We start from the raw sequence: 57,671 nt of genomic DNA, 5'->3' as shown, positions 1-57,671 counted from the left end.
ATAACATCTATCACACCCAGCCTTCGTGCAGTGATCCACAACGCATCAAGCTGGGATTGTGAAGCCAGTTGTGACGACTATGCCAGCCTCTTTGACCGCATGATACACATTCATGCCAAAGTGCCTTACTTATTGAATGTGGCACTGGGCCCGCTGTTAAAAAACTCTGACGACATTACCGATATCATTCACTTAACCGATTATGTGGTTGAGACAGGCAGCCCGAAACATATTGCTTATGCTGCAAGCAAAGCAGCTTTAGATAACTTAACTAAGTCTTTCTCTGCGAAGTTTGCACCGCATATTAAAGTGAACTCTATCGCGCCAAGTTTGATCATTTTCAACGAGCATGACGACGACGCGTATAAAGCAAAAACATTGAAAAAATCCTTGATGGGCATCGAGCCTGGCTGCCGTGAGATCATCAATAGCGTTGAGCTATTATTAAGCAGTAACTACATCACAGGTCGCACCCTAGCAGTTGATGGCGGACGCCACTTAAAATAAAGAGATAGATTATGCATGACGATTTAAAGAAAAGTTATCACGAAATCTTAACTGCGGTAGGTGAAAACCCAGAGCGTGAAGGTTTGTTAGATACCCCAAAACGCGCTGCCAAAGCGATGGAGTTTTTAACCAAAGGTTATCGTGAGACTTTAGATGAGATAACCAATAATGCCGTGTTTAGCTCAGATGCCGATGACATGGTGCTCATTCAAGATATCGAGCTGTATTCAATGTGTGAGCACCACTTACTACCCTTTGTAGGTAAGTGCCATATTGCTTATATTCCAAATGGTAAAGTACTCGGTCTATCTAAGTTTGCGCGCATTGTTGATATGTTCGCACGACGCTTTCAAATTCAAGAGCAGCTTACTCACCAAATCGCCAAAGCAGTTGAAGAAGTGACGGGCGCAAAAGGCGTCGGTGTCATTGTTGAAGCAAAACATATGTGCATGATGATGCGCGGCGTTGAAAAACAAAACTCAAAAATGCGTACTTCGGTCATGCTGGGTAACTTTAGACACGACCCTAAAACCCGCAATGAGTTTTTACAGCTAGTAAAAAACTAAGGAGCAGTGAATGCAAAACGCGATTATTAACATCACTAATTTAAGGCTGCGCACTTATATTGGTTTTAACCAAGAAGAGCGTGAGAAAAAGCAAGATGTGGTATTGAACATTGAAATTCATTACCCTGCTGATAGCGCCTGTATCAACGGTGACATTGTTGAGCATGCGCTGAACTATAAAACCATCACCAAGGCAGTAATAAGCCAAGTCGAAACTGGTCACTTTTTATTACTTGAGAAACTGGTTGCTGATATTTTAGAGGTCTGTCATGAACATGAATCGGTCACTTATGCAAAAGTGCGTGTCGATAAACCGCATGCGCTACGCTTTGCAGATTCAGTCTCTTTGACTTTAGATTGGCGTAAAAGCTAACAGTTATTCAATTCAAGTGCGGCTATATCAGCCGCTCTAAACCTAAGGCGACCGCAATAATAAAGCCATAGCGCAACGCTTTACCTATACTCACCAGTAACACAAATAGTGAAAGCCTAACTTTAAAAACGCCACCAAGTAACGTGAGTGGATCGCCGACTACTGGCAGCCAAGCAAACAATAAGCTATACACGCCATATTTATCAAACACCCGTTGGCCTTTCGCAATTTGCCCCGCATTAATCGGGAACCAGCGCCTGTCTTGAAACGCCATCATTTTTAGACCTAACCAATAATTAACGCAACTACCCAATACATTACCCACAGTCGCTGATAACCAAAGTAACCAGAGTAGTCCTTGCTGTTTGACCACCAGCCCTGAAAGCACCACTTCAGACGAACCAGGTAATAGCGTGGCTGATAAAAATGCCGAGGCAAACAGACTAAGATAAATCCACATTCAATAAAGCGTTCATGTCATCACATATAGCGTTGCATTATCCTATCAAATAGCGGTTAATGTAAGCGTGAAAACCGAGTAACCATGCTGAGAATAAAATAACAACAAGGATTTAGCCTCATGTTCGAATACTTTAAAAAGAGCGTACTAATTGCATCAATTGCGCTGACCTTAAACGGCTGCGCCGCAACACAAAGCATTGAGCCTCACCCTAAGGGTTATGAAACCTACGTGGTACAAGGTGATGATTTTAAACACACTAGTTTTACCGATATTAACGGTAAACCAGTCACCTTAAATGATAAAAAGAAATTGGTTATCTTATTTGCAACCTGGTGCTCTGACTCAAAACGCACGCTGCGTGAGCTAAAAGCCTCACCACTTATTGCCAATCAGGATATACAAATTATTGGTATTGGCCGCGAAGAAAACCCTGAATCAATGGCTAAGTTCAATCAAGAATTTGAGTTACCTTTTGCCCTAGTTGCCGACCCAGAACGTGCCATTTATCAGCACTACGCAAACAAAGGCATTCCACGCCTAATCTTACTAGACGAACAGAATAAAGTAGTGAAAACACTGATTGGTGAACAAGCCAATGTGATTGAGAAAGTCATTTGGTAATGAGTTAAAAGCGTCAAATAGCCAATAGCTGATTTACACTAAACGCTCTCAATAAAGAGGTTATATGTCACAAGATCCAGTTCACATTCTAACAATTGCTAAAGTTATTCAAACTGCGGTTGCGCCGGTTTTCTTAATTACAGGTATTGCCGCAACGCTTGGGGTTTTATCTAACCGTTTAGCGCGTATTACCGACAGAGCAAGACTGTTAGATAGAAAACTTAATAACAACCAAGACGACTCCCTAGCATCTTCTCTAACGCAAGAAATGCGCGCGTTATTAAAACGCTCTCGCTGCATTCACATCGCTTTTAGTATGAGTGTACTCAGTGCCCTACTCGTCTGTGCCGTGGTTATGATGATGTTTATCTCGCATTTATACACTATGCCGCTAAGTGTCACCATTTCGAGTTGTTTTATCGGTGCGATGGTTTTATTGATTGGCGCATTTTTAGCGCTGCTTGCCGAAGTATTTTTAGCGACACGCAGTATGCGCAGAGGCATGATTTTTAAAGATATTCAATAACGAGTTTAAAAATACAATAAAAAACCCAGTCAAATTAAGGACTGGGTTTTTTATTTTTAGCTAAAAAATTTAGCCAGCTAATTTATTTGCATTACTTCTGCTTACGACGGCGAAGTGCTGCAAATGGTGCTGCTAGAAGCGCTAACCAAGCTAGTGAACCTGCACCGCTATCATCGTTGTCATCGCCACCTTTCACGTTATTAACGCGGATTTCAACTTCTACAGGCTTAGAGTAGTTACCTTTAGCATCTTTTGCTGTTGCTGTGAAACGGAAGTCACGGTCATATTCGTAGTCGATTTCACCTGTAACTACGATTTCACCGTTTGCGTGAACATCTACTAGGTTAGTTCCGCTGATCATGATATCTACAATGTCGCCATCTTCATCATGGTGGGCAAGTTTGCCTATAACTGTACCTAGCTCAACGTTTTCGTCAGTGTAGAAAGTTTGGCGTTCTTCAATCACAGGCGCATTGTTATTACGGCTTTCGATTACTTCATCGATAACGTCTTGACCAGCTGTTGCAACAATTTGGTTGATGCCATTACCAATCGCGAATTGACTATTTGCCAATACATATGCCGACTGACCTGGTGCTAGTTCATTTACACGTTCACCAGACGCATTAATTAGTGCTGCTTTGCCTTTACCAAAATCAACAGTACCTACCAAACGGTCTGTTTCAGAATAAACACCGTATCTAGAGCTTGGGTAACCTGTAACAGCAGCAACAGTAAACGGTTGAGCTAACGTCTCATCTGTAAGGCCTAGTTTATCTGTACATACAGAAAGTGTTACTGAGTCACCACCTGTTGTATGGAATGCAGGACCAGAAATGATTGAAATATTAGTATCACCGTTAACTACTTCACCATAAGCCGTTCTTGAGCGGCCAGGAACTTCCGCACTACGGCCTGTGTCATTATAATTACCAATACCAAAGTCATACACGCCGTTGTTATCAGTATCAAACATAAATTCAACACCGACTTGACGTAAGTGGCTATAATTGTCTGAAAGCTGAAGCGTCGTTGTCATTAGAAGACCAGACTTACATGACTCAACATTGTAAAGGTTTGCCGATGCAGCTTTTACGTTAAACGCTTTATCAGTGCTATTGTCTGCGCCAATAAGCACTTCAGGATTGATTGAAAGTGGCTCGAAACCCGTATTTGTGAAAGTAACGTACTTTTCAGTACCCATTTCTATCATGTCAAGCTCACCACCAACAAATGCTTTTGGCAGAACATGATAAACGAGTTGCAGGTTGTTTGTGCCTGGCGCCATAAGGTCGTTAAATACTAGCGCACCGTCAAACTCCGCTAATGTCAGCGCATTTGCACGAGGCTCAAGGTCACTTGCTGATTGCGGGTTTTCAAGCATCCACTCTGGTAAACGTGCCGGGTCAATCGTCACTGTCACATCAAACTCGACAGAACTATTTGCAGGCACTTTTAGTTCACTTGGGAATTCCCAAGATAATGCGCCTGTCTCTGCATCATTTGCATAACGTGCATTAATAGACAACTCGTAAATGCGTTCTTCGCTTGAATGGTTATTAACTTCTACCGTTTTAGTGAATGAAGTCACTTCTTCTAGCTCTTCAAAACCGAACGATAATGCGCCTTGTTTAGTGTCATACTCTGGCAGATAAACCATTGCAACAGCTGGTGACTTGATCGCTTTTTCAACATCGACTAAACCTGCACCTATTAAGCTAATTGGTGCTAATGTAGTGTCAGGATTAAGTGCTGTAGATTCTTTAAATACATTTAAGTCCGCAGTATTCATTAGAATCGCTTTGACTTCTTCAGCGCTTAGTTCTGGGCGAGCATCACGAACTAGTGCAACAGCACCTGCAGTAATTGGGCCAGAGAATGAAGTACCACTTGCTGGTGCAAGACCTGTTTGCGTGCCCGTGTCAGCAACCATAATTGCAGAACCAGGCGCGGTGATTTCAGGCTTAAGCAAGCCATCCATTGAAGGACCACGTGAAGAGAAGTCAGCCACTGCATTACCCGCAATGTTTATCTCCGTAGCCTCTATATTTAGCGTGAACTCTTCACCTGCCGCGATGCTGTCTTTGATTATTTGACCATCGGCTTTGGTTAACATGATTGTACGAATAGTAACGGCTTCAGCGCCTGGTGAAGCAGCCATATTGATAACGCCTGTTTCAGCACTGTTTACAATAATAACAAAAGCCGCGCCCTTCTCTTGTGCATTTAGAGCTTTCACAGAAAAGCCACAACCACCACGATCAATTAGCACTACTTTATCAGTAAAATCAACATCATCGCCAAAAGACTCACAGCCAGTTTGGTTTGTTTCTGGATAAACAAACTCTTTACCTTCACTCGAGAAAGCAAATGGTCCTTGAGCACCGAATCGTGCTTCTCCAAAAATAAATTCTTGCCCATTTAAATCTGTTTCGGTCTGATTGATTACCTGAGTAACAGGGTGTGTCATAGCACCCACTGATAGTGCATTTGGTGTCGTAGAAGGACCACCAACACGGAACGGATGATCACCGTCATTACCAGCAGAAATAACAACATTCGTACCTAAACGGACAGCGCGTTGGATAAGATAACCGGTTCCGCCAGCTGTGTAAGTGCCACCAAATTCACCGCCAAGAGACATGTTAATAACATCAGCTCGGTCCGAAAGATCGCCATCACCATTTGGATCCATCGCAGCTTCTAACGCATTAATTTGAGCCGCGTAAGGACAACCACCACCACATACAGAGTAGACTAATAATTCAACATCTGGTGCGATCCCAGTTACAGAGTGTGATACAGCTGTACCGTGGCTGGTTGCTTCACCCGGAGCATCTTCCCACTCTGAATCAGGGAATTTAGGGTCATTTTCGATTGGATCTGCGTCATTACGAATAAAGTCATATCCGCCTTTGACTTGGCCTTGTGGCCAAGCAACAGATCTTGGATCTTGTTGCGCCGCTTCATAAGCTTCAACAGTACCAGCCTCTGGGTTAAAAACCTTGTGCGTGTAGTCAATACCAGTATCTAAAACGGCAACAGTTTGACTAGAACCAGTAAAGCCTAATTCATTATTAACTACATTGGCTTTAAGTAAATTATTTACTTCTACAACATGAAGGTCAAAGTCACGTAATGGTAAAACACGCTCAACATTTGAGTTTAATTTTAGTGCACTAAGTGTTGTGTCACTTGCAGAAACAATTAGTGCTGGAGCTAATAATTTTGTTGCACCATATACTTTTGCTTCAGCATCTAATTGCTTTAACTCATTCGCTAGACTAACTTGAGCCTGCTCAATTGCAGCATACGTTACACGCGCTGCATCTACAGAATAATTACCTTGTTCAATTAAGTCTGCAGCAGTTGTTTGTTTTAAAACAACTAAATAAGCATCTGAACGAACTTCTTTGATTTCTTCTAGTTTTGATTTTTGGCTAGATTCAAATGCTTGGTTTAGTGATGAATTTGTAGCAAATTGCGCAGAAGCAGATGCTGCCATTAAGGCACCAGTTACTGCTGTAGCAACCGCAGTTGCTTTCAATGAATACTTAGACATAGTTTCCCCTAAGTCAGATTAGTAAAGAGTTTTTTATTTTTTTGTATAAATATAGAAACAAACAGCAATATAAGCTCTGATAGGTACAAAAAACAATAATTTAGGTACATCTGAGTTACAAAAAGAAGAAACGAAAAGAGAAAATAACTCTTAGAGCTCTGATTTAAATAAGAAAAGTAACGAGTAAAAAAATGTAAACAATTTTAAGATTAGAGGTGCATTTGTAGCTAAAAGATTTACCACATTGGAAGCACCTAATTTTTTACTACAAATAAGAAGTTAAAAATAAGGGGGTGACTATTCCTGACATTTACTTTTTTCAAATAAAAAGGGCTGGCATCAAGCCAACCCTTTCTTTAAACAGCGTTCTGTTTATTATTTTTGTTTACGACGACGTAGTGCCGCAAATGGTGCTGCTAGAAGTGCTAACCAAGCTAGAGAGCCTGAGAATGCATCATCATTATCATCACCACCTCTTACGTTATTAACGCGAATTTCTACTTCTACTGGCTTAGAATAGTTGCCTTTCGCATCTTTTGCTGTCGCTGTGAAGCGGAAGTCACGGTCATATTCGTAGTCGATCTCACCAGTAACAACAATTTCACCCTTCTCATTAACATCTACTAGGTTCGTGCCGCTCACCATGAAATCAACGATGTCACCATCTTTATCAGAATGCGCAAGCATACCGATAACAGTGCCAAGCTCTACGTTTTCGTCTGTGTAGAACGTTTGACGTTCTTCAATCATAGGTGCGTTGTTGTCACGACTTGCCATCACTTCATCAATTGCATCTTGACCAACTGTTTCAACGATTTGATTTAGACCGTTACCAATTGCAAATGGGAAGTCAGACATCACGTATGCAGACTCACCCGGAGCAAGACTGTTAACTCGCTCACCAGCTGCATTTACCATTGCTGCTGCACTTTGATCGAAAGCAACTGTACCAACTAGAGCATCTGTAGGTGTATACACGCCTAGTGAGTAGCTAGCCCAACCTGTAACGGCTGCAACTGTGATTGGGTCACCAAATTTAGCATCAGCTAAACCTAAGTCTTCTGTACAAGCTGTTAGCGTTACAGAATCACCACCCGTAGTATGGAACGCAGGACCTGAAACGATCGCCCATTGAGTATTTCCATCAACAATCGCACCTAGTGCTGTACGTGAACGACCCGGAACAGCTGCACTACGACCTACATCGTTATAGTTACCGATTGTGTAGTCAAATACACCATTGTTATCTACATCAAACATGAACTCAAAACCTGCTTGACGCATGTGAGTTAGCTCGCTAGATAGCTGCATTGTTGCAGTCATCATGATGCCTGATTTACATGATTCAACAGCGTAAAGGTTTGTTGAAGCAGCTTTAACATTGAACGCTTTGTCAGTGCTATCATCTGCACCAATTAGCATTTCAGGGTTAAGTGAGATTGTTTCGAAACCAGTATTTGTGAACTTGATGTACTTTTCAGTACCCATTTCAACCATGTCTAATTCACCACCAACAAACGCTTTTGGAAGTACATGGTAAACAAGTTGTAGGTTGTTTGTACCTGGCGCCATTAAGTCGTTGAATACTAATGCACCGTCGAATTCAGCCATAGTTAGTGCATCAGCACGTGGTACTAGGTCATCAGCTGTTTGAGGGTTCTCAAGCATCCACTCAGGTAGGCGAGCAGGGTCAATAGTTACTGTTACTTCAAACTCTACTGACTCACCAGCTGGTACTTTTAATTCACTTGGGTAATCCCAAGATAGCGCACCAGTTTCAGCATCATTTGCGTAACGAGCATCCATAGAAAGCTCATACATGCGGTCTTCGTCAGAGTGGTTATTTACTTCAACTGTTTTAGTGTAAGACGTTACTTCTTCTAACACATCAAAACCGAATGAAAGTGCTGCTTGCTTAGTATCATATTCAGGGTGGTGAACCATCGCTACAGCAGGTGAAGCGATTGCTTTCTCAACATCAACAAGACCAGCACCAATTAAACTGATAGGAGCAAGGTCTGCATCTGGGTTAAGAGAAAGTGGGTCAACAGTCACATTCAGGTTAGCTGTATTCATAAGAATTGCTTTAACTTCATGTGCACTTAATTCAGGACGAGCTTCACGAACCAGCGCAACAGCACCCGCAGTGATTGGACCTGAGAAAGACGTACCTGTAGCTGGAGCTAGTTGATCTTGAGTACCTGTTGCTGCAACCATGATGCTAGTACCAGGTGCAGTGATCTCTGGCTTAAGTAGGCCATCCATTGAAGGACCACGTGAAGAGAAGCCAGCTACTGCACCAGCAACTTGAACCATCTCAACTTTAATCTCAAGTGTATCTTCACTTGCAGCTTTAATTGCATCTTTGATTGTAGCGCCAGTTGCGAAGTTCACGCCAAATGAGCGAATTGTTACATCAGCATCAAAACCACCCATAGGAGCTGGAGTACCGTCATCTGTCGCATTAGCGATTAGAACAAATTCAGCGCCCATTTCTTGTGCATTAAGAACTTTTTCAGTGAAAGCACAAGAACCACGGTCGATTAGAACAGTCTTACCAGTGAAGTCCATACCCGCAAATGGGTTAGTTGCATTACCTTCACCGTCATCACCATCACAACCTTCAGCTTCATTAACATCAGCTGTATCTGCATTGTCACCAGGATAAACGATTTGACCTAATACCATTGAGCCTTCGAATGCACCTTGAGGACCGAAGCTTGCAGGTTGTACAACAACAGCTTCACCTGCTAGCGTTGCTGAAGGGTTAGCTTCTTCTAATGTAGGGTGAGTCATTGCACCTACAGAAAGCGCATTAGGTGTTGTTGAAGGACCGCCGATACGGAATGGGTGATCACCGTCATTACCAGCAGAAATAACTACGTTAGTACCTAGACGTACAGCACGTTGAATTAAGTACTGAGTACCATCTTCAGTGTAAGTGTCACCAAATTCGCCACCTAGTGACATGTTGATCACATCAACGCGGTCTGATAGGTCACCGTCACCGTTTGGATCCATTGCTGCTTCAAGGGCATTTACCTGAGCTGCGAATGGACAACCGCCACCACATACTGAATAAACGAATAGTTCTACGTCTGGTGCAATACCTGTCACTGAGTGAGATACTGAAGTACCGTGACTTGTAGCATCACCTTCACTGAAGTTTGGATCATTTTCGATAGGGTCAGCATCGTCGCGAATGAAGTCATAACCGCCCTGAACCTGACCTTGTGGCCAAGCTACAGAAGCAGGATCTGACTGAGCCGCTTCATATGCTTCTACAGTACCTTCACCACCAAATACTTTGTGTGTGTAATCGATACCAGTGTCTAGTACTGCAACCTTTTGACCTGCAGCTGTATTACCGCCCGCGTTTACTGGAGCAGCATTTAAGTATTCATTAACGTCTGCAACATGTAACTCAAAATCACGTAGAGGTAGTACACGAGCAACATTTGAGTTTAGTTTAATTGCACTAAGCGTCACATCACTTGCTGCAACAATTAAAGCTGGTGCTAGTAGTTTTGTTGAACCGTAGATCTTAGCGCTTGCATCTAGTTGCATAAGCTCGTTGCTTAAATCGGCTTGTGCTTGCTCGATCGCAGCGTAAGTTGCACGTGCAGCATCAGCAGAGTAGTTACCCTGTTCGATTAAATCTGCAGCAGTAGTTTGCTTTAAAACAACTAAGTAAGCATCAGAACGAACTTCTTGAATTTGTTCTAGTTTTGATTTCTGACTTGATTCAAACGCTTGGTTTAGTGAAGAATTTGTCGCTAATTCTGCAGAAGCAGAAGCAGCCATTAATGCGCCTGTTACAGCTGTCGCAACCGCAGTTGCTTTAAATGAGTACTTAGACATAGTTTCCCCTAGGTCTTGTTTATATTGATGGTTACAACTTGTTATTTTTGTTTTCAATAGAACAACAATATAGTACTTAAGCAAATTTATTTACAACATAAAAGAAACAATTAAAAACAAAATAATCACAAAAGCAAAGATAACCTTAAATATCATACAATTAACACAGCACCTATTAAGTAAACAAACGTAAACAAATTAACAAACAGTTTACCTTATAGGTACAAACCAAATTAAGAGCTTCATTTCATATAAAAGATGTAAATATTGCCACTCATCATGAACGGCTTGCCTTTTGACACTGTTTTACGTACAAAGAATTAACTCAACTCTTAGGGGCATATAATGAAAAAAACAATTATTCTGGGTGCATTACTGAGCACACTAACTTTGAGCGCAAACGCTCAGTCTATGTTTGAAACGTCTGAAGATGCTATTGAGTATCGAAAAGCGACATTCCAACTTATTCGTTATCAAATTGGCGACATGGGAGACATGTTAAAAGGAAAAGTGAAATTCGACGCTCAGCGCTTTCAACAACGCGCAAATAGCGCTGCTGCACTTTCTAGTATGCCTTGGGAAGCATTTACTTCAGACTCTCAAAAAGGCGATACAAGCGCGCTTCCTGCAGTTTGGACAGATAGAGCTACTTTCGATAAGAAAGCAACACAGTTTGCTGAGTATGCGCAAGCGTTAGCAACGGCGGCAAAGTCTGGTGACAAAAAAGAAATTGCCCCAGCATTTAGAAATTGGGCAAAAGGCTGTAAAGATTGCCACAAATCATTTAAAGACTAATCTTTCATCCATTTTCACAAATAAAAAACGGCGCTGTTGCGCCGTTTTTTATAACACTCTATAAGAAGTCACAATAATCTTCTTAGCTCAATGATCTATTTTGAGGAGCTGCAATCATCCTACAAGCTGACTTAACGGCTCTAGGCCCCATAAACCTATCAAGACACCAGCTAACACTAAAAATATAATATAAGCTTTCCATCCTGGCTGCATCTTTGGCTGCTCAGAACTTAACTCTGCTGAGCCAGTGATAAGGGTTTTGGCTAAATTCTTACCCTTTATACGGTAAATGATGATTGCAGTAATGTGTAAAGCGATAGCAGCAATTAAGAAATCTATATTACTATGATGAATGGTTCCGGCTAATTCGACTAAATCGTAACTAACAAACTTTACCAGCGGCCCATAGACTAGTATGTCATCTGTAGTAAATAATCCCGTTATCAATTGCATTAAAATGAGCACAAAAAATAATAAGACCATTAAACTACCAGCAGCATTATGCCCAACACTACTATCTTCGCCTTTTATTGCAGACATTACTTTAGCAGGGGGATTTATAAGTCGGCTTAGTCTTGCCGTGTCACTGCCTATCACCCCCCAAATTAAACGCGTTAGCATGAGTGCAAGCAATAGGTAACCAGTTACAAAATGCAGCTCTAACCAACCTTCTTCACCACTGATATATAAAACAGCTAAAGCACCCACCAATAACCAATGAAACCCACGTATAAAGCCATCCCATACTTTAATCTTGCCCATCTTACTCTCACAAATACTGATAACCGATGAGCACTATTATGCAGGACAGCAAATAAGAGTCCATACCAATTCATCGTCAAAAAATGAGGAAAGAACTTATCTATTACACTGTATTACTCTAAAACAAAATACAGCTCTTTGTATCATACTGCTTGAGCTAGTTTGGATACTATCGCTTTAACGACGGTAGACTCTTATACCAATCCTCTTAATTAAGCGATCTATTTTGAGGCAAGGAAAACTTGTCGATAACGAGGCGGAAATTTTGCTATTTAGTTGTTCTAAATAAGAAATTTTCAACGAAGCTAGCGTCAGTTTTAGTCCCTCAAACTGATTGAGTATTATTGAGGATTGGTATTAGTCTATATCTCCAAATTCATCATCCCCCAAACACTCTCGTAAACGCTTTTGTTCAAAATAATCTTCAAGCCTCTTTCGAGTTCGACGTTTTTGCATACTTGATGGCTCGGTGTTTAATTCACCTAACTCAGCACTAAATTCATCGTCCATCGGAACATCTTCAGAAAAGGAATTACGCATGGTGACAACCTCATGACATTAAGCACATTACCGTTTTAATAATTAGCGTGATTTTTCAGCTTTGCAAACATTATAAGCAAGCTAACACCAACGCCTGCGTGTTAAAAAAAACACAAATTAGTGCAATTGACTAAAATCTTTTGCATTTTTAACCACCCCTCACTTCCTCACCACAAACAAAGAAGCACAAACTCATGATTATATTAACATTTTAAATTTGGCATCCATCTTGATAAAGAATTACTAATCCCATCAATAGGAATGATAATTATGAAAAAGTTTATGTTAGCAACCACATTAGTTTTAAGTACGTCAGCAATCGCACACGAAGATCACGGCATTCAAATTAGTAGTGACCAATGCCAAGTAGACTTTCAAAATGATGTTCGTATCACACCTAACCAGTTACAAATAACGGCTGAAAACAGTAAGCAGCTAACAATCGACAGCTTTGGTGAGCTGTATGTTGATGGGCAAGCAATTACATTAACTGATGACCAAAAAGTCGCTCTTTCAAATTATGCGGATTCATTACGAGTACAATTACCACAAGTCGCAAACATTGCTTTAGATGGTGTAAAGCTTGCTGGCGTAGCACTCGATGAAGTTGCGCAGGCTTTTAATCTACAAGGGTTAGATTCTTTAAATGGTCTGATGGATGAGCTGCACGTTGAAATCAGTGACACCTTTTATCAACAAGGTGCATTCGTAATGGGCGAGAGAACATTTAATGAATTCGGAGAAAACTTTGAAGATAAATTCGAAACCCATATGGAAGAAGCTGTTGAATCAGCGATGATGCAATCAATCGGTAGCATACTGATGATGGTTGGTTCAGAAATGGTGAGTTCGGGTGGCGATATGGAGAGCTTTGAAACTCGAATGGAGAATATGGGCAAACAAATAGAAGAGAGAATTGAACTTCAAGCAAAGCAGCTTGAAGAAAAAGCCAATGGCCTTTGTGGAAAATTTGAAGTTATTGCTAATGCCGAAACCAAACTAGTTTCGCAAATACCAGCTATGAATGGTTATCAACTTTTTAATTTCAAATCAAAATAATTAGGTAGCGCCTAAAATATTAATTATCTCCCTTTACGAGCTGACTCTGTCAGCTCTTTTTTCATAACTTTACCTTCAAAGCTGCCGGACATACTTTTATCAATGCAGGCGATTGCCCGACAATTTCTCCATCAGCCTCGATTAATAAATCAGGTTCATTGATAAAAAATTCAGAAATACTCTCTGTGCTGACATATTGTGATCTCTCGTGACTATAAAATAACATCAAAAGAAAGGTCCAAACCCTGTTTAATAGCGAGTTGGCTTTAAAATGAACCATTAGTAACTCACCGTTATTAACTTGTGCATTTGGAGCAGCTTTCAAGCCCGCAGCGAAGAATTTTCCATTTGCAAAAATACGCATAAGAGAACTGTCATTGGCTGAGATCTGCTTAAAGCTGATAAGGTGTTTTATGCCTGCGAAAATATAACTGAATTTATGACGACTCTGAAAAGTGTCCATATCTTTTACCACTGCAGCATTAAAACCAACACCTGCGATATTAATAAAAAATCTGTTATTTATTTTCCCCAGGTCTATTGAGTAAGGTCTACCAGAGAAAACCAAAGCTCGCCACTGCTTAAGTGTAAAATTAAACTGCCTCGCAAAATCGTTGCCGGTGCCAGCAGGGAGAATAGCAACCGCAATGTCGGTATTTGCCAATGCATTTGCAAGCAAATGTAATGTTCCATCTCCGCCTATAGCAACAATCATAGATACTTCACCCAAAAAGTTTTGAATTGCGGCAACATCATTTTCAAATTGACCGGTTGTATATAACCAATGGCAGTGCAATTGCCTACTAGATACTTCTTTTTCTAACCATTTAACATGTTCAGTAATCTCACGCGAACAACTAGGCTTGACCACAACTAGCATAAAAATTAATTAACCCTATTAATTAGATAATTATTCAAAACAAAACACAAAAACCACTTAAAAGCCCAAAAACCATGAGAATAAATATTCAAAACCATTAAGTTAAGAAACAAAACCGAGGCAAATCCATTAGAAAAACTTATCTGATAATCACAATTTTTATTGTTTTATTTTTATTCAATTCGAATGCAGAATATACACATATAAACGTTATTTATTCCAAAAATCTAGGAGCTCATCATGATCCAAACAGCTGCAGCGTGCAGCAACACGCAACCTCGCTTAAAACAAACTATTGCGAAAAAGCCTAGTTTCAGTTGGCAGTCACTTTTTGCAGTATGTGGTAAAAAGCTTTCAATGGATCATATGGCTCGTTGCAAATAACATTCAGCAAAGTGTTTATGTTTTTGATTTTACTATACAGAATTTAACCATTGAGGCTATCTCATCTACAAAAAAGAACTTTTTCTTTTAATTTAGGTTAAATTTTAGGCAAACAAATCAAAAACTATTTACAGCAGCAAAATCGCTAAGTATTATCTTTTCCCATGGAGAGATGGCTGAGTGGTTGAAAGCACCGGTCTTGAAAACCGGCATACGTTAATAGCGTATCTAGGGTTCAAATCCCTATCTCTCCGCCACATTTTAAGTTTGCGCCGGAGAGGTGGCCGAGTGGCTGAAGGCGCTCCCCTGCTAAGGGAGTATAGGGTTTGTAGCCCTATCGAGGGTTCGAATCCCTCCTTCTCCGCCATTAACTTGTATTAAAACCGCTTAATTGCGGTTTTTTTATGTCTTAAATTTACCTCTTTTATTTCAATAATCCTTCCACTCATGATTAAGCGTTTTATATTTAAGTAAGAAAAGCTTGTCGATAACATCGCTCACGCGTCTTATACCAATCCTCTTAATTAAGCGGTCTATTTTGAGGCAAGAAAAACTAGTCGATAACGAGGCGGAAATTTTGCTATTTAGTTGTTCTAAATAAGAAATTTTCAACGAAGTTAGCGTCAGTTTTAGTCCCTCAAAATGATTGAGTATTATTGAGGGTTGGTATTACTACCCCTGAGGCACCTACATCAATGCAAGCAGGGTGATAGTGTTGATATTTGGTACTCTACAGAAGAGGCTTTTAACCTATTAAGCGGCAAGTTTAGCTCCTAAAAGTGATTAAAGAATCATTAAAAATAGATATAACCAAAGACAAATTCAGTTTCAGTGCATCATCATTTTGTATGCTGCCTGCTATATATATGAATACGATAGGGCAAAATATGGCGAAAACTAGCAGTTTAACCTTATCCAATTTTTAACGGCCTTCTAGCAGCATTTACAATGCTTGAATAAATAGAAAATAGAATGCACACTGAATAAAAAAAGAGCGGGATTACCTAATGAAGACATTGCTTTTAATCGCTTCTGCTTTAGTTGTTTTTACCGGTTGTGGTCAAACAGCTAAACAAAATGAAACAACAGAAGTTCAAAAACCACAAAGTGCACCTCAAGTTAAAACACAGACTGAGAAAAAACCTGTATTTGCAGAGAAGGTACTACTTTTAGATAAGCCAACCGACGAGCAAATAAATAATCATAAAGTAACTGCTTCTACCTTGTCTAAACTAAGGGCTGAAATCAACAATATCGAAACTGCTAATGAATGTGATAGCAGTATGCAGTGTGAAGTGGTTGCTGCTGGTAGTAGAGCCTGCGGCGGCCCTAGCCATTACATGATCTACTCGACTAAACATACATCAAAAGAGAAAGCGCTCAGCATCGCCTCTGAGCTTACAAAATATGAGAGCCTGTATAACGCTCAAAATGACATGCAAAGCATTTGTGCAATGCTCACAAAGCCAAGCACACAATGTATTGATAACAAGTGTGTTAAACTAACCAACAGTAGTCAATTAGCGTATTAAAAGGAAAATACATGAAAACAGTAATAGGCTCAGCAGTCATAGCCTTCCTTATGTTATCGGGTTGCCAATCATCACAACAAAATTTAGATACCAGCAGTGATTCAATACAAAGCTATGTTGCTGACTTAAGTTGTGATGCAAGTTTTCAATGTAAGGTTATTGGTGTAGGAGAACGTCGCGCTTGTGGTGGTCCTAGTCGCTATGTTGTATTTTCCACAAAAACGGTTGATGAAAGCGAGGTAGAACGTTTAGTGGCAGCCGAAACAGCAAAAGAACAACTACTAAACGAAGCGCTTTCAGCTGAAGAAACTTGTAAACAAGTTCTGCCTATTCAGTCATTATGCATAAGAAACACATGTGAAAGCTTTCCTATCAGCAACTAAAATAATAAAGCCCCTATTGCAGACAAAGTCATGATCAATAGGGCACACCCTCCCGCTTTAAAAATTAACATCTGATCCATCTCTTTATACACCCAGTAACGGTAAAGAAAGCGTGCAAAATAGCTAGCTGAAGTACCGAACAAAGCAAACATAATCAATAAATAAACAAGATAAATAGTCACACCAACAGCCTTTAATAAACCCTTTTTAAGCATAGCCAGTTCTTGATCTTGGCGCAAATGTAGTGCAATAGTGCAAAGTTAATGACAGCGAGCGAAGCGAGTGCATTTGCTTTGCGTAAGTACAGCGCGAAAGGTTTATGACAAGCGCGCAGCGCTTACATTATTTTCGCGCAAGGGTGACCAATGACCGAAACGAAGTTTCGCAGCATGAGGAAGTGAGCGCATGGATGCGCGATGGAACCCAGCTTCATGGATGAATGTAGTGCAAAGTGTTAACGACAATGAGCGAAGCGAATACGTTTGCTTTGCGCAAGTTGAAGTGAGCTAGTATAACTGAAGGTAAGAGTTTAGTTATTTTCGCTTGTGATACCATTCCGCATAAAGATTAAGTCAGCTTTATCCATTCTCGGCTGCACATCTTCTTCACTCGATCCGGTAGTGAAATAAATTGATTCCATGCTTTTGAAACTTCATCAACTATGTCGTCATAGCCAGAAAACACTCTATTGGATAAACAATGTTGTCGTATCCAGCTCCATACTTGTTCTATTGGATTTAGCTCTGGTGAATAAGGAGGAAGTTTTATGAGCGTTAAGTTGCTGAATTCTGCCGCAGTATCATCTGTATGCCAGCCTGCGCCGTCTATAATCACAACTGCATGCCTGCCAACTGGTGTAGCTTGTGATATTTGACGCATATGCTGCCTCATCGCTTCTTTATTTACAAATGGACTTACTAACGCTTCAGTTTGGCCTGTGGCAGGACATACTGCACCAAATAAGTACCCGTATTCAAACTGTTGTTGTTTCACAATCCTTGGCCGTGTTCCTGTTTCAGCCCAAATGCGTGTAGTCGGGTTCTGCTGACCAAATCGAGCTTCATCCTGAAACCAGACATCGATACGGTCAAGAGGAAGGTGGCCTGGAGTGTGAAGGATCGTTTCCAGTAGAAAGTTTTTTAAAAGCTTCTTGCCTCTGCTGTGATTGCTTAGGATGCTTCGAGCGACTTGTGATCCAGCTAAAGCCAAGCTGTTTTAGTATTTTATAGACATGATTTAAGTGGTAATGAACGCCAAACTCGGTGCTAATGTATTGCACAATGTCGTCACCGGTTAAACGGCCACCTTGAAGGTCTGAGTTTGCGCGCTTTATAAACTCAGACAGTTGCTCAAGCTGTGGTTGTTGGAGTCTAGATGGACGCCCTTGAATAGGCTTATTGTCTAAGCCATCGAGGCCATGCTCTAGGTAACTAGAGACCCATTTATTAACACTACTTCGTGCAGTATTAAGGCGTTTTGCAATGTCGGCTCTACTATTGCCCTCATAAAATAATGACACGGCAAGCAATCGAATGCGCTTTCGTGCGTTGGGTTCTTTTCGGGAAAGCGATAAAAGCTGTTCAGATATGTTTGTGTTCAACGTTATTGAGTTGGTGATTTTATATGACTTCTATTAGATCAGATATTTAAGCGGAATGGTATGAAAAGTGGTTCAGAACGAAGAGAGTAGCTACAGTGAAGGTTGCTCATTTCACCTTGCGCAGAAGTTTCCGCTTTATCACTTCGTGATGCGAAAATTCTGCACCATAACGCAAAAAACCCGCTGCATTTCTGCAACGGGTTTCTTTAATTAGGCCCTGGCGATGTTCTACTTTCACATGGGAGACCCACACTATCATCGACGCTGTTTCGTTTCACTTCTGAGTTCGGCATGGGGTCAGGTGGTTCCAAAACGCTATAGTCACCAGGAAATACTGGGTGCAAATGTTTAATGACATCGTGCTTCGCACGAGCATTCCATTTGCGCAAGGTGAACTGATTTCGCATTACTGCTGAGGTCAGTTACCTTGTTTAATTCTTAAATCTGGAAAAAATCTGATAATTCTTAAAACTTTCTACTTTAGTTCATATTAGCTTCTGAGCTAAAACCACTTTGGCGTTGTATGGTTAAGCCTCACGGGTAATTAGTACTGGTTAGCTTAATGTATCACTACACTTCCACACCCAGCCTATCAACGTTGTAGTCTCCAACGGCCCTTCAGTTAACTTAAAGTTAAAGTGAGAACTCATCTCGAGGCTCGCTTCCCGCTTAGATGCTTTCAGCGGTTATCGATTCCGAACGTAGCTACCGGGCAATGCAATTGGCATCACAACCCGAACACCAGCGGTTCGTCCACTCCGGTCCTCTCGTACTAGGAGCAGCCCCTCTCAATTCTCAAACGCCCACGGCAGATAGGGACCGAACTGTCTCACGACGTTCTAAACCCAGCTCGCGTACCACTTTAAATGGCGAACAGCCATACCCTTGGGACCGACTTCAGCCCCAGGATGTGATGAGCCGACATCGAGGTGCCAAACACCGCCGTCGATATGAACTCTTGGGCGGTATCAGCCTGTTATCCCCGGAGTACCTTTTATCCGTTGAGCGATGGCCCTTCCATTCAGAACCACCGGATCACTATGACCTACTTTCGTACCTGCTCGACGTGTCTGTCTCGCAGTTAAGCTGGCTTCTACCATTACACTAACCGTACGATGTCCGACCGTACTTAGCCAACCTTCGTGCTCCTCCGTTACTCTTTGGGAGGAGACCGCCCCAGTCAAACTACCCACCAGGCACTGTCCACAACCCCGATTAGGGGCCTATGTTAGAACATCAAACATACAAGGGTGGTATTTCAAGGATGGCTCCATGACAACTGGCGTCGCCACTTCAAAGCCTCCCACCTATCCTACACATGTAGGCTCAATGTTCAGTGCCAAGCTGTAGTAAAGGTTCACGGGGTCTTTCCGTCTAGCCGCGGGTACACAGCATCTTCACTGCGATTTCAATTTCACTGAGTCTCGGGTGGAGACAGCGTGGCCATGGTTACACCATTCGTGCAGGTCGGAACTTACCCGACAAGGAATTTCGCTACCTTAGGACCGTTATAGTTACGGCCGCCGTTTACCGGGGCTTCGATCAAGAGCTTCGTCCGAAGACTAACCCCATCAATTAACCTTCCGGCACCGGGCAGGTGTCACACCGTATACGTCATCTTACGATTTTGCACAGTGCTGTGTTTTTAATAAACAGTCCCAGCCACCTGGTCACTGCGGCTGTCGTCAGCTTAAAGAGCAAGTCTCATCACCAACAACAGCGTACCTTCTCCCGAAGTTACGGTACAATTTTGCCTAGTTCCTTCACCCGAGTTCTCTCAAGCGCCTTAGTATTCTCTACCTGACCACCTGTGTCGGTTTGGGGTACGATTCGAAATAATCTGAAGCTTAGAGGCTTTTCCTGGAAGTAGGGCATCATCAACTTCACCACCGTAGTGGCTCGTCTCGACTCTCAGCCTTAGCGACCCGGATTTTCCTAAGTCACCAGCCTACAGCCTTTCACATGGACAACCAACGCCATGCTTGATTAGCCTGCTCCGTCCCCCCATCGCAATTATTCCAAGTACGGGAATATTAACCCGTTTCCCATCGACTACGCTCTTCAGCCTCGCCTTAGGGGTCGACTTACCCTACCCTGATTAACATGGGATAGGAACCCTTGGTCTTCCGGCGTGCGGGTTTTTCACCCGCATTATCGTTACTCATGTCAGCATTCGCACTTCTGATACGTCCACCCAACTTTACAATTGAGCTTCAGCCGCTTACAGAACGCTCCCCTACCCCGCATACTAATGTATGCAGCCGTAGCTTCGGTGGTATGTTTAGCCCCGTTACATCTTCCGCGCAGGCCGACTCGACTAGTGAGCTATTACGCTTTCTTTAAAGGATGGCTGCTTCTAAGCCAACCTCCTAGCTGTTTTAGCCTTCCCACATCGTTTCCCACTTAACATACACTTTGGGACCTTAGCTGACGGTCTGGGTTGTTTCCCTCTCCACGATGGACGTTAGCACCCACCGTGTGTCTCCCGGATATTACTTTACGGTATTCGGAGTTTGCAAAGGGTTGGTAAGTCGGGATGACCCCCTAGCCTTAACAGTGCTCTACCCCCGTAAGTATTCGTCCGAGGCTCTACCTAAATAGATTTCGGGGAGAACCAGCTATCTCCCGGTTTGATTAGCCTTTCACTCCAAGCCACAGGTCATCCCCTAACTTTTCAACGTTAGTGGGTTCGGTCCTCCAGTTGATGTTACTCAACCTTCAACCTGCCCATGGCTAGATCACCGGGTTTCGGGTCTATACCTTGCAACTCAACGCCCAGTTAAGACTCGCTTTCGCTACGGCTACCCTAAACGGTTAACCTCGCTACAAAATATAAGTCGCTGACCCATTATACAAAAGGTACGCAGTCACCCTCGAAGGGCTCCTACTGCTTGTACGTACACGGTTTCAGGTTCTATTTCACTCCCCTCACAGGGGTTCTTTTCGCCTTTCCCTCACGGTACTGGTTCACTATCGGTCAGTTGGGAGTATTTAGCCTTAGATGATGGTCCACCTATATTCAGTCAAAGTTTCACGTGCTCCGACCTACTCGATTTCACTTTAGATAAGTTTTTGTGTACGGGACTGTCACCCTGTGTCGTCAAACTTTCCAGAATGTTCCACTAACTACACTAAAGCTTAAGGGCTAGTCCGATTTCGCTCGCCGCTACTTTCGGAATCTCGGTTGATTTCTTTTCCTACGGGTACTTAGATGTTTCAGTTCTCCGCGTTCGCCTCGTTAACCTATGTATTCAGTTAACGATACCTGTAAACAGGTGGGTTTCCCCATTCGGAAATCCTAGTCTCAAGCGCCTCTTACTGGCTTGACTAGGCTTATCGCAAGTTAGTACGTCCTTCATCGCCTCCAACTGCCAAGGCATCCACCGTGTACGCTTAGTCACTTAACCATACAACCCGAAGTGGTTTATTACTTTGAGGTGTATGTGTCAAAGACAGTTTTAACTTCGCCAGAAGTTAATATTGAATACTAAAGTAGACGCTAATAAACAATTAAATGTTTATCGGCATTGTTTTACTTTTGAAAACTCTTTTTAGAATTTCTTCTAAAAGAATTAATTATCAGCTTTTCCAAATTTTTAAAGAGCAATATTAATTAGCTATAAAGCTAACTAACAATCATCTGTGTGGACACTACGAACAAATCTGTTCTAAATCGTTAAGGAGGTGATCCAGCCCCAGGTTCCCCTAGGGCTACCTTGTTACGACTTCACCCCAGTCATGAATCACTCCGTGGTAAGCGCCCTCCCTAAGGTTAAGCTACCTACTTCTGGAGCAACCCACTCCCATGGTGTGACGGGCGGTGTGTACAAGGCCCGGGAACGTATTCACCGCGGCATTCTGATCCGCGATTACTAGCGATTCCGACTTCATGGAGTCGAGTTGCAGACTCCAATCCGGACTACGACGCACTTTAAGTGATTCGCTAACTCTCGCGAGCTTGCAGCACTCTGTATGCGCCATTGTAGCACGTGTGTAGCCCTACACGTAAGGGCCATGATGACTTGACGTCGTCCCCACCTTCCTCCGGTTTATCACCGGCAGTCTCCTTAGAGTTCCCGACCGAATCGCTGGCAACTAAGGATAGGGGTTGCGCTCGTTGCGGGACTTAACCCAACATCTCACAACACGAGCTGACGACAGCCATGCAGCACCTGTATCAGAGTTCCCGAAGGCACCAAACCATCTCTGGTAAGTTCTCTGTATGTCAAGTGTAGGTAAGGTTCTTCGCGTTGCATCGAATTAAACCACATGCTCCACCGCTTGTGCGGGCCCCCGTCAATTCATTTGAGTTTTAACCTTGCGGCCGTACTCCCCAGGCGGTCTACTTAATGCGTTAGCTTTGGAAAAGTTGTCCGAAGACCCCAGCTCCTAGTAGACATCGTTTACGGCGTGGACTACCGGGGTATCTAATCCCGTTTGCTCCCCACGCTTTCGTACATGAGCGTCAGTATTGACCCAGGTGGCTGCCTTCGCCATCGGTATTCCTTCAGATCTCTACGCATTTCACCGCTACACCTGAAATTCTACCACCCTCTATCATACTCTAGTTTGCCAGTTCGAAATGCAGTTCCCAGGTTGAGCCCGGGGCTTTCACATCTCGCTTAACAAACCGCCTGCGTACGCTTTACGCCCAGTAATTCCGATTAACGCTCGCACCCTCCGTATTACCGCGGCTGCTGGCACGGAGTTAGCCGGTGCTTCTTCTGTAAGTAACGTCACAGCTAGCAGGTATTAACTACTAACCTTTCCTCCTTACTGAAAGTGCTTTACAACCCTAAGGCCTTCTTCACACACGCGGCATGGCTGCATCAGGCTTGCGCCCATTGTGCAATATTCCCCACTGCTGCCTCCCGTAGGAGTCTGGACCGTGTCTCAGTTCCAGTGTGGCTGATCATCCTCTCAAACCAGCTAGGGATCGTCGCCTTGGTGAGCCATTACCTCACCAACTAGCTAATCCCACTTGGGCTAATCTAAGGGCGAGAGCCGAAGCCCCCTTTGGTCCGTAGACGTTATGCGGTATTAGCAGTCGTTTCCAACTGTTGTCCCCCACCCTAAGGCATATTCCCAAGCATTACTCACCCGTCCGCCGCTCGTCATCTTCTAGCAAGCTAGAAATGCTACCGCTCGACTTGCATGTGTTAGGCCTGCCGCCAGCGTTCAATCTGAGCCATGATCAAACTCTTCAATTAAAAGTGTTTTGTTCGAAGTAAACTTCAAACCACGCTCAATGAATTCTGATTTTGATTCTTTCGAATCGAATTGACTATGAAGTCACTCAGTTACATTTGAGACTCTAATTTTTTTGCTCCTGAATCAAGAGCTGTTAGAACTCAACCTGCACGAGTGCCCACACAGATGATTGCTTCATATTTTTAAAGAACATTGTAACTCGATGAGTTACCGCAGCCTTGCTGCGAAGTGGAGCGCCATAATAACGACTTCACTTTTTATGTCAACACTTAATTTTAAAAAGTTTTTTAAGATTAAGTTTTATTTGACTCGACATCGTTTTGATTTGCTTTTCAGCGTCTCGCCCCGTGTCAGTGGGGTCGCATTATAGGGAGAGCAGAAAATTACGCAACCCCTTTTTTAAAGAAAAATGCAAAAAACTGACTGTTCGCGTGCATTTTAAACGAAACGCCTATTTTTGATACTTTAACGCTGTAATTTTGGTCACTTCTGAGTGTTAACTGCTATTTTTAAGCCATGGTAAATTGCTCGCTTTGACTCTACACTAATTACAAAGCATAAATAACATCTCAATAAAACTCGGGGCTCTACACAAATGATAAGAAGTTATAAAGGGATCTATCCTAAATTAGAAAAATCCGTCTATGTTGATGAATCAGCCGTTTTAGTCGGTGATATCACTATTGGTGAAGATAGTAGCGTCTGGCCTCTAGTTGCAGCGCGAGGAGATGTTAACTATATACAGATCGGTGAGCGCACTAATATACAAGATGGTAGCGTACTTCACTTAACGCGCAAGAGCGCAAACAACCCTGATGGTTACCCACTTATTATTGGTGATGATGTGACAGTCGGCCATAAGGTAATGCTGCATGGCTGTAAGCTTGGTAACCGTATATTAGTGGGTATGGGCGCTATCGTGATGGACAATGCGATTGTCGAAGATGATGTCATCATCGGTGGCGGTGCATTAGTACCACCTAATAAGAAACTTGAATCAGGCTATTTATATGTAGGTAGCCCGGTGAAACAAGCTCGTCCGTTAACTGATTCAGAGTTAGCCTTCTTGAAAATATCAGCGCTCAATTATGTTGAGTTAAAAGATGATTACTTAGCAGAGTCAGACTCGGCTAAGTAATACTTCCCCTTCTGCTGAGTAGCTTTCTTCTTCGATAAGCGCCTCAGCTTGCATTTCATAATCAAATTGATGCTCTGCAAAGTGGGCAAGTGCTGTTACCTCTTCGCCTTCGAATGCAACACAGCAACGAATGATTAAACCAGAATTCATCGCAGTAAACTCTATTCTTTGCTGAGTCGCATTAAAACTCGCATCATCATTAAATAAGATTGCTTGATTCATGTTAACCCTTAGCAAATGTATTTATTACTGGTGTTAATTCGGGCATATCGCCTTGCCAAAGATAATAAGCTTCTGCAGCCTGCCCTATTAGCATACCAATGCCATCTACTAACTTGGTATTTGAGTTAATAGACGCCACCCATTTTAAGAAGCTAGTTTGTTCATTGCTATAAAACATATCGTAGGCAAGATGACATTGTGTAAAAACAGTCTCCGATATATTTGGAAGTTCACCGGTCACACTCGATGATGTCGAGTTAATCACCACTTCATAAGTAGAACTGGTTACCTCGTCTAGGCCAACCCCTTTCACATGACCATAAGCAAAAAACTGCTCAGCCAATAACTCAGCTTTCTCTTGGGTGCGATTCGCAATCGTGATGTCTTTCACCCCAGCTTGTAATAAAGGATAAATACATCCTCTTGCTGCACCACCCGCACCAATCAGTAGTACAGATGCGCCATCTAGTTTGCATTCATTACGAATTAAGTCAGCCACTAACCCAGCACCATCGGTGTTATCACCAAGTAATCGACCATCATCTAACTTCTTAATGGTATTCACAGCTCCCGCTAACTGTGCTCTTTCTGTGAGCTCATCCACAAGCTCAAACGCACGCTCTTTAAAAGGCAAGGTGACATTGGCTCCCTCGCCCGCTTTGTTTGTAAAAAAGTCTTGTGTGAATGCTTCGAATTCATCTAATGGCGCCAGCAAAGTTTGATAATCTATTTGCGTTGAAAACTGCTCTGCAAATTGCCTATGGATTTGTGGCGATTTAGAATGTTTTATCGGATTACCAAATACCGCGAATTTACCCATTAAATAAGCCCAGTGAATAGTTTATGAAGCAGCTAATTAAACGCATCTTCAACAAAGATGCAAGTAAAGAACAAGAGAGTAATATGCACGAGACCCCTACAGTGGAAAAATCACCTTATGAAATTTTAGGTGGGGAAGCAGGTGTTAAAGCCTTAGCAGATCGCTTTTACGATGTAATGGCAGAAGAAGAATACGCGAAACCGCTATATGACATGCACCCACAGCCTTTAGACCGAATACGCTTAGTCTTTTTCGAATTTCTATCTGGTTGGTTAGGAGGCCCTGACCTATTTGTTGAGAAATACGGGCACCCTATGTTGCGAAAACGCCATATGCCTTTTTCGATAGATAAAGACTTAAGAGATCAGTGGATGTTTTGCATGAATAAAGCACTCGAAATCGAGGTGGATAATCCGTTGCTAAGAGTGGGACTAAGAAAATCTTTCGAGCAATTAGCTACACACATGATAAATAAGGACTAAACTATTAATCAATTGTTAAATTAGCTGTGGCTCATTTGCGCTGAATCAAGCCTCCTTATCTCTAAAAGCTGCATAATGGAATAATATATGAGTGAGATTGAATGATTACTGTGAAATCGATACAACATAAAATTTATGCACTTTTAGCGATAACGGGCGTACTTGTACTCATTGCCAGTATTTGGAGTAGCTCAGATCAGCAACAAAAACTTGCTCAAGAGACCGTTGCAGAGAATATCAAGTTATTAGCTGATAACTATTTTGATTCTATTAATACCATGATGCTGACAGGCACTATGGCCAACCGCGAAATACTCAGCGAGAAACTGCGTGCTCACCCTAGCATCGAAGACGCCCATATCATTCGTAGCGAACAAATCAATAAACTTTATGGACCAGGTAATTCAAATCAGGCGCCTTCAAGTGATCCTGAAAGAGCTGCTTTAAAAGGCAAAGAAACCTTAGTCATTGAACAACGTGATGACAAGCGCGTTATGACTTACCTGCGGCCAATGATCGCCAGTAGTGACTATAAAGGTACAAACTGCTTAGGTTGCCACATGGCCAAAGAAGGCGATGTATTAGGGGTTGTTCGCATCAGTTACTCACTAGAAGATATAGATAACACGGTAACCAGCAATACTTGGTTAAGCACAGGGTTATTGTCGGCCATTTTTATCTCAGCCTTTGTCATTTTAGGCGTGCTATTTAGAAAACTATTTATTGTGCGTCTAAAAACCCTTGGCCGAACCATGCGCCTTGCTACACAGAATAAAGATTTAAGTCTGCGCATTGATGATGATATTGACGACGAGCTCGGTCGATTAGCGACGAACTTCAATAAAATGATGACCGCATTTAAAGAGAATATGGCGCAAGTCTCTCACTCCTCTCATGTGCTTATTCGCTCGGCAGAGAGTATTTACAACTCAGCAGATACCACAGAGCAAGCCATTTTGGCGCAAAAGCAAGGCACTGATTCAGTTGCTGCTGCGATTAATGAATTAGAGAGCTCATCAAGCGAAGTCAAAAACACCACACACTTTGCCTCAGAGAAGTCGGATTCAAGTAATCACCTAGCAGAAGAAAGCATGGCCGTTGCAGAGCACACAGAAGCCAGTATTAATCAACTTGCGCAGGATGTTCGCCAAGCTGCAGAGCAAGTGAGTCAACTACAAAACCAAACCCTTGAAGTGGGTAAGGTGCTTGAAGTGATCAGCAGTATCGCCGAGCAAACTAACCTGCTAGCGCTTAACGCAGCAATCGAAGCGGCTCGAGCAGGAGAAGCGGGTCGAGGCTTTGCAGTGGTTGCCGATGAAGTAAGAACGCTAGCCACTCGTACTCATGACTCTACGGATGAAATAAAACGCACCATTGAAAAACTGCAAAGCGAAGCGGCGCAAACCGTTCAAGCGATGAGTGCATCTTGTGAAGAAGCGGATGATAGAGCCTTGCAAGTGAAAAAAGTCGCGCAGGCATTAAAAGATATTTCAAATCAGATGCATGAGATAAATGACTTAAACGTACAGATCGCCGACGCCACAGAGCAACAAAACTTGGCGGCAGAAGAAATAAATCGCAGTGTCATTGGCATTCGTGATAACGCGGAAGAATCCTTAAAAGATGCACACCGCAGTAAGCAGGTCAGTGAAGAACTCCTGACTCTCGCGCGCTCTTTAGATGAGCAAGTGCGCAGCTTTAAAGTCGATTAATAATAACCTTCTTTATACAAAAACGGCGCTCAACTGAGCGCCGTTTTTCTACCTATTATATGAAGTTAAAGACTCAACCAGTCTCTTGGCTTCAAATAAGATTCATATAAGTCGGCTTCTAGTGAGTCGGCTTCTGGCGTGAAGTCATACTCCCAACGTGCTAATGGTGGCATCGACATTAAAATTGACTCTGTGCGACCGCCTGTTTGTAAGCCAAACAAGGTACCACGGTCCCACACTAGGTTAAATTCAACATAGCGACCACGGCGATAAAGCTGGAATTGACGCTGTGCATCATTGGTTGGCGTATTTTTACGTTTTTCAATGATTGGTAAGTAGGCATCTAAGAACCCATTCCCCACCGCTTGCATGAAGTCGAAGCTCTTCTCAAACCCCCACTCATTGAGATCATCAAAGAATAAACCACCTACACCACGGGTTTCACCACGGTGTTTTAAGTAAAAATATTCGTCACACCACTTTTTATAATCGTTATAAACAGTATCACCAAATGGGTCGCATAAGTCTTTTGCGACTTGGTGCCAGTGTTTAACGTCTTCTAATACAGGATAGAAAGGCGTTAAATCGAAACCACCGCCAAACCACCAAATAGGTGCTTCGCCTTCTTTTTCGGCAATGAAAAAGCGCACATTGGCATGACTCGTTGGAATATGTGGATTTTTAGGGTGAATAACCAAAGACACACCACAGGCATGGAAGCTACGACCCGCTAATTCCGGGCGATGTGCTGTTGCCGAAGCGGGCATTGACGCACCAAACACATGAGAGTAGTTAACACCGCCCTGCTCGATTACGTCACCATCACGAATAACACGGGTACGACCACCACCGCCTTCCGCTCTTTCCCATGCATCTTCAACAAATGTCGCTTTACCATCAGCTTGTTCTAGACCTGCACAAATTGTGTCTTGTAGTTGTAATAAGAAGGCTTTGACTGTTTCTAAATTTACTTTTGACATGCTTACTCTCTAATTAGCTGTGTGGTAAAGGCATCTTTAATTTGACTTGGTTTGGTTTCACCACCAAGTGCCCCTTCAACATAAAAGTCGATTTGATCGTTAAATACCGCTTTTACTTTGTCTAGTGTTGCTTCTGGCTGTTGCCCTGCAATGTTTGCACTGGTCGACACTAACGGCTTACCAAACTGCTGACAGAGTTGCTTCACCACAGGGTGCGCACTAACGCGTACCGCAATTGTCGAATGAGCACCGGTTAACCATTTGGGGGTTGAAGCCTTAGCAGGCAAAGCCCAAGTAATAGCAGCTGGCCACGAAGAAAAAATCTCAGCGCGTTTATCCATAGGGATTTTGCTGTCATCAACATAAGGTAAAAGCTGAGCAAAGTTATCGGCAATTAAAATCAGCCCTTTCTCTTCCGCTCTTTGCTTTAACGCCAAAATACGCTGCACGGCACTGTGATTATCGGGATCACAGCCAAGGCCATAAACCGCTTCTGTTGGATAACAAATTACACCACCAGCACGCAATACCGCTTCAGGTGTATCCTTGCTGGTTTGTTGTTCATGACTCACTATGATTTCTCTACTTTATGTTGGCAGGATTTCTGCGGGCATTGTAGCACAGCTTTATCGCCACGAGATTTCTCAACCATCACCCCCCAACCACATTGTGGGCAGGTTTCATCGACTGGGTGTTGATTCAAACTGTACTTACAACTTGGGTAGGCATCACAGGAGTAAAATTGTTTACCGAATTTATTGTTTCGAACAACCAGCTTCCCCTTTTTGCACTTGGGGCAGTTTGGTAACCCTTCTTCTTCGGGTTCGTCTTCATGCACAATAAAATGACAAGCAGGGTATCCAGTACATCCGATGAACATACCGTATCGGCCATTGCGAATAACCAAAGGTTCACCACATTCAGGACAAGGTGAGTCGTCGAGCACTTTAATGTCGTGATTATCGTGTTGCGCAAGCGAGCGAATATAATTACAAGCGGGGTAACTGGCACAACCTAAGAATGGCCCATTTTTGCTGTGTTTTATTACTAGCTCAGAACCACACTCAGGACAAATCTCATATTCTTTTTCTAATGCATGTTTATCAGCATTAAATAAAGAATGATCAATCTTACTCATACATGACCCCACTTAGCTCGGCTTGAAATTGCGCCTAATATAACCGTGCTAAAGTTAGGGTCAAGTATTGTGCATCAATAAAAGCATTTCTAGTGTAAGTACCCTGTTGGTTCATCGAAGATCAGGTCTTCCATTTGCGCATAGGCCTGCTCTTTACCTGGCACATTAAAGAGCACCATTAGGATCACCCACTTTAAATCATCAAGGCTGATCTCGGCCTTTTCAAGGGCCATTAATCGGTCGATAACCATTTCACGTGTTGTGCTATCAATCACACCAACTTGCTCGACAAACATTAAAAAGCCACGGCTTTCAACATCCAGCAGTTGGCACTCTTCTTCGGTATAAATACGAATGGCTTTATCGGCCGTCGCATTTAAATAAGGAATTTCATCGCTATGTTGTAAATCTGCTAATTGCTCCAGCCAATCCAAGGCTTTGTAAATCTCATCTTGATTAAAACCAGCACGTAATAGCTCGTCAGTTAATTCGTTTTGTTCAACAAAAATATCCGATTCAGAGTGGATATAGTTCTCAAATAAGTACATTAAAATATCAAACATCATTAACCCCTCGCTAATTTTATGTAGCCTTCCGCAGTGCGGGCGACTTTATCTTCGAGTTCGAGATCCAGCAGTCGTGCTAATACTTTCTCTACTGGCCATTGAGTTCTATGGGTTATGACGTCGACACTGGCCGCTTCAAAACCAAGACTCTTTAATACAGGGCAATTCTCCTCACAATCTTCTATTGGGGCATTTTCTGCCCTTTCTATATTATATAGACCGTTATTTGGCAAAAAGCTCACATCTTCTAAAATATCTGCCACGCTTTCTACCAACTTTGCACCTTGCTTGATTAGGTGATGACATCCAGCCGCGAGCGGGTTTCGGATAGAACCGGGTATAGCAAAGACCTCTCTATTTTGCTCAAGCGCATATTTAGCTGTAACTAAAGAGCCGCTTTTTATTTCTGCTTCAACAATTAAGGTACCTAGCGACAGCCCCGATATGATTCTGTTTCGCCTCGGAAAATGATGTTGGTTTGCCACAGTTCCCGGCAAAAACTCACTCACAACAAGCCCTTGCTCTGCCAATTGTTGATACAAATAGTTGTGTCGTTTGGGGTATACCACATCGACACCCGTACCTAGCACCGCAATGGTATTGCCGTTACCTGCGAGCGCCCCTTTATGTGCCGCGCCATCTATGCCCATAGCCATGCCAGAGGTAACCGTTATACCTGAACGCGTTAATTGATAGGCAAACTCAGAGGCACACTCCAACCCAGGCGGTGTTGCGTTACGACTTCCCACAATGGCAATTTGCGGCTCATTCAGTAACTCGATATTACCTTTGCAAAAAAGGATTAAAGGCGCATGACCGGTTTGTTTCAGTAAGCTTGGGTAAGCAGTATGTTCTGTATGGATAATTTGAATATTGTGTTGTTCACAAAATTTCTGGAGTTGCTCAATACGTTTTAAATCAGGGTGAACGATTTGCTCAGCGATGGCGGGATTTATACCTATTTCGATCAGTTCATCTAAAGGAGAGTCGAATAATTCAGTCAGGCTCAATTTACTTTCTATGGCTGAGAGCGTTGCACTGCCCAGCCCTTTAGTTAAATACAGTATCAGTCCTTGTAACAGTGAAAGTGTTACCATACTCCCTCCTTAGAGTATCTTATCATTTTAAGCTTTCGCTTAATTGGCGCTAATGGTATCTCCCACTCTGATTGGCTGTTGAGAGCGTGTCACCATCGCATAACTAATATTATCGTAAACTTTGAATACCATCAGCTCACCGACTTTTTCTTTTGGCATAGTCCACACCACACTGTCTTCGTCGTTTTCAGTACCAAACATTTCTCTAAAGCCAGTGATAAACTTTTCTAGCTTGTTGGCGTCTTCAACGTAGCGCGGACCATGTTTGCCTTCAATAACTGTAGGTGACTGTTTGTTAATATCAAGAATATGGCCTTCTTTAAGATTATCGTCACGGCCACGGTTTAATACCACAATAGCAGTAGAGCCGAATTCTCGCATTTGGTTATCACTCGAAATAATCGAGCCATCAATCGATTCGGTTGGACGAGTCATATTAAATTGTGCTGAAAAGCTTTGATCAACATTAATCGGCATCAGTACATCATTGGTTTTGATTTCTTGGCGAACTGTTTCAATCTCTACTTTTGCCGGATGGCCCGCTTCAATATCACCGCCAAACAACACCCGAGCCGTACCCACTAGACGCGACTCATATGCTAGAGTTTCGCCATTTTCCGGATCTATGTACGCCTCACCGCGACGATAAATACCGTAGTTCGCAGATGGGTTAAGATTGCCTTTTACATATAGCAACTGGCCTTGAGTATTGCGCAATACGTTGCGGTTTGAGCCCAACACAATCGGCTTACCATCTAGGTCGTCGGCACCAATGGCTTGGTCGAAGCGTAAAAACGGCTCTATCATAGCTAATGGTAAAGTAGGAATAGCGGTATTTTTTTGCACCACGACACGTGAACGCGGTGACAATCTCTTCACCCCTTTTTTTAACACTAATCGCGGGTTACCTTGGGCATCGTATTGCAGCGCCAAAACATCGCCGGGATAGATTAAATCAGGGTCGTCAATTTGTGGGTTCCACTGCCACAATTCTGGCCAACGCCAAGGCGTGTTTAGATACATGGTCGAAATGTCCCACAAGGTATCTCCTTTTTTCACCACATATTGTTGCGGTGCATCGGCTTTCAACCTTAAAACATCAGCAACAGCCGAAAATTGAGCGCCAACAGAGAGCATTAACGCAGCAATGGTATATTTCATTAAAGCTTCCTTGAGTTATTTTTCGATATTATCAACCAAAACCTGTAAAAGGGAAACGTGAATGGCTAAAATGAAAGCATACACGAATGCATATATAGCTCAATAGTAAAAGGTAACCATGGCTAAGTTAGAAGTATTAAGATTCCCAGATGAGCGTTTACGCACAGTTGCAGCGCCTGTGGCCGAAGTAAACGATGAAATCCGTCAAATTGTTAAAGACATGCTTGAAACCATGTATGACGAAAACGGCATTGGTTTAGCAGCGACACAAGTTAACATCCACAAACGCATTGTGGTGATCGATGTATCAGAAGAAGGTAATGAACCTTTAGTGTTAATCAACCCTGAGATCATCGCCAAAGAAGGCTCGACAATTAGTGAAGAAGGCTGTCTGTCTGTGCCTCAATCTTACGCTAAAGTAGACCGTGCTGAACAAGTCACGGTAAAAGCGTTAAATGAGAACGGTGAAGAATACACTTACGATGCAGATGGCCTATTAGCTATTTGTACACAGCATGAACTAGATCACCTAATGGGTAAGTTATTTATTGATTACTTGTCGCCATTAAAGCGTCAACGTATTCGTGCAAAGCTTGAAAAAGAAGCACGTTTAGCGGCTCGTTCTTAATTTAACCTGACAACATTGGAATATTCTGTGACTCAACCATTACGTATTGTTTTCGCTGGTACGCCAGATTTTGCTGCGCGCCATCTTCAAGCACTCATTGATTCAGAGCACCACGTTGTTGGTGTGTATAGTCAACCTGACCGCCCTGCGGGTCGTGGTAAAAAACTCAAGGCCAGTGAAGTAAAAACTTTAGCGCTTGAGCACGATTTAACTGTCTATCAGCCAGAATCATTTAAAAGCGAAGAAGCACAGCAAGAATTAGCCAGCCTAAACGCCGATGTAATGGTTGTTGTTGCATATGGCCTACTGTTACCAAAAGTGGTGTTAGATACACCGCGCCTTGGTTGCGTTAATGTGCATGGCTCTATTCTGCCGCGCTGGCGTGGTGCCGCACCAATTCAGCGCGCTCTATGGGCTGGTGATGCCGAAACGGGCGTCACCATCATGCAAATGGATGAAGGTCTAGATACAGGCGATATGCTGCATATTGCTACTTGCCCTATTACCTCTGAAGATACCAGTGCGAGCCTTTATACCAAGCTTGCCGAGCTTGGGCCTCCAGCGCTCATTGAAACGTTAAACAGCATGGCTGCAGGCACAGCGGTTGCTGAGCCTCAAGATGATAATCTTGCTAACTATGCCAAGAAGCTAAGTAAAGAAGAAGCCGATATCGACTGGCAAATGGATGCAGCACAGCTTGAGCGTAATATTCGCGCTTTCAATCCATGGCCGGTGTGTTTCACTCAAATGCAAGAAAACACAGTAAAGATTTGGCAGGCCGAAGTCGTTGCGCAAAGTGGCGAAGCGGGCACCGTATTACATGCCGACAAACAAGGTATTGTGATTGCGTGTGGACAAAATGCACTGCGTATCACACAACTACAGCCGCAAGGTAAAAAGCCAATGTCTGCGCAGGACTTCTTAAACGGTCGTGCTGAGTGGGTTGCCGCTGGTAATAAGGTAGGTCACTAATGACCAATGTACGCGCCCTTGCGGCGCAAACCCTATTTCAGGTTGTCGATAAAGGCCAATCGCTTAATACACAGCTTCCGCTTGCTGCAAAAAACTTATCGCCAAAAGACAAAGCGCTATTACAACAAATTTGTTATGGCGTTTTACGCTACTTACCAAGTTTAGAAAATTACTGCCAACAACTGCTAGAAAAACCGCTTAAAGGTAAAAACCGCGTTTTCCAATTTTTACTTTATGTGGGCATTTATCAGTTACAGCATATGCGTGTGCCAGAGCATGCTGCCGTTGCCGAAACAGTAAATGCATTGATGCAAATGCGCGCCGGTGGTCTTAAAGGTTTGGTCAATGCAGTACTGCGTAACTTCCAACGCCAGCAAGATACCTTAGAAGAAAGCAGCCAAGGTAATGATGTTTTAACATTTAACCACCCGGGCTGGTTTATTAAAGCAGTTAAAGAAGCTTACCCTGAGCAATGGCAAGACATTCTTGAACAAAACCAATTACAAGCCCCTATGTGGCTGCGTGTTAACCAGCAAATGGGTAGCACAGAAGAATACTTAGAGGCACTTGATGAAGCGGGTATTCGCGCCGAGCACTACCCAGAATATCAAGACGCCATCATCTTAGATAAAGCCTGTGATGTGGCCAAGCTACCTGGGTTTAAACAAGGTGCAAGTTCAGTACAAGATGCTGCAGCCCAGCTCGCAGCACGTTTACTTGAACCACAAGATAACGAGCGTATATTAGATGCGTGTGCAGCGCCTGGCGGTAAAACCTGCCATATTTTAGAGCTTGCCAAGGCAAACGTTGACGCACTAGATGCTGACAGTGACCGCTTACTTCGCGTTGAGCAAAATCTCGACCGTATTGGCCTTGAAGCAAATTGTATTCATGCCGATGCGAGTCAGCCAGATACTTGGTGGGACGGTCAGCAATACGATCGCATCTTGCTCGATGTGCCCTGTTCAGCCACGGGTGTCATTCGTCGCCATCCTGATATTAAATGGCTTCGAAGAAAAACTGACATTGACGATCTTGCCGAACTGCAAGGCCAGATCCTGAAAAATATTTGGCCACTGTTAAAGTCTGGTGGTACGTTACTGTATGCAACTTGCTCAGTACTACCAAAAGAAAACAAACAGCAGGTCGCACAGTTTTTAGCTGACACTAGCGACGCCATTCACCAGCCTCTTCATGAGAGTGACACACCTGAAGCACCCGGCTTACAGTTGTTACCTGGTTTAACCGATGGCTTTTATTACGCAAAAATAATTAAAAAGTAATTAATCACACTATGAAGATCATCATTTTAGGCGCCGGTCAGGTTGGCGGCACCCTAGCAGAAAACCTTGTGGGTGAACAAAACGAAATCACCGTGGTTGATATCGACGGCGATCGTTTACGAGAGCTTCAAGATAAATATGACTTGCAAGGGGTTGCTGGTCACAGCGCACACCCTGATGTGCTTCGCCAAGCGGGTGCCGAAGATGCCGATATGATCATCGCGGTGACCAGTTCGGATGAAGTCAACATGGTTGCTTGTCAGGTCGCCTACAGTATCTTCAATACACCAACAAAAATTGCTCGGATCCGCTCTGAGCAATATTTGAAGTATCGTGAAAAGCTATTCCATAACGACGACTTACCCGTAGACCACTACATTGCGCCAGAGCAGTTGGTGACCAAATACATTCGTCGCTTGATTGATTACCCAGGTGCATTACAAGTACTTCAATTTGGTGATGGCATGCTGTCACTGGTTGCTGTAAAAGCGTATTACGGTGGTCTGCTAGTGGGCTATGCGCTATCAGCATTGAAAGAGCATATTCCAAACGTTGATACTCGCGTTGCGGCAATTTACCGACAAGGTAAAGCCATTAAGCCTCTGGGTACCACGGTCATTGAAGCTGATGATGAAATCTTCTTCCTTGCCGCAACCAAACACATTCGTGCGGTAATGAATGAGCTGCAAAAGCTCGAGCAATCTTATAAAAAAATCATGATTGCCGGTGGGGGTAATATCGGCGCGGGCCTTGCGCGCTCGCTTGAGAAAAACCACAGTGTGAAACTGATCGAACGTAATCAAGCACGCGCCACTGAGCTTTCAGAAATGCTCGACAATACCGTAGTGTTCTGTGGTGACGCTTCAGATCAAGAGCTGCTTTCTGAAGAGCATATTGAACAAGTCGACGTGTTCATCGCGGTCACCAATGATGATGAAGCCAATATTATGGCTGCCATGTTGGCAAAACGCATGGGTGCACAGAAAACCATGGTACTGATCCAGCGTGGTGCTTATGTTGACTTGGTCCAAGGTGGTGAGATTGATATTGCAATCTCGCCTCAGCAAGCAACCATATCTGCGCTACTCACCCATGTTCGTCGCGGTGATATCGTTAACGTATATTCATTACGTAAAGGGGCCGCCGAAGCCATAGAAGCGGTTGCGCACGGTGATGAAAACACCTCAAAAGTGGTAGGTCGAGCTATCAGTGATATTAAATTGCCGGTTGGTACTACCATTGGTGCCATTGTGCGTAATGATGAAGTGCTGATTGCCCATGATGACACTGTGATTATGTCTGGCGACCATGTCATCATGTTCTTAATCGATAAAAAGCAAATTGGTGTAGTCGAAAAGCTATTCCAAGTAAGTGCGCTATTCGTTTAGGTTCAGCCTATGACGTTATTCTTTTTGATCGGCTTGTAACACTGACAGGTCGATCAAATACTCTTTCATTATGGCTTCCATAAAAGTCTGATCGTTCTTCAATTTTATTCCCAGCATGACTAAACCTTCTTTTTGTTTCACTCGGCAAATCTCACCATTGAGTTTAAATTGCTGGTTTTGTTTACCCTCAAGTAAAATTTCACAGTCTTGTTCTTTTAAATCTGTATTAGGACAGACGTCATCACTGTGCAAATCAAATTGAAGACCCGACAAAGAAATATCCTTTATCACGCCAACCTCAGAGTGGTCACTGGTATTAAATACTGCTGGGATTAAAGTCGGAATACGAACTTGTTCACGGAGCTGATAGCTTTGTACGGCACGGGGAAGAAATAAAAAGATAAGCTTAGTCGGGTGTGTCGTCACGGCTTTAATCATACTTTTGAAAGCAATGATTTGCCCATCACCTTGCTCGAGTACAGCGCGAACCACCACGTATGTGCCCTCTTTGACATAATCAAGTGCTGCACCTAAACGCTGTGCAGACGGGCAATTCAAAATGATATATTGCCCCGACATATAACCGACAAATTCCGTTTTTAAACGTTTTGAGCCTGCCGGCATGATCACTTCAATATCTACTGTGCTCCCTGTTGGCAGCTGAGAAATAATAGATACATCTACACTGGTTTGCGACTTTAACATCTTTGACCTTTACAACTTGCAGTCAGTACAAGTGTCCCTTTTATTTTTGTTATTCCTGTATATATCGGCCATCTACCGAAGACTTTAATCTGCTGACCTAAATTTTTCGTTAAGCCTTAAGACTAGTCTAGCCTCGCCAAAATGTCGGTGTAAATAACACCAGTAGTGTGAATATTTCTAAACGACCAAATACCATGGCTAACGTTAAAATCCATTTAGCTGAATCGGTAATGTCGCCATAATGCGCAGCCACATCGCCTAGCCCCGGACCTAAGTTATTTAAACACGCAGCAGTCGCTGAAAACGCGGTGATGTTGTCCATACCCGTGCCTAACAAGGCAATCATGATGATCACGAACACTAGAGCATAAGCGGAGAAAAAGCCCCATACTGCTTCAACGACTTTGTCTGGCAGCGCTTTACGACCTAATTTAATTGAGTAAATCGCACGAGGGTGAACCAAACGATTTAGCTCTCGCACACCTTGAAGATACAGTAAGAACACGCGTACCACCTTCATGCCACCACCAGTCGAGCCCGCACAGCCACCAATAAAGCTTGAGAAGATAAGTAAGATAGGTAAAAACAGAGGCCAAGCCGAAAAATTATCTGTCGCAAACCCAGCAGTTGTACTGATAGAAACTGCTTGGAACAAAGCCTGATCTAGGGTTTCATCACCGTTTGTATAAACCTGATTTGACGATAAAACAGCAAAGCAAATCACCACCAAAGCTAATTGAATGAATAAGAAAACTTTAAGTTCAGGATCTCTAAAATACACTCTAAAATTACGGTTAGCCACTGCCGCATAATGAAGCGAAAAGTTCACCGCAGCGATGATCAAAAACACCACACAAATGAGGTTAATCAAAGGACTATCGAAGTAACCCATAGACGCGTCATAGGTTGAGAAGCCACCAATCGCAATCGTTGAGAAGGCGTGACAAATCGCATCAAAGAAGTTCATCCCCGCTAACCAATACGCCAAAGTACAGGCCGCCGTTAACGCTACATAGATATACCAAAGGTGCTTGGCGGTATCGGCTATGCGCGGTGTCATTTTTGAATCTTTAACTGGCCCCGGTGTTTCAGCGCGATATAACTGCATGCCACCGACACCTAGCATAGGCAGGACCGCAACCGCTAATACGATGATACCCATGCCCCCTAACCATTGCAGCTGCTGACGGTAAAACAATACCGACTTAGGCAAGGTTTCAATGCCCGTTAAAACGGTTGCACCGGTTGTGGTTAAGCCTGAAAAAGCTTCAAATACTGAATCTGCCAAGGAGAGGTTGGGTGTTTGCAAGAAGATAAGCGGTAAGGATGCGAACGAACCCAGTACCAGCCAAAATAACACCACAATCAAGAAGCCTTCTCGGGCTTTCAAATCTCCTTTTTGATGGCGGTTAGGATAATACGCCAACATACCCATAATAATACTGAACACAAACGCCAGTACGAATGGTACACCCCCACCATCTTTATAAATCAGCGAAACTAGTGCAGGCGGCACCATTGTGATACTAAATAAGGCCACCAGCTGGCCAAGAATTTTTATTATGGTACGAAATTGCATGCTGCGTTACGCTTCAAAAATAAGAATGACAGAGTGTTATTACTTGATTGTCTTACTCTTTACAGACTAACTCAACCACTCCATGGGTTAAATCAAAAATTTCTTGCTGTGCTTGTTCAACTTGTCGACTATCAATGCTGACTTGCCAATTCACCGCTGAGTCATAGCTTTTATCCAGCTGCAAAATAGTGAAATGGGTATTTAGATACTGCTCGATAACTCCCTGCAGCGCATAATCAGAGCGCCCTATCAGCTCAGTTGCAGGCACTTTCAACGTGGTTTTTAGTACATCAAGGGCATTATTTAAAGTACCGCCATAGGCGCGCACTAAACCGCCCGTGCCCAGCTTAATGCCGCCAAAATAACGGGTTGTTACTGCGGTTATTTCACCAAGCCCTGAGCCAATAAGCACATTCAACATAGGTTTGCCCGCAGTGCCATTGGGTTCGCCATCATCCGAGAAACCATAGACATGACTGCCCCCAGGCGCACCCGCCACATGTGCCCAACAGTTATGTCTGGCATCTGGATAGTCATCATTGATCTTCTGAATAAAGGCTTTCGCAGACTCAATGGTTGGCGTATGCGCAATATGCACTAAAAAAGTGCTCTTCTTAATTTCTTCGTGATGACTGATGGATTCGCTTGGAATATAGAATTCTGACATAAAGTTGGGGGTCCAGTATTTATACCAATCCTCAAAATAGCTCACTTAATTAAGAGGATTAGTATTAGAAACGGGAAGCAACTGCTTCCCGTTAGTGTAACGAATTTCTTTTCGATGCGTCGACTTAATTAGTCTAAGTCTAAATCACGCGTCATATTCTCTAGACGATCTTCATGCACAATGATGTTGTCTTCAATACGAATACCACCATATGGCTTGAATGCGTCAACCTTTTCCCAATTAATGTATTGGTTGTTATCCGTCTTCGCTAAATCACCGAGTAGTGAATCGATGAAGTATAAACCTGGCTCAATAGTGAACACTTGGTTTGCTTCGATCTTACGTGTGCAACGTAAGAAAGGATGGCCTTCAGGTGGCGCTTGGTGCGTACCTGCTTCATCAGCCATGAAACCACCCATGTCATGCACTTGCAAACCTAAATGGTGACCTAAACCATGTGGGAAGAATGTCGAAGTAATGCCTTTAGCCACAATGTCATCTGCCGCAAGATTAACAATCTTAAAATCAGCCAAGGTTTGTGCAATACGCTTATGGCAATCTATGTGTAAGTCACCATATAGTTTGCCCGGCTGTAAACCTTTACCTAACTCAATTTGGTGATCGTTCAGAACTTTAATTAGCTCAGCAAACTCACCTTTTCTTTCGAAATCATAAGTACGGGTAATATCAGACGCGTAACCGTTAAAGTTTGCGCCTGCATCAATTAAGAAAGATAAATGTTTCGCAGGTGCTTTGCGGTCAAAGTGTGTGTAGTGCAAAATTGCACAGTTTTCATTAAGCGCCACAATGTTGCCGTATGGCGTATCATTTTCCATGTGCTGCGTGGCGTTTAGGTAAGCTTGTTGAATCGCAAACTCAGAACCGCCAGCATAAAACGCATCACGCGCAGCTTTATGACCTAATACAGCTAAGCGGTTTGCTTCACGTAAACAAGTCAGTTCATATTGCGTTTTATAAGCACGATGGAAGTGCAAGTAGTTCATCACCGGCTCTGGGTTTACATTGGTGAAACCTAATGCCTGTGCCACTTCTAAGTACTCGCCAATGTAAGCAAACTTTTCTTTATCGTATGGTAGGTATTTCTCTACCTGATCTGGCTGTAATAATAGCTGGATATCAAAATACTCAGCCCAGAAGTCACTCGGCTCATCAGGCACTTTATGCCAGAAATCAACCGGACGATAAAAAATGAGTTTAGGTTTATCTTCACCGTTTACCACAATCCAACAATGTGGATTATCGATCACAGGTAACCAAGCTTTAAACTGAGGGTTCACCTTAAACGGATAATACATGTCATCTAAAAACTGGCGCTTTGCTTGTCCAGAGTGGATCACTAAGCCATCTAAGCCTTCTCGCTCAATAATGGTTTTGGTGCGCTGCTGCAATGTTGCAATATGCTCAGCGTATAAATGTGCTAATTGTTCCATGGTGTACCCATTTCGTTTGGTTTTTCATTTCGCCAGTCTAGCATAAGGCCTAAAACGCAATCCAGCCAACACGCTGGATTGCGATGACACATTATTTCTCTATTTTCATATCCAAGATTGGGGCCAATATATTGCCTTCTCGACCTAACTTAGTGTGATAAACCTGACGATATGCCATCACGTTTTTCACATAATTGCGCGTTTCTTTATATGGAATAAGTTCAATCCACAACTCAGCTGGCATGCCTTGCTCAGGTAACCAGCATTTAATTCGATGATACCCCGCGTTATAAGAAGCCGTAGCTAAAATCTCATTGCCACCATTCTTTTTCTTTAGATACTCTAAGTAATCAGTACCTAATCGAATATTAGTGGCTGGTTTATGAAGCTGGCGCTTAGAGATTTTTTGTTTGCTGACGTATCTTGCTGTACTTGGTAATAATTGCATTAAGCCATGGGCGTTAGCATGAGACACTGCGTCTGGTGCAAACGAGCTCTCTCTACGTGAAATAGCTATACTCCACGCCACATCTATGTGATTGCGTTTGCTGTACCGAGTAAATAATTTCTCGAACGCCATCGGGAAGCGTAAATCGACATAATCCCACGCCTTTATTTGTGCTAATGTACGAATGGCACTGTCGTACCAATCTAAGTCAGCAGCCAGTACCGACGCTGCTAATTTTTCAGCTGTGCTTGAGGTATTGGTTAAATAGTTCCACTCTCTTCGAGCATCGGTATAACGATCTAATTCATATAATGCTTTAGCCCTTAAGAAGCCCGGTGCTTGCGATACTTTATCTACAATGGGCATAGGTACATCGAGCGTCTTACTATTTAATGACACCGGCATATTTAAACGCGCCGCAGCTAAAAAACCATAATAATCACGCTTTACCGCCAGAGGCTGCCATAATTGTTGTGCTTTATCGGGTTCCCCGCGTTGATTGTAACTATAAGCAAGCCAGTATTGCTGACCATTACTTAAATTCTTCATCCCCGTAAATAAAGCCACGATCCCCGCCCAATCTTGCTCTTTCAGCATATTGGCCATCATCCACTGGCGCAGCTTAGTATCTTGCAACTCGTCAGGTACTTTGTTTAACCAAAAGCGCGCATCATCATGCCCTTTTGATGCCAACGCCAATGCAAAGCGATACGCTACAGCATCTTTTTGCGCTTGGCTGAATGTAAACATACCTTGCAACTTATCCCATGCTCTTAGAGCAAGCTTTTGATCTCGCCAAATAAGACGTTTAACACCATAAACCGCGATTTCAGCCTCTTTGCTTGAACGCTTCTTGTAACGGTATAGACCCGCAGAAGCACTTGGATCACGCCTTACAGCTTTATATAAATCAGCTAAATAGGCTTCTTTTTTAGGGAGTAGCGTTTTTAAGTAAGGCAAAAGCGCGACTTGCCCGCCCTGCGCCGATTTAGTGATACGCTGCCAAACTAAGTCTTGTGTTAGTCGGCCATCTTTGCGCCAAATTCTAAATAACTTATCGCACGCTTTAGGCTGAGACTTGCCGACCGCCCAAAGTGCATCGACCTGCTCAAGCAGTTGCGCTTTCGGTGCGCCTAAATCAATCTGATACTGTAAATAGCGACATTGTAATTCAGCATTGCTGGTGGGCTGGTAATACTCAACAAAGAGCGCTTTTTTTCCACGACGCTGCAAATACTCTAACCAGCTCTTACGCACCGGCCACTCTAACGGCGTGTTATCGTAGACACTTAAATAGTGACTAATGTCTTGCTGATATTTAAGGCGAGGGTAACGTTTATAAAACGCCAGCTCAGCATAAGGTTTGAGCGGGTGGTCTAAATCGTTGATCGCCGCTTTAAACGCTTTGTAGTTACCCGAGCGTGCAACTTTTTCTGCATCTTTAAATGCTTGATGATCATTGCTCGCAAAAGAGAACCAGCTAAATGCACTAAGGCTGGTAGCGGCAATGGTCATGATCCAAGATTTCATAATGACCTTAACAGTTTAAATTTTAAATTAATGAATGAGATAAGTATTAATGCATTCATCTTGCCTAAGCTTGGCTATCTCTAAGATGAATAAATGCCCTCTTTGACTTTAAAGCTATACTCAAACAGCAAACTAAAAATACATACGTGCCTAAACACCAGTAAGCTTACCTAAGCCAAGGATGATCAGTCTTAAAATATTCAGACTCAGTCGTCACTCCACCACCTTAGCAGCTCAACTGCAAATTTTTAAGGCAAGCGTAAACCTGGGGTAAATTTTTCATTGCAATTTTAATTTAAAGGGTCCAAACTGAGTAAATTAACAACTCATCGTACCAGTGTAATAACACGGGAGAACAAGCATGTTATACAAGAGCGAGTCCTTTGTAGTTGATTTTTACAAAGGCAATATCGCTGAGTTTAAGTTCTGTATGCCAGGTTCGGTAAACAAACTCTCTCAGCAAACCCTACAAGAATGTGGCAAAGCATTTGCCGAACTTAGCCAACGCGATGATATCGCGGCGATGGTTTTCACCAGTGACAAAGACCATTTCATCATCGGCGCCGACATTTTTGAATTCTTACCGACTTTCCAACGCCCAGAAGAAGAACTAGTTGGTTGGATTAAGTCAGCAACAGATATTTTCGATGCCATCGAAGACCTTCCGTTCCCAACTGCATCTGCTATTGATGGCCTTGCACTTGGCGGTGGGTGTGAATGGCTACTTGCAACGGATTACCGTATCGCAAGTCAAAACGCAAAAATTGGCCTACCAGAAGTTAAACTAGGGATCATGCCTGGTTTCGGCGGTACGGTACGCTTACCACGTATTATTGGTGCTGATAATGCCATGACGTGGATCACCACAGGTAAAGAAAACCGTGCAGCAGACGCATTAAAAGTGGGTGCGGTTGACGGTGTGGTTGCGAAAGACAAATTAGTTGAAGCGGCAGTAAAAACCCTTGAGCAAGCGGTAGCGGGCAAACTTGATTGGCGTGCAAAACGTCAGCTAAAACTTGACCCTCTTAAACTAAACCGCGTTGAGCAAGGCATGAGCTTCGCAATGGCTGAAGGCCTAGTGATGGGTAAAACCAAAGGTCACTACCCTGCACCTGTGATGGCGGTAAGAACAATTAAAGCTGCAGCAAATGCAACTCGCGATGAAGCCATGGCAATTGAAAATGCCAACTTCGCAAAGCTAGCGAAAACTGCAGAAGCGGCCGCGCAAACGGGTATTTTCTTAGCTGACCAATACATCAAAGGTGTGGCGAAGAAACAAGCTAAACAATCTTCTACTGAAATTAAACAAGCGGCAGTACTGGGTGCAGGTATCATGGGTGGCGGTATCGCTTACCAATCTGCTTACAAAGGCACACCGATTGTCATGAAAGACATCAACCAAGCAGCCCTTGATCTAGGTATGAATGAAGCAGCAACCCTACTTGGTAAAAAAGTAGAACGCGGTAACATGAAGCTAGACAAGATGGTTGGCACGCTAGGAAAAATTAAGCCTACACTGAATGATGCAGACTTAGCAGGCTCTGACATTGTAGTTGAAGCGGTAGTTGAGCACCCACAAGTTAAGAAAACAGTACTTGCAGGTCTTGAAAAGCAATTACCTGAAGGCACAATTTTAACCTCGAATACGTCAACAATCCGCATTGATGAACTGGCCGAAGCGCTAGAAAAACCAGAGCACTTCTGTGGTATGCACTTCTTCAACCCTGTGCCAAAAATGCCACTTGTTGAGATCATCCGTGGTGAAAAGACTTCAGATGAAACCGTTGCAGCCGTGGTTGATTACGCACTAAAACTTGGCAAGTCACCTATCGTGGTAAATGACTGCCCGGGTTTCTTCGTAAACCGTGTACTTTTCCCTTACTTTGCTGGTTTCAGCAAACTCGTTGTTGAAGGCGCTGACTTTACAAAAGTAGATAAAGTCATGGAAAACGTATTTGGTTGGCCTATGGGTCCGGCATACCTACTAGACGTTGTCGGTATCGATACAGCAAACCATTGTACGGGTGTGATGGCCGATGGCTTCCCTACTCGCATGGCTCGCCAAGATAAAGATCCAGTTGCGGTTCTTGCAAATGCTGAGCGTTTTGGTCAGAAGAACCAAAAAGGTTTCTACCAATATGCACCAGATCGTCGCGGTCGCCTTAAGAAGACCAAAGACGCTGACGCCATTGCACTACTAAGCAGCATTTGTGATGCGGCAACTGAGTTTGATAAACAAACTATCATTGAGCGTTGTATGGTGCCAATGATCAACGAAGTTCTACTTTGCTTACAAGAAGGCATTGTCGCTTCTCCACAAGAAGCAGATATGGCACTTATCTATGGCATTGGTTTCCCTCCATTCAGAGGCGGTGCATTCCGTTACCTAGATCAAATTGGCCTAGCTAACTTTGTTGCTATGGCTGACAAGTACGCACATCTAGGTGAAATTTACCAAGTATCAGAACAGACGCGTCAATGGGCGACTGAAGGTAAAGTATTCTATGCCGTGGAGGGCCAATAACATGACTATGCAAAATGCAGTAATCGTTGATTGTCTTCGTACGCCAATGGGCCGCTCTAAAAACGGTGTGTTCAAACACCGCCGCGCAGAAGACTTAAGTTCACACCTAATGAAAGGTATTCTTGAGCGTAACCCACAAGTTGATCCTGCAAGCATCGACGATATTTATTGGGGTTGTGTTCAACAAACGCTTGAGCAAGGCTTTAACGTGGCGCGAAATGCGGCACTGCTTGCTGGTATTCCTCACACAGTGCCAGCGGTTACCGTTAACCGTTTATGTGGCTCATCAATGCAAGCACTGCATGATGCTGCGCGCGCAATTATGACTGGTGCTGGTGACACTTACCTTATCGGTGGTGTTGAGCACATGGGTCACGTACCTATGACACACGGTGTTGATTTCCACCCTGGCTTATCAACTTCAGTAGCACAAGCTGCTGGTTCAATGGGTTTAACCGCTGAGTACCTTGCAACGATTCATGGTATCAGCCGTGAGCAACAAGATGCATTCGCGGTACGTTCACACCAACGTGCACATGCTGCGACTGTTGAGGGTCGTTTCGCTCGTGAGATTTTACCAACTGAAGGCCATGATGATGATGGCGTGCCAGTATTAGTAGAAAACGACGAAGTAATTCGTCCAGAGACAACACTTGAAGGTTTATCGCAACTTCGCCCTGTGTTTAACCCAGCGTCAGGCACGGTGACTGCAGGTACTTCATCAGCACTGTCAGATGGTGCATCTGTGATGCTCGTAATGAGCGAAGAGAAAGCCAAAGCTCTAGGTTTACCTATTCGTGCCCGTGTTAAGTCAATGGCGGTTGCAGGCTGCGATCCATCAATCATGGGTTACGGTCCGGTTCCTGCGAGTAAGAAGGCTCTTAAGCAAGCAGGTATCACCATTGATGATATTGATGTAGCTGAGCTTAACGAAGCATTTGCTGCACAGTCTCTACCTGTATTAAAAGATCTTGGTCTACTTGAAGTGGCTGACGAGAAAGTGAATCTAAATGGTGGTGCGATTGCCCTAGGTCACCCACTGGGCTGTTCGGGTTCACGTATCAGTACTTCACTTATCCACTTGATGGAAGACAAAGGTGCAAAATATGGTTTAGCCACCATGTGCATTGGTTTAGGCCAAGGCATCGCAACGGTGTTTGAGCGCGTAGAATAAGCCCAAAACAGCTCACTTAATAAGTGAGCTGTTAAAGCGCTTGCGCTCATTTCTCTTGTCGAGAAATTATTCAAAACGCAAAACTCAACTTGGTGAACCAGTATTTCAGTCATGAATGCTGGTACAAAGGCAAAGTGTGAAAACGCTTTGCCTTTTTTCGTTTTGGGTTCTAAATCTCTATAAAGCTCAAATTAGCAGCTTGTGATGGTTTATTTGTCATCGCGCAGTGGGTAAAATATTCGCCCTATTTTTAGCTTGTTTGAGAGAGTCACCATGCCATTTTCTAATCCCGATCATACATTAGATGCAATCGGTCTTCGTTGTCCTGAGCCTGTGATGATGGTACGTGGTGCGGTGAGAAAAATGTCTGATGGTGAAACGTTATTAATTATCGCCGATGACCCATCAACTACCCGAGACATTCCAAGCTTCTGTGAATTTATGGACCATACATTGGTTGCCAAAGAAGTGGAACAAGCGCCTTTCCGTTACTTAATAAAAAAGGGCAAATAAGCCCTTTTCGTTCGTTATTTTATAAAGTGTTTCGTTCGCTTTATTACCCTTTACTCACCATGACCATAGGCGATGCCGAGTTTCGATAATCAAAGGTGATGGTGTACCACCCCTTTTTACTCGGTGCAAAACTAAAGTAGTTATATACCGTGTCACAGTTTGCTGGTATTGGTTTATTTAATTGCAGTGAGCCTGACGATTCATAACCACAGTTAAAACCTTTACTCCAAGACTCATCGGCAATTTTAAATTCATACACCTTGCCCGGCGTCATAAACTTTGCGCGTACCGTGTAAATACCCGGTTGTTGTGCGCCCAGTTTATAGTGAGGCTCTGCATCCCATAAGGTGAAGTCACCACGCAGATACATGTCTCTATCGAGGGGTTTTACATTAGGCTGAATAGTTTCTTGGCCTGGAACATATACCTGACTCGAACATGCAGAAAGTAATAAAGCCATTAACGCTGCGGATAGTTTTTTCATACTTTTAAATTCCTCTCAGCCATTTCGCTCAGCTTGTTCTGAGATCTTCTAATTGATGTTCATTAGAATCTAAATAACTGTAAAAGTGCGAAGTATTTTGTAAAAGAGTTTTTAACCCTCTAACACTAAATGACAAAAAGCCAACCGCTGAGGTTGGCTTTTGACACGTTCTCAATCAAACAGATTAATTCTGAAGGACCGAGATATCCGCTGTGTTTAAGAACAAGCGACTTAACTGACTTAGCAGCGCTAAACGGTTATTCTTCACCGCTTCATCATCAGCCATTACCATTACATTATCGAAGAAGTTATCTACTGCTTCACGTAGGCTTGCCAGTTGCGTTAATGCACCTTGATAATCACCAGCAGCGTAAACTGGAGCAAGTGCTTCGGTTAACTCAGCAACTTGTGCTGCTAGCACTTTCTCAGCGTCTTCGGCTAATAAAGCGTTGTCTACTGCAGCATCGCTAGTCACATTGTTCTTAGCAAGAATATTGTTTACACGCTTATTCGCTGCAGCCAAGCTTTCAGCTTCTGCCAATGTACGGAAGTGACTTACCGCTTTAACACGACGGTCAAAATCAGCAGGTGAAGATGGACGACGCGCTAATACTGCTTGGATCACATCAACACTGATACCTTCATCTTGATACCAAGCACGGAAACGACCTAGCATAAATTCGAATACGTCTTCAGCCACATTGTCATTGCTTAGCTTGTCAGCAAATAACTCCTGAGACTTAGCAACAATGTTATGGATATCTAGCTTAAGCTCTTTCTCAACCATGATACGAAGTGCACCGATGGCTGCGCGACGAAGTGCAAACGGGTCTTTGTCACCTTTTGGTGCTTGACCAATACCAAAGATACCCACTAGCGTGTCGAACTTATCTGCCAATGCAACAGCATAGCTGATAGGATTTGATGGTAAGTTATCACCAGCAAAACGCGGCATATATTGCTCATTTTGTGCTAGCGCAACTTCTTCCGCTTCGCCGTCGATACGTGCGTAATGCATACCCATTACACCTTGTACGTCAGTGAACTCCATCACCATTTCAGTCATTAAGTCTGTTTTACTTAATAGACCTGCACGCTCAGCTAATGCTTTGTCTGCACCAACTTGCTCAGCGATATAACCAGCTAATGCCGCAATGCGCTCTGACTTGTCTTTTAAAGTACCAAGCTGCTTTTGGAACAATACGCTACCTAAAGATTCTAGGCGGCTTTCAAGAGTTTTCTTTTTATCTGTTTCAAAGAAGAATTGTGCATCGGCAAGACGAGGACGAACAACCTTTTCGTTACCTGAGATAACCACACTTGGATCTTTACTTTCGATGTTAGACACGAATAGGAACTTATTAATTAAGTTGCCTGCTTTGTCTAATAGCGGGAAGTATTTCTGATCGTCTTTCATAGTGTAGATAAGCGCTTCATCAGGTACAGCTAAGAACTCTTCTTCGAATGACGCTGTTAACGTAACTGGCCACTCAACGAGTGAAGTCACTTCTTCAAGTAGGTCTTCATCCATTGCCACAACCGCGTCAACTGCCGCTGCTGCTTCTTCGATTTGTGCTCGAATTTGTGCTTTACGCGTTTCATAGTCTGCAACAACATAAGCTGACTTAAGCGTTTCGAATACCTCATCAGCGTGGTTTACAGTTACACGTGCTGGGTGGTGGAAACGGTGACCTTGCAGTTCATTACTGATCGCTTTACCTAGCACTTCACCTTGTACTTGTGTACCACCAAGAAGTGCAGCCACAGTATGTACTGGACGAATAAACTGTGTCTTATTCGCGCCCCAACGCATAGGTTTTGGAATAGGCAATTTAGCCAGCGCTTTGTTAATTGCATCTGCAAGTAGTTCTGTAGCCGCTTGTCCTTTTACTGTCGCACGGTGAAGTAACCAAGCGCCCTTTTCTGTTTCTAGCGTCTCAGCTTCGCTTACTTCGATACCACAGCCACGCGCCCACCCCATGGCCGCTTTAGTTGGGTTACCGTCAGCATCAAAAGCAGCCTTAGTCGCAGGACCACGCTTTTCTACAATTTTATCTTGTTGCTGTGTCGCAAGCGCTGCAACCTGCACACCTAAACGACGTGGTGACGCATACCAATTGATGCTATCGAAAGATAGCTCTAGTGCTTTCAACTCTTCAGTTAGGTTGTCAGCAAAAGCCGTAGCTAGTTTGCGCAGTGATTTTGGTGGTAACTCTTCAGTACCAATTTCTACTAATAAATTTTCAGTTGTCATGATCAGTCCTTACAAAGCGGGAAACCAAGCGCTTCACGCGCTTCATAATATGCCTGCGCACATGCTTTAGATAATGCGCGTACACGAAGGATATAACGTTGACGCTCTGTTACTGAGATAGCATGACGGGCATCTAATAAATTGAAGGCATGAGATGCTTTCATTACCTGCTCGTATGCTGGCAGCGGTAAACCTGCTTCGATCAGCTTTTCACTTTCTTTTTCGCACTGATCAAACTGTGCAAATAATACATCTACATTTGCATGCTCAAAATTATAAGTCGACTGTTCTACTTCATTTTGATGGAATACATCACCGTATGTCACTCGACCCATTGGACCATCAGCCCATACTAGATCATAGATGCTATCTACGCCTTGTATATACATTGCTAGTCGTTCAAGACCATAAGTGATTTCGCCAGTTACCGGTGCGCATTCTAATCCGCCCACCTGTTGGAAGTAGGTGAACTGAGTTACCTCCATACCATTTAACCACACTTCCCAACCAAGACCCCAAGCACCTAGTGTTGGTGATTCCCAGTTATCTTCTACGAAACGAACTTCGTGCGTTAACGTATCAATACCCATTGCAGCCAGAGAGCCTAAGTACAGCTCTTGAATATTGTCTGGAGATGGCTTTAACACAACTTGGAATTGGTAGTAGTGTTGAAGACGGTTAGGGTTTTCACCGTAGCGACCATCTGTCGGACGACGACATGGTTGTACATAGGCACTCGACATTGGCTCTGGGCCAATTGACTTTAAGAATGTCAGAGGGTGAAATGTACCCGCGCCTACTTCCATATCAAGTGGCTGAGCGATCACACAGCCTTGCTGTGCCCAGTAATCCTGTAGTGCCAGGATCAAGCCTTGAAAGGTTTTTAAATCGTATTTTTGCATAGTTGGCTTAATTTAATTTGGCTCATTGCGCTTTACTAGCTCACATCAAATGGCTAATCACGCAGGGTTTTGTGATTGAAAATTATGCTCAGTATACCTTGTGCTGTGCAGGGTTTTAAGCATCAAATATAAAAAAAGGCGGGAAATCCCGCCTTTTTAAATATTATTATCGAACTCGATTAAACGTCTAAGTTCACAACACGTAATGCATTGCTTTCGATAAACTCACGACGAGGTTCAACTTGGTCACCCATCAGGGTTGCAAACAACTGGTCAGCTGCAATGGCATCTTCAATGGTTACCTGAAGCATGCGACGCGCGCTTGGATCCATCGTTGTTTCCCAAAGCTGATCTGGGTTCATCTCACCCAATCCTTTATAGCGTTGTGTATACAAGCCACGCTTAGATTCACTCACCAACCAATCTAGGCCAGATACAAAATCAGTAACTGGGTGTGTCTTCTCACCACGTTGTACGTAACCGCTCTCTTGCATTAGGTTAGCCATTTGCTTACCTGTGTTTGCGATACGTACATAGTCTCTTGAAGTAATGAAGTTGTAGTCCAGTGTGTAGGCTTTATCAACACCATGTTGACGGATCTTAACTACTGGGTAGTACATATGACGCTCTTCGTCGTATGCTACTTCAGCATTGAAGATAGTTGCATCTTCATCTTTTTCTACAAGGTCAGCCACTAAACGTTCAGTCCAGCTAGTTACTTTGTCTTTATCAGATAGATCAGCTTCTGTGATCTCAGGCTGATAGATAAGACGATTTGTTACTGCAGCTGGGTATTTACGATTTAATCGCTCTAGTACTTCTACCGTTTTCTGGTAGTCATAAACGATATTCGCTAATGCATTGCCTTCAATTGCTGTTGCACCTTCAGCCGGATATAACGCAGCCCCATTTAATGCTAACTCTAACAAGTAACCTGTAAGGGCATTTTCATCTTTAATATACTGCTCTTGCTTACCTTTCTTCACTTTATAAAGTGGCGGCTGAGCAATATACACATAACCGCGTTCAATGATTTCTGGCATTTGACGGTAGAAGAAAGTCAATAGTAGCGTACGAATGTGCGAACCATCGACGTCAGCATCGGTCATGATGATGATGCGGTGATAACGTAGTTTCTCTGGGTTATATTCGTCACGGCCAATACCACAACCAAGTGCAGTAATAAGCGTTGCAACTTCTTGAGAAGATAACATCTTATCGAAACGTGCTTTTTCAACGTTTAGAATTTTACCTTTCAGCGGCAGAATTGCTTGGTTCTTACGGTTACGACCTTGCTTCGCAGAACCACCCGCTGAGTCACCCTCCACTATATATAGTTCAGAAAGTGCTGGGTCTTTTTCTTGGCAATCAGCTAGCTTTCCAGGTAAGCCTGCTAAATCCATTGCTCCTTTACGGCGAGTCATTTCACGTGCTTTACGCGCTGCTTCACGCGCACGAGCAGCATCAATGATCTTACTTACAACCGTCTTCGCATCATTCGGATTTTCTAGTAAATACTCGTTAAGTTTTTCAGCCATGGCTTGTTCAACAGCTGACTTAACTTCACTTGATACAAGTTTATCTTTGGTCTGTGAAGAGAACTTTGGATCAGGAACTTTAACACTAACAACAGCGGTTAAACCTTCACGCGCATCATCACCTGTCGCGTTGCTTGCTGTTTTCGCTTTCTTGTTAAAGCCTTCTTTTTCCATGTAGTTGTTCAGCGTACGAGTCAGTGCTGCACGGAAACCCGCTAAGTGAGTACCACCATCTCGCTGAGGAATGTTATTCGTGAAACAGTAAATGTTTTCTTGGAAACCATCATTCCACTGCATCGATACTTCAACACTAATGCCATCTTCACGCTCTGAAGTGAAGTTGAAAACATTCTGATGTACCGGTGTTTTCTTACGGTTTAGATACTCAACGAACGCTTGAATACCACCTTCATACTTAAAGTGATCTTGTTTATTCTCTTCACGCTCATCAGTAAGAATAATACTTACACCTGAGTTAAGGAAAGAAAGTTCACGAAGACGCTTTGCAAGAATATCGTAGTGGAAGTTTGTGTCAGAGAAAGTTTCAGCGCTTGGCCAGAAACGTAATTCAGTACCCGTAGTTTCGGCTTCACCAATCTCTGCTAATGGTGCATCTGGTACACCCATCGTATATTTTTGCTGGTGAAGTTTACCTTCACGACGAATTGTAAGTTGTAGTTTTTCAGATAAAGCATTTACTACTGAAACACCTACACCGTGAAGACCACCAGATACTTTATATGAGTTATCATCGAATTTACCACCGGCATGAAGTACCGTCATGATAACTTCTGCAGCAGATACACCTTCTTCAGGGTGAATAGAGGTAGGAATACCACGTCCATTATCTCGAACTGATACAGAACCGTCAGTATGAATAGTTACGAAGATATCATCACAATAGCCAGCTAATGCTTCATCGATAGAGTTATCTACTACTTCGAATACCATATGATGAAGACCAGTGCCATCATCTGTATCCCCTATATACATTCCCGGACGCTTTCTTACCGCATCCAATCCTTTCAGTACTTTAATACTGGACGAATCGTAATTTTCAGACATGGGTTTCTTCCAATTTTATGTTGTTAAACTGCCATGTTTCACGTGGAACATTTTCTTTTCTCTTTGTATTGGTTCCACAACAGCAGAAATACTTTCAGCAGTTATTGCCGTAATAAATAGCTGCGACTGACATAATTTTAATAAATCAGCCACGCTTTTCATCGTTTCTTCCCCTAACTCTGAGGGTAAATCATCGATAAGCAAAATTGACTGCTTTTTTGTTTCGGTCTCAATTAAGGTGTTTTGCGTAATTTTTAACGCATACAACAACAGCTTTAACTGACCCCGAGAAAAAATATTTTCTATACTATGACCATTTTTATAAAAGCTAAAATCAGCTTTATGCGGCCCTTTACTTGTATAGCCAAGCTTAACATCACGCTCAAAGTTCGCTTTTAACGTGCTTGCTAAGTCCTCTTTCCAACCAGCATCATAACGTAATTCAAGGCCAGAAAATATAGGTATTTGACCCACTATTTTATCAAAAAAATACGCATTAAACCTCTCTATATAGGCTTTTCTTGCGATATTTATTTGATCAGCCACCTTAACAAATTCAACGTCCCAGAATTTGATTTGCTCGGCGTAATTATGTGGACGGGATTTAAGGAGTGCGTTGCGTTGCTTCAGAATTTTATTGAACTGACGCCAGGCATTAAAAAAAGATTGTTCCACGTGGAACACACCTAAATCTAAAAACTTTCTACGCTCTTTAGGGCCACCAAAAAACAATTCATAACTCTCCGGTGTAATAACTTGCACAGGTAAAAGTTGCGCCAACTCCGAGATTTTTCTACTCGCTTGACCTTGTATTTTAAGCTGTGTTTCACCCTGCTTATTCTTACTAATACCAACAGGTATAGACAAGTTAAGATGTTGTTTTTTAGCATGAACAATACAAGCGTCTTGTTCGTAGTGAATAAGAAGTTTCTGCTTGTTAGTACGAAAAGATTTACCGTGAGAAAGAAAATAGATAGCTTCGAGGAGACTGGTTTTTCCACTGCCATTCGCACCATAGATGATATTAATGTCTGCGCTTGGCTGAAAAGATAAAGCCTCAATATTTCGAAAATGATTGAGGCTAATATGATTCAAGCTCATAAACTATAGACGCATTGGCATCACAACATACATTGCATCATCTTGGCTTACGCCCTCAATTAATGCACTTGAGTTTGAGTCAGATAAAGTGAACTGAACATCTTCAGTTTTTAGAGTATTCAACACATCTAAAACATAAGAAACGTTAAAGCCAATTTCTAAATCATCGCCTTGATAACCCACTTCAACCACTTCTTCTGCTTGTTCTTGTTCTGGGTTGTTCGCTGTGATCTTCAATAAACCACTTGATAAATTAAGGCGAACACCACGGAACTTTTCATTCGATAAAATAGAAACGCGTTGGAATGCACTACGTAACCATTCACGATTTGCAGTTACTAATTTATCACCACCACGCGGTAAAACTCGACGATAATCAGGAAAACGACCATCAACGAGTTTACTGGTAAAAGTAAACTCACCATCAATTAGACGCACATGATTCGCACCAAACTGAATTGTGATTAGTTCATCGTCAGCAGGTAAAAGGCGCATAATTTCTTGCACACCCTTTCTTGGAATAATTAACTGACGCTGGGTATTTAAAGATTCAGATAATGGCTGAGAAGCGATTGCTAAACGGTGACCATCAGTGGCAACGGTTTTGATTTCACTGTTATCGACTTCAAATGACATTCCGTTCAAATAATAACGAACATCTTGGTTTGCCATAGAGAAATGTGTACTTTCAAGTAAACGTCTTAGCTCTAAACGGGTCGTCTTAAATTCAACTTCACCATCCCATTGCTCAAGGTTTGGAAAGTCTTCAGCAGCCAACGTCGTTAATGAAAAGCGACTTTTCCCACTGGTTAAAAGTACTTGATGCTCTTGCATTGAAAAAGTGAGTTCTGAACCATCAGGTAAGCTTTTACAAATATCGAGTAGTTTCTTAGCCGGCAAAGTCAGTTTGGCGTCTTCAGCTGGGTTTTCAAGGTGTGAACTTGCAACCAATTCAATCTCTAAATCGGTCCCCGTCATCGCCAACACACCGTCTTTAATTTCTAACAGTACATTAGAAAGAATAGGTAGCGTGTGTTTGCGCTCAATGGCACCAGAAACCTGCATTAACGGCTTTAAAAATTGCTCTCTTGAAATTGTAATTTGCATAATAAATTAAGCCCGAAAATTAAGACGACAATGTTCTTATTAAATTTTGATAATCTTCTTTTACTTCATGACTTTCATCACGAAGTGCTTTTACCTTTCGACAAGCATGCAATACAGTAGTGTGATCTCGACCACCAAATGCATCGCCAATTTCAGGTAAGCTGTGGTTTGTTAATTCTTTAGATAACGCCATCGCCACTTGTCTTGGTCTTGCAACCGAACGACTACGACGTTTAGATAATAAATCAGAAACGCGAATACGATAGTACTCAGCAACCGTACGTTGAATGTTATCGATCGTCACCAACTTATCTTGCAGTGCTAATAAGTCACGCAATGCTTCTTTTACGAAATCTATCGAAATTGGACGACCTGTGAAGTTTGCATTAGCAATCACACGGTTAAGTGCGCCTTCTAGTTCACGTACATTTGAACGCAATTTTTTCGCGATAAAGAAAGCCACTTCATGGGGTAAATTAATATTACTTTGCTGTGCTTTCTTCATCAGGATTGCCACACGCGTTTCAAGTTCTGGTGGCTCAATGGCAATGGTTAAACCCCAACCAAAACGAGATTTTAATCTGTCTTCTACCCCTTCAATTTCTTTGGGGTAACGGTCAGAGGTTAAAATAATTTGTTGATTGCCTTCTAATAAGGCATTGAAGGTATGGAAAAACTCTTCTTGTGAACGCTCTTTGTTTGCGAAGAATTGAATGTCATCGATCATCAAAGCATCGACGCTGCGGTAATAACGCTTAAACTCTTCAATGGCATTATTTTGTAGCGCTTTAACCATGTCTTGAACAAAACGTTCAGAGTGCATATAGACAATTTTGGCATCTTTTTTCTTTTCCATGATGCCATTACCCACCGCGTGTAAAAGGTGAGTTTTACCTAAACCTGTACCACCATATATAAAGACAGGGTTGAACGCGTTACCCGGATTATCGGCTACTTGCGTTGCAGCCGCTTTAGCTAACTGGTTTGACTTACCTTCAACAAAGTTATCAAACGTATAGTTTTCTTTAATATTAGATTTATAACCAGATTTAGGTGCGGGCTCTACTTTTTGCTCAGCAACAGGCTGAGCCGTCACTTGAACTTGCCCGTTGTTGGTTGCTTGAGGTGACACATTATTTGTCTGCTCTGCAGCAGTATTTACTTGAGCAGCCGCAGGAGTGCCAACGTCAAAACGTAACTCAGGCGCTTCATCACCACAAATTTCAACTAATAGCTCATTGATGCGATTGAGGTATTTTTCTCTAACCCAATCTAAAACAAAGCGATTAGGTGCATAAATGGTCAAAGTATCATCGGTACTCTCTGCTTGCAGTGGCCTAACCCACATACTAAATTGCTGAGATGGCAATTCATCTTGCAACACATATAAACAACTTTGCCAAACAGACAGATACAC

General features: G+C 42.9%; 48 protein-coding genes, 2 tRNA genes and 3 rRNA genes (1 of these 53 running past the window's edge). 22 read left to right on the top strand and 31 right to left on the bottom strand.

The features are described 5' to 3' along the window. The 3 genes in view from folM to folX are tightly spaced (at most 11 nt apart) and all read left to right on the top strand, a layout consistent with a single transcriptional unit that may run on beyond the window. A protein-coding gene (gene folM, locus ACH784_RS00265; RefSeq protein ID WP_404392510.1) for a dihydromonapterin reductase crosses the window boundary here: on the top strand, positions 1-507 show its 3' portion. The gene continues 201 nt to the left of window position 1, outside the view; 507 of the gene's 708 nt are visible here — the last part of the coding sequence; its start codon lies off the left edge, out of view; its stop codon occupies positions 505-507. A gap of 11 nt (positions 508-518) precedes the next feature. Further along, a complete protein-coding gene (gene folE / locus ACH784_RS00260) occupies positions 519-1,073 on the top strand; it encodes a GTP cyclohydrolase I FolE (protein ID WP_058028330.1) in 555 nt (184 codons plus the stop codon). Between the two features lie 10 nt (positions 1,074-1,083). Then, positions 1,084-1,446, top strand: a complete 363-nt coding sequence (folX, locus tag ACH784_RS00255) for a dihydroneopterin triphosphate 2'-epimerase (protein ID WP_404392508.1) — start codon at positions 1,084-1,086, stop codon at positions 1,444-1,446. Between the two features lie 22 nt (positions 1,447-1,468). Here the strand turns inward: folX and ACH784_RS00250 are convergent, their stop codons facing one another. Next, positions 1,469-1,906 (bottom strand): YqaA family protein, encoded by a 438-nt coding sequence (locus ACH784_RS00250; RefSeq protein ID WP_404392506.1) that lies wholly within the window; start codon positions 1,904-1,906, stop codon positions 1,469-1,471. Positions 1,907-2,026: 120 nt separating this feature from the next. Here ACH784_RS00250 and ACH784_RS00245 point away from each other — a divergent pair, with 120 nt between their 5' ends. Further along, a complete protein-coding gene (locus ACH784_RS00245; RefSeq protein WP_404392504.1) occupies positions 2,027-2,530 on the top strand; it encodes a TlpA family protein disulfide reductase in 504 nt (167 codons plus the stop codon). A gap of 64 nt (positions 2,531-2,594) precedes the next feature. Next, a complete protein-coding gene (locus ACH784_RS00240; RefSeq protein ID WP_404392502.1) occupies positions 2,595-3,056 on the top strand; it encodes a DUF2721 domain-containing protein in 462 nt (153 codons plus the stop codon). Positions 3,057-3,147: 91 nt separating this feature from the next. Here ACH784_RS00240 and ACH784_RS00235 read toward each other — a convergent pair whose 3' ends face one another. Continuing rightward, on the bottom strand, positions 3,148-6,618 hold the full coding sequence (locus tag ACH784_RS00235) for a S8 family serine peptidase (protein ID WP_404392500.1): 3,471 nt from the start codon (positions 6,616-6,618) through the stop codon (positions 3,148-3,150). A 375-nt stretch (positions 6,619-6,993) separates the two neighbouring features. Then, on the bottom strand, positions 6,994-10,479 hold the full coding sequence (locus tag ACH784_RS00230; RefSeq protein WP_404392498.1) for a S8 family serine peptidase: 3,486 nt from the start codon (positions 10,477-10,479) through the stop codon (positions 6,994-6,996). A gap of 345 nt (positions 10,480-10,824) precedes the next feature. On the opposite strand from ACH784_RS00230, the gene ACH784_RS00225 reads away from it, so the two are divergent. Then, the gene (locus tag ACH784_RS00225) at positions 10,825-11,274 is read left to right on the top strand and encodes a c-type cytochrome (protein WP_404392496.1); all 450 of its coding nucleotides are present in this window, start codon (positions 10,825-10,827) and stop codon (positions 11,272-11,274) included. Between the two features lie 114 nt (positions 11,275-11,388). On the opposite strand, the gene ACH784_RS00220 is transcribed toward ACH784_RS00225, so the two are convergent. Then, positions 11,389-12,036, bottom strand: a complete 648-nt coding sequence (locus tag ACH784_RS00220) for a cytochrome b/b6 domain-containing protein (RefSeq protein ID WP_404392494.1) — start codon at positions 12,034-12,036, stop codon at positions 11,389-11,391. A gap of 357 nt (positions 12,037-12,393) precedes the next feature. Then, entirely contained in the window at positions 12,394-12,576 is a 183-nt protein-coding gene (locus ACH784_RS00215; RefSeq protein WP_404392492.1) for a PA3496 family putative envelope integrity protein, read from the bottom strand. Between the two features lie 270 nt (positions 12,577-12,846). On the opposite strand from ACH784_RS00215, the gene ACH784_RS00210 reads away from it, so the two are divergent. Further along, positions 12,847-13,635 carry a YggN family protein gene (locus tag ACH784_RS00210; RefSeq protein WP_404392490.1) on the top strand — a complete coding sequence of 263 codons (789 nt, stop codon included), beginning with the start codon at positions 12,847-12,849 and terminating at the stop codon, positions 13,633-13,635. Positions 13,636-13,696: 61 nt separating this feature from the next. On the opposite strand, the gene ACH784_RS00205 is transcribed toward ACH784_RS00210, so the two are convergent. Continuing rightward, positions 13,697-14,515 (bottom strand): diacylglycerol/lipid kinase family protein, encoded by an 819-nt coding sequence (locus tag ACH784_RS00205; RefSeq protein WP_404392488.1) that lies wholly within the window; start codon positions 14,513-14,515, stop codon positions 13,697-13,699. 240 nt (positions 14,516-14,755) lie between these two features. On the opposite strand from ACH784_RS00205, the gene ACH784_RS00200 reads away from it, so the two are divergent. The 5 genes from ACH784_RS00200 (at position 14,756) to ACH784_RS00180 (ending at position 16,814) form a co-directional block, all read left to right on the top strand. Then, entirely contained in the window at positions 14,756-14,899 is a 144-nt protein-coding gene (locus tag ACH784_RS00200; protein ID WP_404392486.1) for a hypothetical protein, read from the top strand. Between the two features lie 166 nt (positions 14,900-15,065). After that, a tRNA-Ser gene (locus ACH784_RS00195) sits at positions 15,066-15,156 on the top strand. A 17-nt stretch (positions 15,157-15,173) separates the two neighbouring features. Beyond that, positions 15,174-15,266, top strand: a tRNA-Ser gene (locus ACH784_RS00190). Positions 15,267-15,906: 640 nt separating this feature from the next. Then, complete coding sequence (locus ACH784_RS00185; RefSeq protein ID WP_404392484.1) at positions 15,907-16,431, top strand: hypothetical protein; 525 nt, start codon at positions 15,907-15,909, stop codon at positions 16,429-16,431. Between the two features lie 11 nt (positions 16,432-16,442). Then, positions 16,443-16,814 (top strand): hypothetical protein, encoded by a 372-nt coding sequence (locus ACH784_RS00180; RefSeq protein ID WP_404392482.1) that lies wholly within the window; start codon positions 16,443-16,445, stop codon positions 16,812-16,814. On the opposite strand, the gene ACH784_RS00175 is transcribed toward ACH784_RS00180, so the two are convergent. The 5 genes from ACH784_RS00175 to ACH784_RS00155 form a co-directional block, all read right to left on the bottom strand. Then, a complete protein-coding gene (locus tag ACH784_RS00175; protein ID WP_404392480.1) occupies positions 16,811-17,029 on the bottom strand; it encodes a hypothetical protein in 219 nt (72 codons plus the stop codon). The two genes, ACH784_RS00180 and ACH784_RS00175, sit on opposite strands and share 4 nt — an antisense overlap. 352 nt (positions 17,030-17,381) lie before the next feature. Beyond that, a protein-coding gene (locus ACH784_RS00170) for an IS630 family transposase (RefSeq protein ID WP_404395127.1) occupies positions 17,382-18,402 on the bottom strand; the annotation gives its coding sequence in 2 pieces (ribosomal slippage) (positions 17,382-17,948 and positions 17,950-18,402; 1,020 coding nt in all). Positions 18,403-18,629: 227 nt separating this feature from the next. Continuing rightward, positions 18,630-18,743: ribosomal RNA gene (gene rrf, locus ACH784_RS00165) — 5S ribosomal RNA — on the bottom strand. A 194-nt stretch (positions 18,744-18,937) separates the two neighbouring features. Continuing rightward, positions 18,938-21,821 (bottom strand): 23S ribosomal RNA (locus tag ACH784_RS00160). Between the two features lie 270 nt (positions 21,822-22,091). Continuing rightward, a 16S ribosomal RNA gene (locus ACH784_RS00155) occupies positions 22,092-23,624 on the bottom strand. Together the 16S, 23S and 5S rRNA genes form the textbook arrangement of a ribosomal RNA operon. 596 nt (positions 23,625-24,220) lie before the next feature. On the opposite strand from ACH784_RS00155, the gene ACH784_RS00150 reads away from it, so the two are divergent. After that, a complete protein-coding gene (locus ACH784_RS00150; RefSeq protein ID WP_404392478.1) occupies positions 24,221-24,763 on the top strand; it encodes a gamma carbonic anhydrase family protein in 543 nt (180 codons plus the stop codon). Here the strand turns inward: ACH784_RS00150 and ACH784_RS00145 are convergent. Both ACH784_RS00145 and aroE read right to left on the bottom strand, forming a co-directional pair. Then, positions 24,746-24,985 carry a DUF1488 family protein gene (locus ACH784_RS00145; RefSeq protein ID WP_404392476.1) on the bottom strand — a complete coding sequence of 80 codons (240 nt, stop codon included), beginning with the start codon at positions 24,983-24,985 and terminating at the stop codon, positions 24,746-24,748. The genes ACH784_RS00150 and ACH784_RS00145 overlap by 18 nt on opposite strands. A 1-nt stretch (position 24,986) precedes the next feature. Next, entirely contained in the window at positions 24,987-25,805 is an 819-nt protein-coding gene (gene aroE / locus ACH784_RS00140) for a shikimate dehydrogenase (protein WP_404392474.1), read from the bottom strand. 23 nt (positions 25,806-25,828) lie between these two features. Here aroE and ACH784_RS00135 point away from each other — a divergent pair, with 23 nt between their 5' ends. Both ACH784_RS00135 and ACH784_RS00130 read left to right on the top strand, forming a co-directional pair. Next, a complete protein-coding gene (locus ACH784_RS00135; RefSeq protein ID WP_058028310.1) occupies positions 25,829-26,287 on the top strand; it encodes a group II truncated hemoglobin in 459 nt (152 codons plus the stop codon). A gap of 101 nt (positions 26,288-26,388) precedes the next feature. Then, positions 26,389-27,999 (top strand): methyl-accepting chemotaxis protein, encoded by a 1,611-nt coding sequence (locus tag ACH784_RS00130; protein WP_404392472.1) that lies wholly within the window; start codon positions 26,389-26,391, stop codon positions 27,997-27,999. A gap of 65 nt (positions 28,000-28,064) precedes the next feature. Here the strand turns inward: ACH784_RS00130 and hemF are convergent, their stop codons facing one another. From hemF to ACH784_RS00100, 6 genes are all read right to left on the bottom strand, one after another. Next, on the bottom strand, positions 28,065-28,979 hold the full coding sequence (hemF, locus tag ACH784_RS00125; protein ID WP_404392470.1) for an oxygen-dependent coproporphyrinogen oxidase: 915 nt from the start codon (positions 28,977-28,979) through the stop codon (positions 28,065-28,067). Between the two features lie 2 nt (positions 28,980-28,981). Then, positions 28,982-29,551 carry a Sua5/YciO/YrdC/YwlC family protein gene (locus tag ACH784_RS00120; RefSeq protein WP_404392468.1) on the bottom strand — a complete coding sequence of 190 codons (570 nt, stop codon included), beginning with the start codon at positions 29,549-29,551 and terminating at the stop codon, positions 28,982-28,984. Next, a complete protein-coding gene (locus ACH784_RS00115; protein WP_404392466.1) occupies positions 29,551-30,117 on the bottom strand; it encodes a topoisomerase DNA-binding C4 zinc finger domain-containing protein in 567 nt (188 codons plus the stop codon). Before ACH784_RS00115 ends, ACH784_RS00120 begins: the two co-directional genes overlap by 1 nt. Positions 30,118-30,206: 89 nt before the next feature. Then, positions 30,207-30,680 carry a DUF494 family protein gene (locus ACH784_RS00110; protein WP_404395310.1) on the bottom strand — a complete coding sequence of 158 codons (474 nt, stop codon included), beginning with the start codon at positions 30,678-30,680 and terminating at the stop codon, positions 30,207-30,209. 2 nt (positions 30,681-30,682) lie between these two features. Further along, positions 30,683-31,780 (bottom strand): DNA-processing protein DprA, encoded by a 1,098-nt coding sequence (gene dprA / locus ACH784_RS00105; protein ID WP_404392464.1) that lies wholly within the window; start codon positions 31,778-31,780, stop codon positions 30,683-30,685. A gap of 39 nt (positions 31,781-31,819) precedes the next feature. After that, positions 31,820-32,941 carry a LysM peptidoglycan-binding domain-containing protein gene (locus ACH784_RS00100; RefSeq protein ID WP_404392462.1) on the bottom strand — a complete coding sequence of 374 codons (1,122 nt, stop codon included), beginning with the start codon at positions 32,939-32,941 and terminating at the stop codon, positions 31,820-31,822. 118 nt (positions 32,942-33,059) lie between these two features. Between ACH784_RS00100 and def the strand changes: the two genes are divergently transcribed. Genes def through trkA form a run of 4 tightly spaced genes read left to right on the top strand, consistent with a single transcriptional unit; the run spans position 33,060 to position 37,212 of the window. After that, complete coding sequence (gene def, locus ACH784_RS00095) at positions 33,060-33,569, top strand: peptide deformylase (RefSeq protein WP_404392460.1); 510 nt, start codon at positions 33,060-33,062, stop codon at positions 33,567-33,569. Positions 33,570-33,596: 27 nt separating this feature from the next. After that, on the top strand, positions 33,597-34,541 hold the full coding sequence (gene fmt / locus ACH784_RS00090) for a methionyl-tRNA formyltransferase (protein ID WP_404392458.1): 945 nt from the start codon (positions 33,597-33,599) through the stop codon (positions 34,539-34,541). Next, positions 34,541-35,824, top strand: a complete 1,284-nt coding sequence (rsmB, locus tag ACH784_RS00085; protein WP_404392456.1) for a 16S rRNA (cytosine(967)-C(5))-methyltransferase RsmB — start codon at positions 34,541-34,543, stop codon at positions 35,822-35,824. Before fmt ends, rsmB begins: the two co-directional genes overlap by 1 nt. 11 nt (positions 35,825-35,835) lie before the next feature. Next, positions 35,836-37,212, top strand: coding sequence for a Trk system potassium transporter TrkA (trkA, locus tag ACH784_RS00080; RefSeq protein ID WP_058028293.1), 1,377 nt, complete (start codon positions 35,836-35,838; stop codon positions 37,210-37,212). A gap of 15 nt (positions 37,213-37,227) precedes the next feature. Here trkA and ACH784_RS00075 read toward each other — a convergent pair whose 3' ends face one another. The 5 genes from ACH784_RS00075 to ACH784_RS00055 form a co-directional block, all read right to left on the bottom strand. Then, positions 37,228-37,917, bottom strand: coding sequence for a flagellar brake domain-containing protein (locus tag ACH784_RS00075; RefSeq protein ID WP_404392454.1), 690 nt, complete (start codon positions 37,915-37,917; stop codon positions 37,228-37,230). A 127-nt stretch (positions 37,918-38,044) separates the two neighbouring features. Then, positions 38,045-39,496: a TrkH family potassium uptake protein gene (locus ACH784_RS00070; RefSeq protein WP_404392452.1), complete on the bottom strand. Its 1,452-nt coding sequence runs from the start codon at positions 39,494-39,496 to the stop codon at positions 38,045-38,047. Positions 39,497-39,548: 52 nt separating this feature from the next. Further along, positions 39,549-40,163, bottom strand: coding sequence for a YigZ family protein (locus tag ACH784_RS00065; protein ID WP_404392450.1), 615 nt, complete (start codon positions 40,161-40,163; stop codon positions 39,549-39,551). A 128-nt stretch (positions 40,164-40,291) separates the two neighbouring features. Next, complete coding sequence (gene pepQ, locus ACH784_RS00060) at positions 40,292-41,614, bottom strand: Xaa-Pro dipeptidase (RefSeq protein WP_404392448.1); 1,323 nt, start codon at positions 41,612-41,614, stop codon at positions 40,292-40,294. Between the two features lie 91 nt (positions 41,615-41,705). Then, the gene (locus ACH784_RS00055; protein WP_404392446.1) at positions 41,706-43,592 is read right to left on the bottom strand and encodes a transglycosylase SLT domain-containing protein; all 1,887 of its coding nucleotides are present in this window, start codon (positions 43,590-43,592) and stop codon (positions 41,706-41,708) included. 361 nt (positions 43,593-43,953) lie between these two features. Between ACH784_RS00055 and fadB the strand changes: the two genes are divergently transcribed. The 3 genes from fadB to tusA all read left to right on the top strand — a co-directional run bounded on the left by fadB (position 43,954) and on the right by tusA (position 47,803). After that, the gene (gene fadB / locus ACH784_RS00050) at positions 43,954-46,116 is read left to right on the top strand and encodes a fatty acid oxidation complex subunit alpha FadB (RefSeq protein ID WP_404392444.1); all 2,163 of its coding nucleotides are present in this window, start codon (positions 43,954-43,956) and stop codon (positions 46,114-46,116) included. A gap of 7 nt (positions 46,117-46,123) precedes the next feature. Next, on the top strand, positions 46,124-47,290 hold the full coding sequence (gene fadA, locus ACH784_RS00045) for an acetyl-CoA C-acyltransferase FadA (RefSeq protein WP_404395309.1): 1,167 nt from the start codon (positions 46,124-46,126) through the stop codon (positions 47,288-47,290). A gap of 273 nt (positions 47,291-47,563) precedes the next feature. Beyond that, positions 47,564-47,803: a sulfurtransferase TusA gene (tusA, locus tag ACH784_RS00040; RefSeq protein WP_138561454.1), complete on the top strand. Its 240-nt coding sequence runs from the start codon at positions 47,564-47,566 to the stop codon at positions 47,801-47,803. Between the two features lie 43 nt (positions 47,804-47,846). Here tusA and ACH784_RS00035 read toward each other — a convergent pair whose 3' ends face one another. From ACH784_RS00035 to dnaA, 7 genes are all read right to left on the bottom strand, one after another. Then, the gene (locus ACH784_RS00035) at positions 47,847-48,287 is read right to left on the bottom strand and encodes a hypothetical protein (RefSeq protein WP_404392441.1); all 441 of its coding nucleotides are present in this window, start codon (positions 48,285-48,287) and stop codon (positions 47,847-47,849) included. Positions 48,288-48,471: 184 nt separating this feature from the next. After that, complete coding sequence (glyS, locus tag ACH784_RS00030; protein ID WP_404392439.1) at positions 48,472-50,541, bottom strand: glycine--tRNA ligase subunit beta; 2,070 nt, start codon at positions 50,539-50,541, stop codon at positions 48,472-48,474. Positions 50,542-50,543: 2 nt separating this feature from the next. After that, a complete protein-coding gene (gene glyQ, locus ACH784_RS00025; RefSeq protein ID WP_404392437.1) occupies positions 50,544-51,443 on the bottom strand; it encodes a glycine--tRNA ligase subunit alpha in 900 nt (299 codons plus the stop codon). 179 nt (positions 51,444-51,622) lie between these two features. Then, a complete protein-coding gene (gene gyrB, locus ACH784_RS00020) occupies positions 51,623-54,046 on the bottom strand; it encodes a DNA topoisomerase (ATP-hydrolyzing) subunit B (protein ID WP_404392435.1) in 2,424 nt (807 codons plus the stop codon). Between the two features lie 15 nt (positions 54,047-54,061). Further along, on the bottom strand, positions 54,062-55,147 hold the full coding sequence (gene recF / locus ACH784_RS00015; protein ID WP_404392433.1) for a DNA replication/repair protein RecF: 1,086 nt from the start codon (positions 55,145-55,147) through the stop codon (positions 54,062-54,064). A 3-nt stretch (positions 55,148-55,150) separates the two neighbouring features. Further along, positions 55,151-56,254, bottom strand: coding sequence for a DNA polymerase III subunit beta (gene dnaN / locus ACH784_RS00010; RefSeq protein ID WP_404392431.1), 1,104 nt, complete (start codon positions 56,252-56,254; stop codon positions 55,151-55,153). 19 nt (positions 56,255-56,273) lie between these two features. Beyond that, the gene (gene dnaA, locus ACH784_RS00005) at positions 56,274-57,671 is read right to left on the bottom strand and encodes a chromosomal replication initiator protein DnaA (protein WP_404392429.1); all 1,398 of its coding nucleotides are present in this window, start codon (positions 57,669-57,671) and stop codon (positions 56,274-56,276) included.

It is taken from the genome of Pseudoalteromonas phenolica (assembly GCF_044788725.1).
GTDB classification, from domain to species: Bacteria; Pseudomonadota; Gammaproteobacteria; order Enterobacterales; family Alteromonadaceae; genus Pseudoalteromonas; species Pseudoalteromonas phenolica_C.
Note: the sequence above shows the minus strand (reverse complement) of the source record. Positions and strands in the feature narration are given on the sequence as shown.

Bases quoted from the DNA above. Each gene is read 5' to 3' on its own strand.
- folE (WP_058028330.1), top strand. From the start codon at position 519: ATGCATGACGATTTAAAGAAAAGTTATCACGAAATCTTAACTGCGGTA.
- folX (WP_404392508.1), top strand. From the start codon at position 1,084: ATGCAAAACGCGATTATTAACATCACTAATTTAAGGCTGCGCACTTAT.
- ACH784_RS00250 (WP_404392506.1), bottom strand. From the start codon at position 1,906: ATGTGGATTTATCTTAGTCTGTTTGCCTCGGCATTTTTATCAGCCACG.
- ACH784_RS00245 (WP_404392504.1), top strand. From the start codon at position 2,027: ATGTTCGAATACTTTAAAAAGAGCGTACTAATTGCATCAATTGCGCTG.
- ACH784_RS00240 (WP_404392502.1), top strand. From the start codon at position 2,595: ATGTCACAAGATCCAGTTCACATTCTAACAATTGCTAAAGTTATTCAA.
- ACH784_RS00235 (WP_404392500.1), bottom strand. From the start codon at position 6,618: ATGTCTAAGTATTCATTGAAAGCAACTGCGGTTGCTACAGCAGTAACT.
- ACH784_RS00230 (WP_404392498.1), bottom strand. From the start codon at position 10,479: ATGTCTAAGTACTCATTTAAAGCAACTGCGGTTGCGACAGCTGTAACA.
- ACH784_RS00225 (WP_404392496.1), top strand. From the start codon at position 10,825: ATGAAAAAAACAATTATTCTGGGTGCATTACTGAGCACACTAACTTTG.
- ACH784_RS00220 (WP_404392494.1), bottom strand. From the start codon at position 12,036: ATGGGCAAGATTAAAGTATGGGATGGCTTTATACGTGGGTTTCATTGG.
- ACH784_RS00215 (WP_404392492.1), bottom strand. From the start codon at position 12,576: ATGCGTAATTCCTTTTCTGAAGATGTTCCGATGGACGATGAATTTAGT.
- ACH784_RS00210 (WP_404392490.1), top strand. From the start codon at position 12,847: ATGAAAAAGTTTATGTTAGCAACCACATTAGTTTTAAGTACGTCAGCA.
- ACH784_RS00205 (WP_404392488.1), bottom strand. From the start codon at position 14,515: ATGCTAGTTGTGGTCAAGCCTAGTTGTTCGCGTGAGATTACTGAACAT.
- ACH784_RS00200 (WP_404392486.1), top strand. From the start codon at position 14,756: ATGATCCAAACAGCTGCAGCGTGCAGCAACACGCAACCTCGCTTAAAA.
- ACH784_RS00185 (WP_404392484.1), top strand. From the start codon at position 15,907: ATGAAGACATTGCTTTTAATCGCTTCTGCTTTAGTTGTTTTTACCGGT.
- ACH784_RS00180 (WP_404392482.1), top strand. From the start codon at position 16,443: ATGAAAACAGTAATAGGCTCAGCAGTCATAGCCTTCCTTATGTTATCG.
- ACH784_RS00175 (WP_404392480.1), bottom strand. From the start codon at position 17,029: ATGCTTAAAAAGGGTTTATTAAAGGCTGTTGGTGTGACTATTTATCTT.
- ACH784_RS00150 (WP_404392478.1), top strand. From the start codon at position 24,221: ATGATAAGAAGTTATAAAGGGATCTATCCTAAATTAGAAAAATCCGTC.
- ACH784_RS00145 (WP_404392476.1), bottom strand. From the start codon at position 24,985: ATGAATCAAGCAATCTTATTTAATGATGATGCGAGTTTTAATGCGACT.
- aroE (WP_404392474.1), bottom strand. From the start codon at position 25,805: ATGGGTAAATTCGCGGTATTTGGTAATCCGATAAAACATTCTAAATCG.
- ACH784_RS00135 (WP_058028310.1), top strand. From the start codon at position 25,829: ATGAAGCAGCTAATTAAACGCATCTTCAACAAAGATGCAAGTAAAGAA.
- ACH784_RS00130 (WP_404392472.1), top strand. From the start codon at position 26,389: ATGATTACTGTGAAATCGATACAACATAAAATTTATGCACTTTTAGCG.
- hemF (WP_404392470.1), bottom strand. From the start codon at position 28,979: ATGTCAAAAGTAAATTTAGAAACAGTCAAAGCCTTCTTATTACAACTA.
- ACH784_RS00115 (WP_404392466.1), bottom strand. From the start codon at position 30,117: ATGAGTAAGATTGATCATTCTTTATTTAATGCTGATAAACATGCATTA.
- ACH784_RS00110 (WP_404395310.1), bottom strand. From the start codon at position 30,680: ATGTTTGATATTTTAATGTACTTATTTGAGAACTATATCCACTCTGAA.
- dprA (WP_404392464.1), bottom strand. From the start codon at position 31,780: ATGGTAACACTTTCACTGTTACAAGGACTGATACTGTATTTAACTAAA.
- ACH784_RS00100 (WP_404392462.1), bottom strand. From the start codon at position 32,941: ATGAAATATACCATTGCTGCGTTAATGCTCTCTGTTGGCGCTCAATTT.
- def (WP_404392460.1), top strand. From the start codon at position 33,060: ATGGCTAAGTTAGAAGTATTAAGATTCCCAGATGAGCGTTTACGCACA.
- rsmB (WP_404392456.1), top strand. From the start codon at position 34,541: ATGACCAATGTACGCGCCCTTGCGGCGCAAACCCTATTTCAGGTTGTC.
- trkA (WP_058028293.1), top strand. From the start codon at position 35,836: ATGAAGATCATCATTTTAGGCGCCGGTCAGGTTGGCGGCACCCTAGCA.
- ACH784_RS00075 (WP_404392454.1), bottom strand. From the start codon at position 37,917: ATGTTAAAGTCGCAAACCAGTGTAGATGTATCTATTATTTCTCAGCTG.
- ACH784_RS00070 (WP_404392452.1), bottom strand. From the start codon at position 39,496: ATGCAATTTCGTACCATAATAAAAATTCTTGGCCAGCTGGTGGCCTTA.
- ACH784_RS00065 (WP_404392450.1), bottom strand. From the start codon at position 40,163: ATGTCAGAATTCTATATTCCAAGCGAATCCATCAGTCATCACGAAGAA.
- pepQ (WP_404392448.1), bottom strand. From the start codon at position 41,614: ATGGAACAATTAGCACATTTATACGCTGAGCATATTGCAACATTGCAG.
- ACH784_RS00055 (WP_404392446.1), bottom strand. From the start codon at position 43,592: ATGAAATCTTGGATCATGACCATTGCCGCTACCAGCCTTAGTGCATTT.
- fadB (WP_404392444.1), top strand. From the start codon at position 43,954: ATGTTATACAAGAGCGAGTCCTTTGTAGTTGATTTTTACAAAGGCAAT.
- fadA (WP_404395309.1), top strand. From the start codon at position 46,124: ATGCAAAATGCAGTAATCGTTGATTGTCTTCGTACGCCAATGGGCCGC.
- tusA (WP_138561454.1), top strand. From the start codon at position 47,564: ATGCCATTTTCTAATCCCGATCATACATTAGATGCAATCGGTCTTCGT.
- ACH784_RS00035 (WP_404392441.1), bottom strand. From the start codon at position 48,287: ATGAAAAAACTATCCGCAGCGTTAATGGCTTTATTACTTTCTGCATGT.
- glyS (WP_404392439.1), bottom strand. From the start codon at position 50,541: ATGACAACTGAAAATTTATTAGTAGAAATTGGTACTGAAGAGTTACCA.
- glyQ (WP_404392437.1), bottom strand. From the start codon at position 51,443: ATGCAAAAATACGATTTAAAAACCTTTCAAGGCTTGATCCTGGCACTA.
- gyrB (WP_404392435.1), bottom strand. From the start codon at position 54,046: ATGTCTGAAAATTACGATTCGTCCAGTATTAAAGTACTGAAAGGATTG.
- recF (WP_404392433.1), bottom strand. From the start codon at position 55,147: ATGAGCTTGAATCATATTAGCCTCAATCATTTTCGAAATATTGAGGCT.
- dnaN (WP_404392431.1), bottom strand. From the start codon at position 56,254: ATGCAAATTACAATTTCAAGAGAGCAATTTTTAAAGCCGTTAATGCAG.